This window comes from Archangium sp. (genome assembly GCF_057119385.1).
This window is the reverse complement of record NZ_DBNGVP010000017.1, coordinates 57672-114126: the sequence shown is the minus strand read 5'-3', so window position 1 is coordinate 114126 and position 56455 is coordinate 57672. Positions and strand designations below refer to the sequence as shown.

Here is a 56455-nt window from a genome sequence, read left to right as displayed (position 1 = left end):
GAGGAGCGGCTGCGCCAGCACGGCCCGCTGAGCCCCCAGGAGGCCCTGCCCCTGGCGCGCCAGCTCTGCGAGGGGCTGGCCACACTGCACGACGCGGGCCTCGTCCATGGAGATCTCCGCAGCGCGCGGGTGATGCTCATCTCCGCGCCGGAGGGGACGCGCGCCGTGCTCGCCGCGCCCGCGTGGGGCTGGGAGACCGTCAACCCACCGGCCACCGCGCCCCACCTCTCGCCCGAGCGGCAGAAGGGCTCCGCTCCCACGAGCGCCTCGGACCTCTACTCGCTGGGACTCGTGCTGCTCGAGCTGCTCGCGGGAGCGCTGTCCTCGCCGGACTCCGAGACACGGGTCCTGCTCGAGCTGCTGCGCCGGGGCGCGTCGTCCTCGGAGCGGCTGGGCCTGCCCCACCGCTGGGAGGTGGTCATCCGCCGCTGCATGGACCCGCTGCCACGCAAGCGCTTCTCCAGCGCCCGCGAGGTGGTGCGCACGCTCGTGCAACCCAGCGGGGTGCCCCGTCCGCTCGACGAGCCGAGCGTCGCCATCCGCACCGTGCTGCTGTTGGACCTCACCGACAGCACCCGGCTCGTCGAGTCCCTGGGCGATGCCCAGGCCGCCGAGCTCTTCGCCCGGCATGATCAACTGGCCCGCGAACTGCTGCACGTGCACGGCGGGCAGGAGATCGACAAGACCGACGGCTTCCTGCTGCTCTTCGAGCGGCCCGTGGACGCCACCCGCTACGCGCTCGCCTACCATGAGCGGCTCGCCCTGCTGTCACGGGAGCAGGGCGTGAAGCTCCAGGCGCGCGCGGGCATCCACCTGGGCGAGGTGGTGCTGCGCGAGAACCCGCCCCACCTGGTGGCCCAGGGCGCCAAGCCCGTGGACGTGGAGGGGCTCACCAAGCTGATCGCCGCGCGCATCATGCCGCTGGCCCATGGCGGGCAGACGTTGATGACACGCGCCGCCTTCGACATCGCCCGCCGCGCCGTCGTGGGCACCAGCGGGACGGGACCCGGGCTGGCCTGGCGCGCCCATGGCTTCTACCTGCTGGCCGGCGTGGAGGAGCCGGTGGAGGTGTGCGAGGTGGGCGTGGTGGGAAGGGCGCCGCTGGTGGCGCCCCAGGACACGGCCAAGGCCCGGCGCATCACCCTCTCGAGCCCCTCGCTGCCCGCCATCCCCACGATTCCCGGGCGGCCCGAGCGCAGCCGCCGGGTGTCCGCGGTGCTGCTCGTGCTGGGCGCGCTCGTGCTCGCCGCGCTGGGCGGCTACGCGGCGCGGACGTGGCGCCTGCCGCCTTCCGTTGCCGACGGGGAGACCCGGCAGGCGAAGCCACGCCGCTCGGTGGCGGTGCTCGGCTTCAAGAACCTCTCCGGACGCGCCGAGGTCTCCTGGCTGTCCACGGCCTTCTCCGAGATGCTCACCGCCGAGCTCGCCGTCCGGGAGGACCTCCGCCTGGTGTCGGGCGAGACCGTCGTGCGCATGAAGCGCGAGCTGTCCCTCGCCGACAACGAGAGCCTCGCGAAGGACACGCTCGGCCGCATCCGCACGCACCTCGGCGTGGACCTGGTGGTGCTCGGCTCCTACCTGGCGATGACGGAGGACATGGGAGGCCGGCTCAGCCTCGTCCTCCGGCTGCAGGACGCCTCCACCGGCGAGGAGGTGGCCATGCTCCGGGAGAACGGGACACATGGGGAGATCATCGAGCTCGTCGCACGCATGGGTGACCAGCTCCGGGCGAGACTCGGCCCGATGGCGGACGCCGGGCGCACCACGGGCGCGCTGCCCGCCAACGCCACCGCGCTGCGCCTCTACTCCGAGGGCCTCGCCCGGCTGCGCGCCTCCGAGCCCCTGAAGGCCAAGGACTTCTTCACCCAGGCCATCGCCTCGGACCCCCGCTTCGCCCTGGCCCACTCCGCCCTCGCGGAGACCTGGGCGGTGCTCGGCTACGACACGCGCGCGCTCGAGGCCGCCAGCCGCGCGCTCGCGCTCGCCAAGGGCCTGTCCCGCGAGGAGCAGCTGCTGGTGGAGGGCCGCCTCCACGAGATGGAGAAGGACTGGGCCCGGGCGGTGGACAGCTACCGCACCCTCTCCACCCTCTTCCCCGATGACCTGGACCACGGCCTGCGGCTCGCCAGCGCCCAGGCCTCGGGCGGCCAGGGGCGTGACGCGCTCGCCACCCTCGCGGCGCTGCGCCAGATGGCCGCGCCCGCCTCCGAGGACGAGCGCATCGACCTCGCCGAGGCCCAGGTGCGCCACAGCCTCTCCGACTACAAGGGCGTGCTGCCCCTGGCCGCGCGGGCGGTGCGCAAGGGCACGGAGCGGGGCTCGCGCCTGCTCGTGGGCCGCGCCCGGCTGGCGCAGTGCAACGCGCTGCTGCGGCTGGGCAACCACACGGACGCCACCGCCGCCTGCCAGCAGGCCCTGCGCATCTTCGTCGACGCCGGAGACCCGCGCTCCGAGGGCGACACGCTCAACCGCCTGGCCAACGTCGCCTACGAGGAGGGCAACTACGAGGAGGCCAAGCGCGTCTTCTCCGAGGCGCTGCGCATCTGGAAGGACATCAACCACCGGAGCGGCGTGGCCCTGGCGCTGCAGAACATCGCCGACACCCTGCTCATGCAGGGCGAGCTGGCCCAGGCCGAGCCCCTCTTCGAGCAGGCGCTCGCCATCGAGCGGGAGATCAACGACCGGCGCAACCAGGGGCTGACGCTCAGCAACCTGGCGCAGCTGCGGTTGATGCGCGGCAACGTGGCCCGGGCGCGCGAGCCCGCGGAGGAGGGCGTGCGCCTGAGCCGCGAGACGGGCTACCGCTATGCCCTGCAGGTGGGGCTGTGGACGCTGGGCAACCTCGCGCTGGAGGAGGGCCACTTGGACGAGGCCCGGCGGCACTACGCGGAGGGGCTCTCCCTGTCGAGGCAGACGCACGACGACCGCTATACCGCCTACCTCCTCCAGGGCTCCGGGCTGGTGGCGCTGCTGGAGGGAGACCTGGTGCACGCGCGCGCCCGGTACGAGGAGGCGCTGGGCCTACGCCTCGAATTGGAGGGCCGCAGCGAGGTGGCCGAGACGCAGGTGGCGCTCGGGCTGCTGGCGGTGGAGGAAGGCAGGCCAGAGGCCGCGCTGGAGCCCCTGGAGGCGGCGGTGGAGACGCTGCGCGGCCTGGGGCTGCCGGATGGAGAGGCCCAGGCCCACACCGCGCTGGCCCTGGTGCACCTGGCGCGCAACCAGCCCGCCCTGGCGCGTGAGGCGAGCACCCGGGCGCAGACCCTCGCGGCCCGGAGCCAGCATGTGCAGACGCGGCTCTTCTCGGCGCTGGTGGCGGCGCGGGTGCTCACCGCGGAAGGCAGACCCGGCGAGGCGGTGAAGCGGCTGGAGGCGGTGCTCGCCGAGACGCGGCGCGCCGGGCTCGTCCCCCTGGAGTACGAGACCCGGCTGGCGCTCGCCGAGGCGGAGCGGGCGTGGGGCCGGCTCCCCCTGGCCTGGCAGCGGCTGAAGGTGCTGGAGGAAGAGGCCCGGACGCGCGGGCTCACCGGCTTCGCCCGCGGGGCCGAGGCCCTCGGGACAGCCCTCAGGGGCGGGGGCCCCCGCGAGGCAGCTCCACGGTGAAGGTCGCGCCCTCGCCCGGGCGGCTGTCCACGCTCACCCGTCCGCCGAGCGCCTCGATGATCTGCCGGCTGATGTAGAGCCCCAGGCCCAGGCCCCCGTAGTGCCGGACACTCACCGCGCGCTCGAAGCGCCCGAAGAGCCGCGGCAGGGCCTCGGCGGCGATGCCGATGCCCTCGTCCCTCACGGTGAGCCGGGCCTGCTCCCGGTCCGCCTCCACGGTGACGGTGATGGGCTGGCCCTGCCCGTACTTGGCCGCGTTGGTGAGCAGGTTGACGATGACCTGATCCAACCGGAGCGCGTCCCACCGGCCCACCACCGGCCCCCGGGCCTGGAGCGTCACGGTGCAGCCGGCCTGGGCGAACACCTCGCGCAACCGCTCCAGGGCCTCGCGCACGGCGAGGGTGAGGTCCACCTCGGACAGCTCCAGGCTGATGCGCCCGGTGGCGATGCGGCTCACGTCCAGCAGCGTGGTGACGAGACTGGAGAGCCGATCCACCTGGCGGTGCGCCCCATCCACCTTGCCACCGAGCCGCGCCCGCGACTCCGGGCTCATGAGCCGCGCGATGAGGGAGAGCTGCAGCCGCAGCGAGGTGAGGGGCGTCTTCAGCTCGTGGCTGGCGATGGAGAGGAACTCGTCGCGCAGGCGGATGGCCTCCTGGGCCTCGCGGTACAGGCGTGCGTTGTCCACGTTGAGCGCGGCCCGGTGCGCGAGCTCCTCGGCCAGCAGCAGGTCCGCCTCGGTGTAGTGCCGGTGGCTCCCGGCCTGCAGCAGCGAAAGACAGCCGAGCACCCGGCCCCGCGCCACCAGCGGCACGCAGATGTACGAGCGGATGCCGAGATCCCGCATCATCGCCAGCACCGGAGAAGCCTGGGCGAGGGGGGCGAGCCGCTCGTCGGAGAAATCCGGAACCCAATCCGCCTGACCCGTGCGCAGCACCCTGCCCGCCCCATGCTCGGCGGCCAGACTGATGGGATGGCTACGGACGACCTCCCGTGCCAGCTCCAGCCGTCCGGGGTCCGCATGCGCCAGCGCCAGGTGCTCCACGCGGCCCTCGGTGGTGAGCATGTCCACCGCGCACAGGTCCGCGAGCTCGGGCACCACCAGCCGCGCCAGGCTCTCCATGGTGGTGGAGTAGTCGAGCGAGCCGGCCAGCAGCGTGCTGGCCTCGGAGAGGAAGCGCTGCCGCCACGCCACCGCCTCCAGCTCCCGCCGCGCGCGCACCTGCTCCTTCACGTGGGACTCGGCCTCGGCGCGCGCGGCCTGCTCCCGGTCGAAGAGCCGGGCCCGATCGAACGCGAGCGCGCCCTGGTGCGCCAGCGCCACCATGAAGCCGCGATCCGCCTCGTCGAAGGTCCGGGACTCGGCGAAGGCGAGCGTGATGGCGCCCAGGGACATGTCCTTGGCGCGCATGGGCACATAGGCGCCGGCATGGTTGGGGGAGGCCCGCACGAACTCCACCAGGTGCGGATAGCGGGCCTCGAAGTCCGCGAGCGAGCCCAACCACTCGGCCTCGCCGGAGCGGAAGGCCTGGGTGAGGGGCAGCTGCGCGTCGAGCGGGAGGCGCGCGTACTGGCGCATCAGCTCCTCGGGGACGCCTTCGCAGGCCACCATCCGCAACGCCTTGGCCTCGGGCTCCACCAGGCCCACCCAGCCCAGCGCGGCCCCCGTCGCCTCCTTGGCACCGCGCACGAGGACGGCGCCCACCTCCTCGGTGGAGACCGCCGCGGACAGCTTCGCCGTCATCTCCTGCAACAGCGAGAGCCGTTGGGCGCTCTTCTCCCGGGCCACCTGCGCTTGATGGCGCGTCGTCACGTCCCGGAGCAGCACCACCAGGAGGGAGCCGTGCGGCACCATGCTCGCCTCGAGCCAGACGCCCTGGGGGGCATAGAAGGCCTCGACGGTGATGGGGACACGCTCGGTCAGGGAGCGCTGGGCGGCCGCGCCCAGGGGCGTCTCGCGGAAGTCGGGAAACACCTCGCCCACGGGCCGTCCGAGCAACTGCTCGCGCGAGGCCCCGAGCACCCGCTCCGCCACGGTGTTGAGGTAGGTGAAGCGCCCGTCCGCGTCGAAGACCGTCACGCCCTCGGTGATGACATCCAGGAGGGACTCGGGGAGCGAGGCGTCCATCGTGGCCCTCATGCCGCGTCCGAGCCGGACGGAGGCGCCGCGGTGACGGGCTTGCCGGCGATGAAGTCCTGGAGGTCCCCGGGCAGGGGCGAGTCGAAGGTGACGGCCGCGCCGGTGCCCGGGTGGGGGAAGGAGATGCGCGCGGCGTGCAGGGCGTGGCGAGGCAGGCGCAGGCGGGCCCAGGCCTCGGGCTCCAGACAGCGCTTGCTGAAGCGGTCGAAGTAGCCGGGGTCCGGGCCGTACATCTTGTCGCCCACGAGGGGGAAGCCGGCCTCGCGCAGGTGGATGCGAATCTGGTGCTGGCGCCCCGTCTCCGGGTAGCAGCGCAGCAGGGAGAAGGGCGCGCCGTCGCGGGTGAAGCGCTGGAGCACCTGGAAGCGGGTGCGGCTCTCCTTGCCCTCCACGGCGTCGATGCGCACGGCGATGCGGATGAGCTCGGTGCCCTCGGCGATGGGCGCGTCCACGTGGAAGGAGTCCTCGGGCGGGTGGCCCTCGCACACGGCGAGGTACTCCTTGTGCACGTCGCGGGAGACGAAGAGGCGGCCGAGGACGCGGCAGGACTCGGTGGTGCGCCCGCAAACGACGAGGCCGCTCGTCTCCCGGTCGAGCCGGTGGGCGGGCTCGGCGAAGGCCTCGCCGAAGCGCTCGCGCAGCAGGGAGACGAGGGTGCCCTTGTGGTAGCGCGCGGTGGGGTGGATGGGGAGGCCGGCGGGCTTGTCGAGCACGAGCAGCCAGTCGTCCTGGAAGACGGTGGGCAGCTCGGTGGGCGTGTCCGGCTCGGCGCTGGCGGGCCGGCGGATGCGGAAGGAGAGGCCGGGGTAGACGGGGGTGGAGGGCTTGAGGCGGCGGCCCTCGCGGAGGACGCCGCGTTGGATGATGCCGTGGAGGCGCTCGCGCGTCAGGCGGCGGAGCTTTTCGGAGAGGTAGCGGTCGAGCCGCCAGCCGGCGTAGTTCGGCTCGACGACGAACGGGATGTCGACGTAGCCCTCGGGGGCCGCGTCGGACGGGGTGGGGATGGGCTCGCTCTGCGCTCTCATGCGGCAGTGCCGGCTTAACACAGTGCGCCGCGCGCTTCCTCCCCGGGTCCGGGCCTGTTCACTGGGAGCACTTCCCTGCCCCCTCGGAGGGGCCCCCTTGCCGAGCAAGGGGTGGACGTGGAATCACGCGGCGCCCACCCGCCGTGACCGGAGCCGCGAAGCACATGAAGGACCCGACCGCCCTGCCCCACTCGCCGCCGCACGGCTCCGAGGAGGAGTTGCGCGGGCTGCTGGCCGCGCTCCCGGAGAGTGCCGCGGTGCGCGGGATGCTCTTCAACGCCGTGCTGGAGGTGGTGCGGCAGCGGGGAGGCGAAGCCGCGGTGCACCAGTGCCTGGGGAGGCTGGGGGAGAAGCAGTTCCTGGACTTCTTCAGCTATCCGTCGAGCAAGTACCTCGAGGTGCTCTACGCCGCGGCGCGGCTGGGCGGAGGGGAGCCGGAGGACTTCGAGACGGCGCTGCGGCAGTTGGGGCAGCAGGCGGCGGAGAACTTCCTGGTGTCGGCGGCGGGCAGGACGCTGCTGGTGCTGGTGCAGGGAGATCCGCACCGGCTGATCAACAGGTTGCCGTGGGCCATCCTGGTGGGGGTGAGTGGCGTGGAGGTGAACGTGAAGGTGACGGGGCCGTGGAGCGGCGTGCTGACGGTGAAGGGGGACTTCAGTCCCCGGCCGTTCGTCGAGGGCGGCTTCCTGGCGACGTTCGAGGCCGCGAAGGTGAAGGGCGCGAAGGTGCGCTCGTGGCGGGCGGGGCCCGGCATCAACGAGTACGAGCTCTCCTGGGCGTAGGCGCCACATGTCCACCGCTCAGGCGCAGGACTCGGCCACGACGGCCAGCAGCTCCTCCAGCTCGAAGGGCTTGCGCAGGAGCCCCTGCGCTCCGGGAGGCACGTCCCGTCCGCTCGCGGTGCAGAGGATGACCTTCACGGTGTCGTAGAGCGGGTTCTCGCGCAGCAGGTGGAGGAACTGGGCGCCGTCCATCACGGGCATCATCCAGTCCAGCAGGACGAGGCACGGCCGGCCCATGGTCGCCAGCATCTCCAGCGCCATCTGGCCGTGGAAGGCGAGGACGACGCTGTAGCCCGCGTCGTCGAGGATGTCGCGGAGGGCCTCACGGATGTCCGGGTCGTCGTCGACCACCAGGATGGGAGTGGAGGTGGAAGGGAGGGGCTCGGTCATGGGAGCAACCAGGAGAGCGGGTCAGGAGCCGGAAGACGACGGCCGCGGGAGCAGGTGCACGGTGAAGGGGATTCCCTCCGCGAAGGGGGGAGCGTACGCCGACACCGCCCTCCTGTCCGAGGAGGATCGACCGGAGGAGGAAGAGACCTGGCGTCGGGCAGGGCTCGGGCGCTCACCTGGCCGCCAACGCATCGTGAGGCACACGGGGTGCACCGCGGCCGGGCACGAGCGCGCGGTGGGTCACATCCCTGGGGAGCGGCCTCCCTCTCATGATCCGCTCCTCCAGGAGCGGACGTGCGAAAGGAGAACGCGATGGACACGAAAACCCTCATCCGGGCGTGGAAGGACCCGGGATTCAGGGCGAGTCTCCCCCCGGAGCAACGGGACGCGCTGCCCGAGAGCCCCTGCGGGAAGTCGATGGCGGAGCTCTCGGAAGAGGACCTCCAGGGGATCACGGGAGGAGCGTTGCTCCTCGCTCCCCCGGTGCTGCGGCTCGACGGCGCCATTCTCGCGAAGACGCAGTGCGCCTGCACGCATCACTGCGGGCTGCTGAATCTCACGGAGGTGGTGAACCCGAGCCCCGGCGGACTGCCGCCCGGCGTCTGAGGGGCATCGGGTCCTCTCCGTGAGGGACCCGGCTCAAACGGGGTGGTGTTCCGCGGCTGGAGGGGTGGGGACGACGAGGCGGTTGCCGCTCCCACGCCGCGGCGCCTTCCCCACCCCGAGGAACTCCTCGTACAGGCGGGCGATGCGCTCGCCGGTGCGTCCGTCCCAGAGGTCCGGGACGCGGCCCCGCTTCTCGTGACCATCGAGGATGCGGTCCGCGGCCTGGCGGATGCGGACGGGGTCGGTGCCCACCACGAGGTTGGTGCCGATGTCCACGGTGATGGGGCGCTCGGTGTTCTCGCGCACGGTGAGGCAGGGAATGCCGAGCACGGTGGTCTCCTCCTGGAGGCCGCCGGAGTCGGTGAAGACGAGCCGGGCCTGGGAGGTGAGCGCGAGGAACTCCAGGTAGCCCATGGGCTCCACCAGACGCAGGCCCGGGGTGCGCGCCAGCGAGGTGTCCAGGCCCATCTCCGTGATGCGCTTGCGGGTGCGCGGGTGGACGGGGAACACCACGGGCATGCGGGCGGCCACGTGGCCCAGCGCGGAGAGCAGCCCGGTGAGCACCTGGGGATCATCCACGTTGGAGGCGCGGTGCAAAGTGCACACGGCGTAGCCGCGCGGGACGAGCCCCATGTCCTTGAGCGTGGACAGCCGCAGGGCCTTCTCGCGGGCCGCCAGCAGCGAGTCGATCATCACGTTGCCCACGAGCCGGATGCGCTCGGGTTCCAGGCCCTCGCGGATGAGGTTGGCGTCCGCGTCGGCCGAGGGCGTCAGCAGCAGGTCGGAGATGCGGTCGGTGAGGACGCGGTTGATCTCCTCGGGCATGGCGGGGTCGAAGCTGCGCAGACCCGCCTCCACGTGGGCGACGGGGATGTGCATCTTCACCGCCACGAGCGCGGCGGCCAGGGTGCTGTTGACGTCACCCACCACGGAGACGAGGCCGGGCTTCTCGCTGGCGAACACCTTCTCCAGCTCGATCATGACCTTGGCCGTCTGCTCCGCGTGGCTGCCGGAGCCGACGCCGAGGTGGATGTCCGGGGCGGGCATGCCCAGGTCGGTGAAGAAGACGTCACTCATCTTCACGTCGTAGTGCTGCCCGGTGTGCACCAGCTTCTGTTCGAGTGCGCCGTGCTCGGAGATGGCCCGATGGATGGGAGCCACCTTCATGAAGTTGGGACGAGCACCGACGATATGGAGGACCTTCTTCATGGTGGCGGGAAGGTAGGCACGAGGCCCTGGGTGCCTAGTGCCCCCCCCCCTCCGGTGCCGCGCAGCGTCGTGGATCTGATAGAGAGCGCCGCACCATGTCCTCGCCCCGTACCTTCGCCGTCATCCCCGCCCGCTATGCCAGCACGCGCTTTCCCGGCAAGCCGCTGGCCCTCATCGCCGGCCGGCCGATGATCGAACACGTCTGGCGGCGCTGCCAGGAGGCCCGGGCCTTCGACGAGGTGGTGGTGGCCACCGACGATGTGCGCATCCAGGAGACGGTGAGGGGCTTCGGGGGCACGGTGGTGATGACGTCGCCGGACTGCGCCACGGGGACGGACCGGGTGGCCGAGGTGGCGCGGGCGCACCTGGACGTGGACGTCTGGGTGAACGTGCAGGGCGACGAGCCGCTGGTGGACCCGGTTTCACTTCGGGTGTTGGCCGGCCTCTTCGTGCACCCGGAGGTGGAGATGGGCACGCTGGTGCGCCCGCTGGAGGCGGCCGAGGCGGACAGCCCGCACGTGGTGAAGGCGGTGCTGGCGCTGAATGGGGACGCGCTCTACTTCAGCCGCGCCACGGTGCCCTTCATCCGCGAGCCGGGCGAGGCGGGGGCGGTGCGGCGCTGGGCGCACCTGGGGCTGTACGGCTACCGGCGCGAGACGCTGCTGCGGCTGTCGGAGCTGAGCGCCACCCCGCTGGAGCAGGCGGAGAAGTTGGAGCAACTACGAGCCCTGGAGCACGGCATCCGCATCCGTTGCGGGAAGGTGACGGGGCGCTCGGTGGCGGTGGACGTCCCCGGGGACGTGGCCCGGGTGGAGGCGGCGATGCGGGGGGCCTGAGCCCGCTCCCCCGTCCACCAAGGAGACATGCGGAGCGGGGAATCCCGCGTTAGTCTGCGCCCGTGTCCGACGCCTCCCAGAAAACCGAAGCCCCCAAGAAGCCGAAGTTCTCCCGAGTGACGGTGCGCCGCATCGTGGCCCTCGCCCGCCCCCAGGCGCGCAGGATCATGGGCGGCATCGTCTTCCTGCTCATCGCCAGCGGCCTGATGCTGGTGTACCCGAAGGCCATCGGGGACATCATCGACCAGGCCATCAAGGCGGGAGACCGCGCGCAGATCGATCAAATCGCCCTGACGATGGGCGTGGTCTTCATCCTGCAGGGCATCGCGATGGCGCTGCGCTTCTACCTCTTCACCACGGCGGGCGAGCGCGTGGTGACGCAGCTGAGGCAGGACCTGTTCGCCAGCCTCATGTCCCAGGAGGTGGGCTTCTTCGACGAGCGCAAGACGGGAGAGCTCACCAACCGGCTGGCCTCGGACACGACGGTGCTGCAGAACGCGGTGAGCGTGAACATCTCCATGGGCCTGCGCAACGCGGCGCAGGCGGTGGGTGGCATCGCGCTGCTGCTGTACACCTCGCCGGTGCTCACGGGGCTGATGCTGCTCATCGTCCCGGCGGTGGCGGTGGGTGCCGTGACGTACGGCCGCAGGGTGCGCGGGCTCTCCAAGCAGACGCAGGACGCGCTCGCCACCGCCAACGAGGTGGCCGAGGAGGGCCTGTCCGGCATCCGCACCGTGCGCTCCTTCGCCGCCGAGCGGCACGAGGTGGAGCGCTACCGCACGGCCACCGAGCGCGCCTATGACGTCGCGCGCCGCCGGGTGAGCCAGTCCGCCATCTTCATGGCCGCGGCCTCCTCCGCTTCCTACCTCGCCTCGGCGGTGGTGCTCTGGTACGGCGGCCGGCTGGTGCTGGACGGGAAGATGACGGTGGGCAACCTCACCTCCTTCCTCATCTACTCGATGATGGTGGCCTTCGCGCTGGGCGCCCTGACGGACCTGTGGGCGGACTTCATGCGCGCCACGGGCGCCGCCGAGCGCGTCTTCGAGCTCATCGACCGCAAGCCCGCCATCCCCGCCTCGGGCGGCGAGCGCCTGCCGTCGGTGCAGGGCCGCGTCGAGTTCCAGCAGGTGCGCTTCGCCTATCCCACGCGCCCGGACGTGCCGGTGCTGCAGGGCATCGACTTGAAGCTGGACCCGGGCGAGGTGGTGGCCATCGTGGGCCCCTCGGGCGCGGGCAAGTCCACCATCGCCGGGCTGCTGGCGCGCATGTATGACCCGCAGGGCGGGCGCCTGATGCTGGACGGCCGCCCCCTGAGCGCGTTGGATCCCGAGTGGCTGCGGCAGCAGATTGGCACGGTGGCCCAGGAGCCCATGCTCTTCGCCTCCTCCATCGAGGACAACATCCGCTACGGCCGCATGGACGCCACGCAGGCGGAGATCGAGGCCGCCGCGCGTGCCGCCAACGCGCACGAGTTCATCTCCCGCTTCCCCGAGGGCTACCGCACGCTGGTGGGTGAGCGCGGCGTGCAGCTGTCCGGCGGGCAGAAGCAGCGCATCGCCATCGCGCGCGCCATGCTGAAGAACCCGCGCCTGCTGGTGCTGGACGAGGCCACCAGCGCGCTCGACGCCGAGAGCGAGCACCTGGTGCAGGAGGCGTTGGACCGGCTGATGAAGGGCCGCACCACCCTCATCATCGCCCACCGCCTGTCCACGGTGATTGGCGCGGACCGCGTGCTGGTGCTCGAGGGCGGCCAGGTGGTGCAGAGCGGCAACCACGCCGCGCTCATGGGCCAGGAGGGCCTCTACCGCCGGCTGGTGGAGCGTCAGTTCGTGGCGGCCTGACGGGGGCTCGCCCTCCCGCCTGCCCTCCACCCAGGCACGAAACACCTCCCAGGCGGAGTGGCGCGGTGGAAGACGCGCCATTACATAAGCCGCCGCAGAAAGGAGGTGATGCCTTGACCGATAGCAACAGTCAGGCGTCCACCTCCGCTCGCATGGCGCGCTGATAAAGCCACCCTGCGGCGGAAGTGTCGACGCCAGCAGTTCGGGCCCGCCCGTTTCGCGCACCCCTCCACGCTTGGGGCCGCGGGACGGGCGGTCCTTTTTTCTACCGGGCCCTCGGGAATGCGCGCGCGACAACCCTGTTGCACGCGCGAGGGGGGAAAGGCCCGTTCATCCGCCGGAGGACCTGTCCTTGTCCATCACACCGTGCCCGAGTCCTCTGCCTTCCGCCCTGCGTGACGAGACGGCGGTGGAGGCCCAGCGCAACCTGTTCTGCTTCAACTACGACGCCTGTCTTCATCTCGCGGTGAAACGGGGCTGGGACGGCTGGTCCTGCCGCCACTGCCCCCTGCGCGAGCAGCGGGACTTGGAACCCAGGGCCCGCGACTACGCCGAATCCCGCCCGAGGACCCAGAGCCAGGAGTGAAATGCGCCGCTTGCCGGACTTCCTGGACCAGGCGAGCGTCCGGGGGCGTTGACAGAATCATTGACGCCCCCGGGGTCTCTTGGCAGGAAGGGTCATGCGCTCCAAGAAGACCAAGTTCATCTTCGTGACCGGCGGGGTCGTGAGTTCGCTGGGCAAGGGGCTCGCCTCTGCTTCCATTGGCGCCCTGCTCGAGAACCGCGGGCTCGACATCACGCTGCTCAAGCTCGATCCGTACATCAACATCGATCCGGGCACGATGAGCCCGTTCCAACATGGCGAGGTCTTCGTCACCGACGACGGTGGCGAGACCGACATGGATCTGGGCCACTACGAGCGCTTCACCAACGCGCGGATGTCCCGGCTCAACAACTTCACCTCCGGGCGCATCTACCACGCCGTCATCCAGAAGGAGCGGCGGGGCGAGTACCTGGGCAAGACGGTCCAGGTGATTCCGCACATCACCGATGAGATCAAGTCCTGCATCCGCCAGGCGGCGCAAGGCATGGACGCGGTCATCGTCGAGGTGGGCGGCACCGTGGGTGACATCGAGTCGCTGCCCTTCCTCGAGGCCATCCGCCAGATGCGCTACGACGTGGGCAGCGGCAACACCGTCTACATGCACCTCACGCTGCTGCCCTACATCGGCGCGGCCGGCGAGGTGAAGACCAAGCCCACCCAGCACTCGGTGATGAAGCTGCGGGAGATCGGCATCCAGCCCGACTTCCTCATCTGCCGCACCGACCGGGAAATCAGCCGCGAGATGAAGGACAAGATCGCCATGTTCTGCAACGTGGACCCGGGCAACGTGTTCACCTCGCCGGACGTGAAGAGCATCTACGAGCTGCCCCTGGAGCTGCACCGTCAGGGCATCGACGAGCGGCTGGCCGAGACGCTCAACATCTGGACGCGCGCCGCCCGGCTGGACCGCTGGGAGGACATCATCCGCAAGGTGTACTCGCCGGGCCGCGGCGAGGTGAAGGTGGGCATCGTCGGCAAGTACGTGGACCTCAAGGAGAGCTACAAGAGCCTCAACGAGGCGCTGCTCCACGGCGGCATCGCCAACGACGTGAAGGTGGACCTGCAGTTCGTGGACTCGCAGGACGTGGAGGAGAAGGGCGCCGAGGCGCTGCTCTCCGGCGTGGACGCCATCCTGGTGCCCGGTGGTTTCGGCGTGCGCGGCACCGAGGGGAAGATCGCGGCGGTGCGCTATGCCCGGGAGAAGCGGGTGCCCTTCTTCGGCATCTGCCTGGGCCTGCAGATGGCGGTGGTGGAGTTCAGCCGCAACGTCCTGGGCCTGGTGGACTCCAACTCCTTGGAGTTCAACGAGCACACCTCGCACCCGGTGGTGACGCTCATGGAGAGCCAGGTGAAGGTGCAGGACAAGGGTGGTACGATGCGTCTGGGCAGCTACGCCTGCGCGCTGAAGCCCGGCTCGCTGGCGCACAAGCTGTACGGGGAGGACGTCATCCAGGAGCGCCACCGCCACCGCTACGAGGTGAACAACGCCTACCGCGGCCGGCTGCAGGAGGCGGGCCTCGTCGTGTCCGGCCACAACCCCGAGCTCAACCTCGTGGAGATGATTGAGCTGCCGGACCACCCCTACTTCGTGGGCTGCCAGTTCCATCCGGAGTTCAAGAGCAAGCCCTTCGCGCCGCACCCGCTCTTCTCCGGATTCATCCGCGCGGCCCTCGCGCAGCGTGACGCCGGGAGGACGCAGGCATGAGCGGCCCCTCCATCACCCTGTGCGGCCACAAGGTCGGCCCGGGCCAGAAGCTCTTCGTCATCGCCGGCCCGGACAGCATCGAGTCCGAGGACATGGCGCTGCGCCACGCGAAGCTCCTCAAGGAGCTGACGGGCCGGCTGGGCGTGCCCTACGCCTTCAAGTGCTCCTACGACAAGGCCAACCGCACCAGCGGCAAGTCCTTCCGGGGGCCCGGCCTGAAGGAGGGCCTGCGCATCCTCGAGCGCGTCAAGCGCGAGGTGGGCGTGCCCATCCTCACGGACGTCCACGAGACGAGCCACGTGGGCCCCGCCGCCGAGGTGGTGGACATCATCCAGATTCCCGCCTTCCTCTGCCGCCAGACGGACCTGGTGGAGGCGGTGGCGCGCACGGGCAAGGGCGTCAACCTGAAGAAGGGCCAGTTCGTGGCCCCCAAGGACATCGTCCACTCGGCGCGCAAGGCCGTGGAGACGGGCAACCCCAACGTGCTCGTCACCGAGCGCGGCGCCACCTTCGGGTACAACAACCTGGTGGTGGACATGCGCGGCTTCGCCCAGATGCGCGAGGCCGGGCTCGTCGTCTGCTTCGACGCCACCCACTCCGTGCAGCTCCCCTCCTCCGGCGATGGCCAGACGGGCGGGGAGCGCAAGTTCGTGTCCCTGCTGGCCCGCTCCGCCGCGGCCGCCGGAATAGACGCGCTTTTCACGGAAGTACATGAAGACCCGGACCGTGCCCTGTGTGACGGTCCGTGCTCGCTCAATCCCCAGATGTTCGAGGACGTGCTACGTCAGGTACTCGCCATCCGGCGCGCGTTGGGTCACGAACCTGCGTAGGGGAAGAATTCGCGGTAAGTAGTGTGTGAACGAAGTCGTGGGGAGGGAGTCAGAGGGACGCGACATGACGGAGCTGCCGCCCAAACCGAGCAGGGACGAGCTGACGGAGCGCGCGGCACGCGTGCGTCTGCTCGCCTTCGACGTGGACGGCGTCCTGACGGATGGTGGCCTGTTCTACGGCGATGGCGGCGAGGTGATGAAGCGCTTCGACGTCAAGGACGGCCACGGTCTGGTGATGGCGAGGCTGGCGGGGTTGCGCACCGCCCTCCTCACCGCACGCTCCTCCTCCATCGTGGAAGTGCGCGGCCGGGAGCTGGGCCTGGCCGCCGTGCTCCAGGGCCGCAAGAACAAGGCGGCGGGTTTCCGGGAGCTGCTGTCCCAGCTGGAGGTCCCCCCCGAGGAGTGCGCGTACATGGGGGATGACCTCAACGACCTGGGCCCTCTGGGCATGGCGGGCTTGTCGGCCTGCCCGGCGGATGCCGCCGCCGAGGTCCGGCAGTCGGTGCATTACGTGGCGCGGTGCCGGGGAGGTCACGGGGCCGCGCGCGAGCTGGTGGAGTTGTGTCTGAGGGCATCGGGACGGTGGGAGGCCACCGTTCAACACATGAGGGACCCTGATGCCCTACAAGCTGTCAAGTTGTGAAATCGAAGAATTTTCGCTTCCCGCTTAGGTGTCTTATCCTATGAAGGCCGGAAGCCAGCAGTGCAGAGTGAGGGGAGTTCGATGACGGATCAGCTCTACACGACCCACGACATCAGCCGGTTGCTCCAGGTGGACCCGTCCACGGTGAGCAAGTGGATCGACCGCGGCATCCTCATGGCGTTCCGGACGCCGGGCGGTCACCGGCGCGTGCGCTCGGCGGACCTTCGCACCTTCCTCATCACCCACCAGATGCCGGTGCCCGAGGAGTTGGGCAGCAGCACCGTGCGCCTGCTGGTGGTGGATGACGAGCGGCAGGTGCTCGACGCCATCAAGCGTGCCTTCAAGCCCTACGCGAACCAGGTGGAGCTGCAGACGACCACCAGCGGCGTCGAGGCCCTCCTGCTCGTGAGCGAGCAGAAGCCGCACGGCATGCTCATCGACCTGAACATGCCGGACATCGACGGTATCGAGGTGTGCCGCCGCATCCGCGCCCGCAAGCAGATGGAAGGCGTGCGGCTCATCACCATGACGTCGGCGCACTCGCCCGAGGTGGTGGAGAGCTCCAAGCAGGCCGGCGCCGTGGCGTGCCTGCCCAAGCCGCTGGACGTGCAGCAGGTGCTCGACCTTTTCCGCGTGCCGCTGGCGCTCGGCGGCACCACCACCGCCGTCAAGCGCTAGTCCGCGCCCACGCCCCGAGCGGCGAAGCGTCCCCGGGGGCCCGTCACACGGTCCCCGTTGAGTGCGCATCGCCGCCCGTGTGTCCTGCGTCCGCGAAAAACGGACGGGACGAGCCTGCCCAGGAGGCCCGTCCCGCCAGTACCGCCGTCCCTTCCCCTTCAGCTCAGCCGTTGACCTTCACCTCGACCACGCGGGGGCGGGACTCCTCGCGCCGCGGCAGCGTCAGGGTGAGCACGCCGTTCTCGTAGCGGGCCTCCACGCGGGAGGCGTCCACGGTGCGCGGCAGCGTGAAGGAGCGGGCGTACACGCCGAAGCTGCGCTCCAGGCGCCGCGCGCTGTCCTTCTCCGGGCGCTCGGCCACCTTGCGCTCGGACTTGAGGGTGAGGGTGTCGTTCTCCACCTTCACCTCGATGGCCTTGGCGTCATGCCCCGGCAGGTCCACCTGCAGGGTGATGCCCTCGGCCGTCTCGTAGATGTCCGCGGGCGGGACGAGCTCGCGGGCATTGCCCTGGCGCACGCTCAGCTCCCGGAAGAGCTGGTCGAACTCCTTGGCCATGATGGGGCCCAGCGCGACGGCACCATTGCTCATCTCGAACGGGTTCCAGCGGTTCAGCATGGACGTCTCCTGTTCGCGCCACACTCCAGACGGAGCGGCAGCGCGCGTGTTGAGTTGAAACCGGGTGTTTGTTCGTTGGCGCCGGACCCGCTGTCTTCAGGGCCCGGCGCCGCTCACAGCTTCAAGAGAACCATGCTTCGGGACGTGTCAAGGCGACGCGCCGCGGGCCCCTTTGGGCCGGCTCAATCGTCCTCGCGCCCGAGGAAGACGGACACGTCCTCCTCCTCGCGGGAGACGTGCACCACCCACGGCCGGCAGCACACCGGGCAGTCCTCCACGTACGTCTCCGACGAGGGGCCACCCGGGTCCACCGTCACCTCCACCTCCTCACCGCAGTAGGGGCAGAGCAGCAGGGCATCGTCCGCGAAGGGTTGCATCAGGGTTCTCCTGCCTGGAGGTAGAGCAGCCGGGCGAGCAGGGGCCGGTCGCAGGGGCCGCCCTCACGCCAGCCGGCCACCTGGGGACGCAGGCCGCCCACGTCCACGCCTTCACACGCCGGGGGAAGGGACTCGAGCCGCTCCAGGGCGCGGGAGAAGAGCGTCCAGGCGCCCCGGGCATTGCCCGCGTCGCGCTTGAGCCAACCGGCCGCCACGAGGATGAGGCCCTGGAGCAACAGACGTCGGGGGCCGTGCTCGTGCTGCCAGGCTTCTTCCCAGACCTCGTGGGCCTCGAAGAAGCGCCCCGAGTCGAAGAGCGCCACCCCCTCCGCCAGGCAGGTATCGAATCCACGTGGCATCGAACGCGACTCCGGCCTCCTTCCTCCGTAGACTGGCGGCCATGGCCGCACCTCGCAACCGTATCGGAGAGATTCTCGTCAAGGCCCGCGTCATCGACGAGATGCAGCTTCGCAGCGCGCTCGCCCAGCACGACCAGTGGGGCGGGCGCCTGTCGCGCATCATCACCGACATGGGCATCGCCAAGGAGGACACCCTCACCGAGGCCATCGCCCAGGGCCTGGGCATGCAGCGCGTCCAGCTGGGGACCGCCAAGGACGTAGGCGCCCTCGCCAAGCTGGACGTCGGCCTCGCCGAGCAGAAGGGCATCTTCCCCGTGTCCCTGCGTGACAACGGCAAGACGCTCGTGCTCGCCATGGCGGACCCCACCGACCTGCAGACCATCGACCAGGTGGCCGCCCGCAGCCGGACGCGTGTCATCCCCGTGGTGGCCGGCGACCGTGAAATCCAGAACGCCATCCTGCGCCACTACCGCAACCAGGATCCGGCCGTCACCCACTCGTCCCACTCGGCCTCGAGCAAGAGCAGCGTCTCGTCTGGCGACGAGGACGAGTTCAAGGTCGTCGACATGAGCGGCAAGACGGTGGTGAAGGCCATCGCCGACATCGCGCCGAACATGGCCCGGGAGAACGCCCGGCCCGCCACGACTCCCGCTCCCGTGCGTTCCGCGGGTGGGGGCAGCGCTTCGGACCTGCTCGACGAGATTCTCAGCGGCTCGCCCGCTCCGGCCGAGGTGTTCTCCCCCGAGGAGATGCAGCGGCTGCAGGCGGTGCAGGCCAACCAGGAGAAGAGCTCCAAGATTCTGCGCGCCCTGCTCGAGCTGCTGCTGGAGAAGGGCATGGTGCAGCAGCGGGAGCTGGCGGCGCGCATGCGCCCCTCCTGAGGCGCCCTACCCCAGCACTGCCTAGCGCAGCACTTCCTACCCCAGCACTTCCTGGAGCTCGCGGCCGGTGAGTCCCAGGAGGTAGAGGATGGTGTCCAGGCCGCCGGCGGAGATGGAGGTATCGGCCGCCTGGCGCAGCTTGGGCTTGGCGCGGAAGGCGATGCCCAGCCCCGCGCGCTCCAGCATCAACAGGTCATTGGCGCCATCGCCCACGGCGATGACCTGGTCGAGCAGGATGCCCTCCGCCTGGGCGATGCTCTCCAGCAATTCGGCCTTGCGGCGCGCGTTGACGATGGGCCCCAGCGTGCGGCCGGTGAGCTTGCCGTCCACCTCCTCCAGCACGTTGGAGTGGGCCTGGTCGATGCCCAGCCGGGCCTTGAGCGCCTCGGCCGCCACGGAGAAGCCACCGCTGAGGATGGCGGTGCGGTAGCCCAGGCGCTTGAGCACGCGGATGAGCGTCTCCGCGCCCTCGGTGAGCGGGAGGTTGGCGGCGATATCGTACAGCACCTTCGCGTCCAGCCCCTTCAGCAGCGACACGCGCTGGCGCAGGGACTCGTCGTAGTCCATCTCCCCGTGCATGGCGCGCTCGGTGATGCGCGCCACCTGCTCGCCCACGCCGTAGGCCCGCGCCAGCTCGTCGATGACCTCGATGCGGATGAGCGTGGAGTCCATGTCCATCACCACCATCCGCTTGCCGCGCCGGTAGAGGCTCTCGCGCTGCAACGCCACGTCGAAGGCGTTGGTGGACATGGACAGCTCCAGCAGCGAGCGCTTGAGCTCCTCGGGCTCGCGCTCCGGCGGCAGGGCGATGTGGATTTCGACGGAGCCGAGCTCCGCCTCGGACAGGCGGTTGACGCGCTCGATGTTGGCCGCGTGCCGGGCGAGCCGCTCGGTCACGGCGTGCAGCTCACGCGCGCCCAGGGAGCGGCCCACCACGGTGACGACATGACGGCTGGGAACAGCGGCGGCCGGAGCCTTCGGCGCGGACACCGGCTGGAAGTCCAGCGACACGCCCAGCTCGCGAGCCACGAAGAGCAGCTCCTTGAGCACATCGCGCGTCTCGGGCAGACGCACCAGCAGACACAGGGTGAGCTGCCCCTGCACCACCACCTGCTCGATGTCGAGCAGCGCCGCGCCCACCCCGGCGAGGATGCCGGTGAGGCGGGCGGTGATGCCGGGATGGTCCTTCCCGGTGACGGTGATGAGCACGGAGTCCTGGGGGTTCGGGCTGTCGCTCATGGTGGAGCGAGTCTGACAGCCCGGCCCGTCCGCCGCGAGCACTCGTCACACGGGAGGCGTCAGCGCGGCTCCGAGGACAGGATGAGATCGCCCTTGGCGAGGAACTGCGCCTCGGGGAAGGACTTGTAGAAGTCCTCCAACATGGCGTCGAGGTCCGGGTAGCGCTGGTCCACGCGGTCCTGGGTCATCTTGTCGAAGATGGCATCCAGGCCGGCGGGGGCCTCGGGGTTGACCTCGGAGGGCAGCGGCGAGCGGCGGCCCGGAATCTGCCCGGTGAGCATCTCGTAGAGGAGGATGCCCAGCCCGTAGACGTCGGCGGCGGGACCGGCTTCCTTCGCACGCTGCGGCTGGATGAGCTCGGGGGCCAGGTACACCATGCCGCCGGCGCCCACGAAGACCTGGGGCAGGCCCTTGGAGGCATCCTGCTCCACCACGCGCACCAGGCCGAAGTCGCCCAGCTTCGCGTTGCCGTAGACGTCGAAGAGCACGTTCTCCGGCTTGAGGTTGTGGTGGGTGAGGCCCGCGGCGTGCGCGGCGCGCAGCGCATAGGCGCACTGCAGGAAGCAGCGCAGGGCGAACGCCACCGGCACGCCCTTGCCCTCCCCCTCCTCCAGCTTGCCCTTGAGGCTGCCGTGCAGCAGCTCGAGCACGAAGTAGGGCCGGGCCGTCTCCGTGTTCTGATCCAACACCTGGACGATGCCCGGGTGGCGCACCTGGGCCTGCGCGCACAGCTCCTTCTTCAGCCGCTTGAGCACGTCGCCGCGCTGCAGGAAGGAGAAGTAGCCGAAGATGTCCTTCAGCTCCTTGACGCAGATGTCCAGCCCGAGCGCGTTGAAGCGCCCCTTGTACGCGGTGCCGAGCGGCCCGGTGCCGAGCGGCTCGAGCTTCTGGTAGCGCTGATCCAACAGCTCCACGGCCTTGCTCACGGGAGCGGGAGCGGCGGCGACAGGGGCCGGCGCGGGCGCGGGAGGCGCCAGGGACGCCATGGGCGCGACGGAAGGCGGGGGCGCGGTGGGCGGCGAGGGAAGGGCCTCGTTGCGCACGCTGGCCACGGGGGGCGGCACCGGAACGGGCGCGGCCACCGGCACCTCGAAGCTGAACGTCCCGGACGTGCGGGCCCTCGGCAGCGAGGGAATCGGAGGCTCCGCGGTCTTCGTCACCTCCTGCTCCTCGAGGAGGAGGTCCGGCGGAGGCGGCGGCATCGAGGAATGCGAGGAGTGGGCGCCTTCGGCCTCGCGCGGGGCGATGGCCGGATCCGTGCCGAGCTGCTCGGAGAAGAACTCCCCTACCTCCATGCCGAACTTGTCCTGCAGCTCGCCATCCACCACGCGCTCGCCCAGGTCGGTCAGGCGCAGCTGGGCCTCGCGATGATCCAGGGCGATGTAGAGGTACTTGCGCAGGAAGAGGTAGTAGCTGTCGAACTCCAGCGAGACGGACGGCTCGAGCGCGGCCTTCACATCGGCCAGCTTGTTGGAGCGTCCCAGACGGCCGTTCTCCCTCAGGCTCTGGAGGATGAACAACGCCTCGCCGCTGACGGTATCGCGGTGGATGGAGGGCTTGGGCATGTGGGCCGGACTCTACGCGTCCCGGCGCCCTGCCTCAAACTCAGCCCCCCTGCCTGCCGTCAGGGCCCGCGTTCAAGGGATGTGCAGCAGCTGCTTCACCGTCTCCAGCACTTCCTGGAAACGCACCGGCTTGCGCAGGTAGATGTCCACGCCCAGCTGCATGGCGCGCTCGCGAGCCTCCGGACCTCCCGCGGAGATGGCCACCACGGGAATGGACTTGAGCGGCTCCTCGGCGCGGATGCGCTCGATGAGCGCGAACCCGTCCATCACCGGCATGTACAGGTCCGTCATCACCAGGCTGAACTGGGTGGAGCGCAGCGCCTGCAGCGCGTGGTGCCCGTCCGGCGAGAAGTGGACCTCCAGCGGCACCTTGCCCGCCAGCTCGCCGCTCGCCAGCTTCTTGAGCACGTAGCTGTACATCTCGACGATGTGCGGGTTGTCCTCGACGATGAGCACACGGTAGCCCTCGGCGGGGAGGGCCGTCCGGTCCGACGCGCGGGTCTGTCCTGCCGAGCTCAAGATTTCACCCAATCGCTGCCGGTCCTGATCGCGCACCACCCGGATGCCGACACCACCTGGAGCATCCTCGGATGCCGGCCGGACCCAGGCCACCGTCCCCACGACTTGTACCGGATTCATGAGCCCCGGGAAAGAAAGTGCCAGTCCCAGCTCCTGTCCGGGCGTGAAGGTCCGGTCGGTCTGCACGAAGATCCCCCCCTTGGAGAGGTTCTCCGTGACCGCCACCATCCGCTCCTGATTCGGGAACTGCACCCTCAACACCAGGGGCACCCGGGGCTCGTCGCGCTTGTCGTCTGATCCCCGGTTCATAACAAGGGCTTGAAATCGCTCGGCATTTCGCTGATGGCTCTGAGTGTAGCGCCGTGGGTTTATGTTGACAACGAAGCCTTTCGGGACTTACGAAGCGCCCGCCATGGCGGAGCCCCTGTTCACCCCCGAAGAGCAGAAGAAGTTCGATGCGGAGATCGCCGAGATTCTCTCGCACTACCCGGCCGATCGTAAGAGCGCCGCGATGCTTCCCGCGCTGCGGCTGCTGCAGGAGCTGAAAGGCTGGCTGCCCCCCGAGGGACTCAAGCTGGTCGCCAGCCGGCTGGGCGTCACGCCCGAGCGCGCCTACGAAGTCGCCAGCTTCTACGTGATGTACCACCTGAAGAAGCCCGGCAAGTACGTGGTGGACGTCTGCACCAACCTCTCCTGTGCCCTGTGGGGCGCGGAGAAGATGCTCGCCTATCTGGAGCAGAAGCTCGGGCTGAAGGCCGGTGAGGCGAACGAGCGCTTCACCCTGCGCGAGACCGAGTGCCTCGCCTCTTGCGGCACCGCGCCGTGCCTGCAAATCAACGAGGACCACCACGAGAGCCTCACGAAGGCCAAGCTGGACGCGATCTTCGACAAGCTCTCCTGACCTCCTCCATCAAGGAACCTGATTCCATGGCGACAACGGCATTCGAACCGCTCATCTCGGCGGCCTGGGGGAAGCCCAACTCCTGGAAGCTCGACGAGTACAAGAAGCGTGGCGGCTACAAGGGTCTGGAGAAGGCCCTGGAGATGGCGCCGGCGCAGATCATCGACGAGGTGAAGAAGTCCAACCTCCGCGGCCGCGGCGGCGCAGGCTTCCCCACGGGCCTCAAGTGGAGCTTCGTCCCCAAGGACAGCCCCAAGCCCAAGTACCTGGCCGTCAACGGCGACGAGTCCGAGCCGGGCACCTTCAAGGACCGCTACATCCTCGAGAATGATCCGCACATGATGCTGGAGGGCATCGCCATCGCGTCCTACGCGCTGGGCGTGCACACCTGCTACGTGTACCTGCGCGGTGAGTTCAAGTTCCAGGCGGAGCGCACCAACGCGGCCATCCGCGAGGCGTACGCCGCCGGCATCTTCGGCAAGAAGGTGCTGGGCAAGGACTACCAGCTGGACTGCTACGTGGTGCGCGGCGCGGGCGCCTACATCTGCGGCGAGGAGACGGCGCTGCTGGAGAGCCTCGAGGGCAAGAAGGGCTGGCCCCGGCTCAAGCCGCCGTTCCCCGCGGTGGTGGGCCTGTTCGGCTGCCCCACGGTGGTGAACAACGTGGAGACGCTCGCCAGCGTGCCCCACGTCTTCACGCGCGGCCCGGCCTGGTACGCCGGCCTGGGCACCGACAAGTCCGGCGGCACGCGTCTGGTGTGCCTCTCCGGCACGGTGAACCGCCCGGGCGTGTACGAGGTGCCGCTCGAGGCCACCTTCAACCAGCTCATCTTCGACGACAAGTACGGGCGGGGCCTGCCCCCGGGCCGCAAGGTGAAGGCCGTGATTCCCGGCGGCTCCTCGGCGCCCATCCTCAGCCCGGACGAGCTGGACGTGGCCATGGAGTTCGAGGCCGTCAAGGTGAAGCAGACCATGGCGGGCTCCGGCGGCGTCATCGTCATGGATGACACCACCTGCATGGTGCGCAGCCTGTGGCGCGTGGCGCGCTTCTACGCCGAGGAGTCCTGCGGCCAGTGCACGCCGTGCCGCGAGGGCACGCCCTGGCAGACCCGCCTCTTGCGGAAGATCGAAGAGGGCCGGGGCGAGCCGGGCGACGTGGAGATCCTCTCCAACGTGGCGTCCTCCATCGCGCCCTACCCGCCGATCGGCCTGGGCAACACCATCTGCGCGCTGGGCGATGCCGCGGCGCTGCCGACCCATTCCTTCCTCATGCGCTTCCGTGACGAGTTCGAGGCGCACATCCGCGAGCACCGCTGCCCGTTCGGCGACAAGCCCTGGGGCGCGTTCGGAGACTGGTCGTGAACGTCGAGCTGGTTCTCTTCGGAGCCTTCGCGCTCCTGACGCTGCTTTCCGCCGGGATGGTCATCTTCGCCAAGAGCGCCATCAGCTCGGCGATGTCGCTGGTGGCCACGTTCTTCTTCCTGGCCGGCATCTACGTGCTCCTGTGGGCCCACACCGTGGCGGTGCTGCAGGTGCTGGTCTACGCGGGCGCCATCATGGTGCTCTTCCTGTTCGTCATCATGCTGCTCAACCTGGGCGAGACCCCCTCGTCCGGGCCGCGGCTGACGGTCTCGAGGATTGCCGGTGGGGCCGCTGCGGCGGGACTGCTGGTGGTGCTGGTGATGGCCATCTGGCGGATGCCGGCGTCCACGACGACGTTCACCGGAGCCCAGGCCGTCGCGAGCGGCTTCGGCACGCTGCCGGCCATCGGCCAGGTCATCTACACCCAGTGGCTGCTGCCCTTCGAGGCCGTCAGCCTGCTGCTGCTGGTGGCCATGGTGGGCGCGGTCGTGGTGGCCAAGTCGCGGATTTGAGCCCGTCCTCTTCAACCCTCTGCTAGAAGGCGGGCGGCGCTCGCCCTTCACACGGCCATGGTCCCGATCTCCTACTACCTCATCCTCGCCGCCGCCCTGTTCTGCCTCGGCATGTTCGGCGTGCTGATCCGCCGCAACGCGCTGGTGGTGTTCATGTGCGTGGAGCTCATGCTCAACGCGGCGAACCTGACGTTCCTCGCCTTCGCCAGGCAGAACGGCCACCTGACGGGCCACGTCTCCGCGTTCTTCGTGATCGCGGTCGCGGCGGCCGAGGCCTCCATCGGTCTGGCCATCGTCATCGCCGTGTTCCGCAGCCGGGGCACCGTGAGCATCGAAGAAATCCGGACGATGAAACACTGACGTTCCGGCACCTCATTCCGCCAAGCGAGCTCTCCGCCCATGGATCTCAAGCAATTCCTCCTTCAGTTGCGGCTGGATCCCGCCGCCCTGTGGCTGATCATCGCCCTGCCCCTGTTGGGCGCGTTCATCTGCGGCGTGTTTGGCCGGATGCTCGGCCGCGCCAACGTCTATCTGGTGGCCTGCGCCACGGTGGCGGGCTCCTTCCTGCTGTCGCTCTCGGCGTTCCTGTCGGTGAGCCCGCTGGAGGCCTCGCAGGCGGTGACGATGGAGAATGCCTTCTCCTCGGGCACCATCCGCTACGCCTTCGGGCATGACTTCGGCACGTGGTTCTCGGCCGGCACCTTCCGGGTGAACTTCGGCCTGCTGGTGGACCACCTGTCGGGGACGCTGCTGCTGGTCATCACCGGCGTGGGCTTCCTCATCCACCTGTACTCCACCAGCTACATGTCCCACGACGATGGGTACTGGCGGTACTTCGCGTACCTCAACCTGTTCGTCGCGGCGATGCTGACGCTGGTGCTGGCCGACAACCTCGTCCTGCTCTTCGTGGGCTGGGAGGGCGTCGGTATGGCCAGCTACCTGCTCATCGGCTTCTGGTACTCGGACACGGCCAAGGCGTGGGCGGGCCGCAAGGCGTTCGTCACCAACCGCATCGGTGACTTCGCGTTCCTCATCGCCACCTTCCTCGTCGTCCTGCTGGTCAGTGCCTTCAACACCCAGGCGACCGGCGCCAACTTCAGCATGGTGGGCGGCAACCCGGAGACGGCGCAGGTGCGCTTCCGCGAGGGCCTGCAGCAGAAGGGCCCCGTGGTCTTCCAGGGTCTGGAGACCATGGCCAACGCGCTGCACGTGACGGCGGAGAAGGCCCAGGGTGGCGTCAGCCTGGAGACGCCCATCTCCGAGGGCCCGCTCGCGGGCCGCACCTTCGGTGGCGTGCTGACGGTGGCGCTGCTGCTGTTCCTGCTCGGCGCGGCGGGCAAGAGCGCCCAGTTCCCGCTGTACGTCTGGCTGCCGGACGCCATGGCCGGCCCGACGCCCGTCTCCGCCCTCATCCACGCGGCGACGATGGTGACCGCGGGCGTCTACCTCTTCAGCCGCATGAGCTTCCTGCTCGTGCTCAGCCCCACCGCCATGGTAACGGTGGCCATCATCGGCACCATCACCTCGCTGCTGGCCGCGCTCATCGCCTTCGCGCAGGACGACATCAAGAAGGTGCTCGCCTACTCCACCGTGTCCCAGCTGGGCATCATGTTCATGGGCGTGGGCATGGGCATCTTCTGGGCGGCCGTGCTGCACCTGGTCACCCACGCCTTCTTCAAGGCCTGCCTCTTCCTCGGCGCCGGCAGCGTCATGCACGGCAACGCGGACGAGACGGACATCAAGAAGCTGGGCGGCGTGCGCCACGAGATGAAGCAGACGTGGTTCACCTTCCTGGTGGCCACGCTCGCCATCACCGGCATCGTCCCGCTCTCCGGCTTCTTCTCCAAGGACGCCATCTTCCACGGCATCCACCACAACCACCTGCATGGGTACGAGTGGGCCTCGGGCGCCATCTACTACGTGGGCCTGCTCATCGCGGCCTGCACCGCCTTCTACATGTCGCGCGTGTACCTGCTCACCTTCGAGGGCAAGCGCTCGCCGGAGGCGAAGATTCCCCACGCGCACGAGAGCGACTGGCGGATGACGGCGCCCCTGTGGATTCTCGCGTTCCTCAGCGTCGTCGCGCTCTTCCAGGCGCTGCCGCTGATGCCGGGCCGGGGTGGCGTCATGCAGCCGGTGATGGAGAACTTCCTCGGCCCCGTGTTCTCCAGCGCCGAGCGCATCGCCGCTCGCGGCGGTGAGGTGGCGCTGGACCACAGCGTGCCGAGCTTCATCGACTACCTGAAGGCGTGGCTGGTGGCCCTGGCGGGCGGCGCGACGGCCGGCTTCATGTACCTGAAGTACTTCCCGTCGCGGGTGGGCCAGCCGGCTCCGGCCTTCGCCCGCTCGGTGCGGCGCTTCACGCAGAACAAGTTCTATGTGGATGAGGCCTACGAGTTCCTGGTCATCCGGCCGGTGAAGAACGTGAGCGCCATCCTCTACAAGCTGGTGGACACCCTCCTCATCGACACGGTGGCGGTGCGCGGTACCGCGTGGGTCACGGCCCGCCTGGGCAGCGCCCTCCGTTACGTGCAGACGGGAGACGCACAGGCCTATGCCGCGGTGATGGCCCTGGCCCTGCTCGGCGGCGCGGTGTACGCGCTCATCCTGGTGATGAAATGAGCTTCTTCGATACCCATCTGCTCAACCTCGTCGTCTACCTGCCGCTGCTGTTCGCGGCGCTCGTGTGGATGCTGCCGGGCGCCGAGCGCGGGCAGATCCGCACCATCACGTTCATCGGCATGCTGGTGGACCTGGTGTTCGGCGTCTGGGCCTACCTGCGCTTCGACCCGGCCGGCGCCGAGTTCCAGCTCGAGTACCGCACCCAGTGGCTCGGGCAGCTCGGCGTCAGCTACCACATCGGCGTGGACGGCCTGGCCGTCAGCCTGCTGCTGCTCACCGTCTTCCTGGGGCCCCTGGTCGTCATGGCCTCGCAGACGTACATCACCGAGCGCGTGAAGGAGTTCCACCTCGCGCTGCTCGTGCTGCAGACGGTGATGCTCGGCGCGCTGGTGTCGCTGGACGTGCTGCTCTTCTACATCTTCTGGGAAGCGATGCTCATCCCCATGTACCTGCTGGTGGGCGTGTGGGGCGCCGAGGATCGCCAGATGGCGGCGGTGAAGTTCTTCCTCTACACGCTGGCCGGCTCGCTGCTCATGCTGGTGGCCATCGTCGCCCTCTACTTCATCAGCAGCACCCCGGGCAGCCGCTCCTTCGACTACGCCACCATCTACAACAGCCTGACGGCGGCCCACTCGCAGATCGCCGCGTGCACGGGCACCGGGGGTGACTGCGCGTCGCTGCCGGGCATGGCCGGCATCCTGTACCGCTGGGGCCCCTGGCTGTTCGCCGCCTTCGCCATCGCCTTCGCCATCAAGGTGCCGATGTGGCCGGTGCACACGTGGTTGCCCGACGCCCACGTGCAGGCGCCCGTGGCCGGCTCGATGATCCTGGCCGGCGTCATGCTGAAGATGGGCACGTTCGGCTTCTGGCGCTTCGCCATCCCGTTCTTCCCGTCCGCCGCGCACCAGGCCCGGCCCATGCTGGCCACGCTGGCGGTGATTGGCATCGTCTACGGCGCGCTCATGTGCCTGGCGCAGCGGGACATCAAGAAGCTCATCGCCTACTCGTCCGTGAGCCACCTGGGCTACTGCATGCTGGGCATCCTCGCGCTCACCGCCGAGGGCGCCACCGGTAGCGCGTACCAGATGCTCAACCACGGCGTGTCCACGGGCGCGCTGTTCCTCCTGTTCGGCTTCCTGTACGAGCGGCGCCACACCCGCCTGATGTCCGACTACGGCGGCATCGCCAAGGTGGTGCCGGTGTACACGGCGTCCTTCCTCATCATCACCTTCTCGTCCGTGGCGGTGCCGGGCACCAACGGCTTCGTGGGCGAGTTCCTGGTGCTGCTGGGCACCTTCAAGAGCAGCCTCGGCATGGCCTTTGGTGCCTTCGCCACCCTGGGCGTCATCCTCGGCGCGGCGTACATGCTGTGGATGGTGCAGAAGGTGTTCTTCGGCCCCCTCACCCACCGCGAGAACCAGGGCCTCACGGACCTGAACCTGCGCGAGTTCGCCACCGTGGCCCCGTTCCTGGTGCTGGTGCTGGTGATGGGCCTGATGCCGCAGCCCTTCCTGGATCGCATCAACCCCTCCACCGAGCGCTTCCTCCAGCGCGCCGGTCTGGGCATCCCCGGCAGCCAGGTGCGCCCGAGCGATGTGCAGATCTCGGTGATGGGCCTGCCCCCGGCCGGCCTGGCCGCTGCTCCCAACGCCCCGACGCCGGGCCCGCTCGCCGATCGGCGCTAGTCGAGAGTCTCCACCATGAACCTGCCCAACCTGACGTCGGCAGACTTCCTTCCGATGCTCCCCGCCATCATCCTGGTGGTGGGAGCCTGCATCCTGCTCCTGTCGGAGGTGTTCCTCTCCGCCCACTCGTCGCGCGGCTACCAGGCGGTGCTGTCCACCGCCACGTCCGTCATCGCCGGCATCGTGTCGCTGTCGCTGCTGAGCGAGCCGGCCCGCGCGGTGTTTCTCGGCTTCGGGGCGATGGATCCCTTCTCCAGCTTCCTGACGTTCACCGTCTGCGTGTCGCTGGCGCTGGCCTCGCTCACCGCGGCCGGCTTCCTGCGCAAGCGCGGCGCCGAGCGCGGTGAGTTCTACGCCCTCATGCTCTTCGCGGGCGCGGGCATGAGCCTGCTGGGCCTGTCCAACGAGCTCATCACCATCTTCGTCAACGTCGAGGTGCTCTCCATCGCCACCTACGCGCTGACGTCGTACCTGCGGCGCGGCACGCGGCCCAGCGAGGCGGGCTTCAAGTACTTCATCCTCGGCGCCTTCTCCTCGGCGGTGCTGCTGTACGGCTCGGCGCTGCTCTACGGCGCCACCGGCACCACCCTGCTGTCGGACATGGCGGGCCCGCTGCGCGCGGCCATGGCCAACAACAACGCGGCGCTCGTGTACACGGGCGCGGTGCTGGTGGCCGCCGGCTTCTCCTTCAAGGTCGCCGCGGTGCCCTTCCACATGTGGACGCCGGATGTGTACGAGGGCGCTCCCACTCCCGTCACCGCGCTCATGAGCGCCGGTGTGAAGGCCGCCGCCTTCGTCGCCCTGGTCCGCGTGTTCATCAGCGTGGGCAGTGGCATCGACGCACAGCTGCCCTTCGCCATCTTCTCCACCCTGGCGCTGCTCACCATGGTGGCGGGCAACCTGCTGGCCATCCCGCAGCGCAACGTGAAGCGCATGCTGGCCTACTCCTCCATCGCCCACGCCGGCTACCTGCTGCTGGGCGTGGCGGCCCTCTTCGTCTCCGCCCCGGGCCAGGAGTTCAAGCTGCTCGGCCCCACCGCCCTCGTCGGCGCCAGCCCCGAGGACGTGGCCCGCGTCGACGCCCTGCGCGGCATCCTCTACTACCTGCTCGCCTACACCTTCACCGCGGTGGGCGCCTTCGGCGTCGTCTCCCTGCTGGAGCGCCGCGAGGACGAGGAGAAGGGCACCGCCTGGGATCTGGAGCGCTTCAGCGGCCTGGCTCAGCGCCGTCCGGGTTGGGCCTTCGCCATGGCGGCCTTCATGCTGTCGCTCGCCGGCATCCCGCCCACCATCGGCTTCATCGGAAAGCTCATCCTCTTCCGCGCCGCCGTGGACGCGGGCCTCGTCGGCCTCACCATCATCGCGGTGCTCTCCAGCGCGGCCGGCGCCTACTACTACCTGCGCGTGGTGGTCTACATGTACATGCGGCCCGTGCCCGAGGGCGCTCACACCCTCGAGCGCAGCTGGATGACCGAGCTGGCCCTGGTGGTCTCCACCGCCGCCGTGGTGCTGCTCGGCATCCTGCCCGGCCCCCTCACCGAGTGGATCGCCCAGGCCGGCACGCTGTTCACCCGCTGAGCCTCCGCTTCTCCTGATTCACCCACGCCCGGGCGGCTTCCGCCCGGGCGTTTTCATTGCGGGTCCGGCAGAGGCCCTCTCATCATCAGCGTCCGCAGCACGGCCCGCGCTCCCGCCTCCTGCAGGAGGGCCCCGAGCTCCGCGTCCCCAGTCACCACGCGCAGTTCCTCCCCGCTCCCGAGCTCGAGGAAGGCCGCTTCCAGGAGCGCTCGCGCGTGCGCGGGGGTCGCCGCGAAGAAGGGCATCAGCACGCGCGCCTGGGCCCGCACGTCCATCAGCCCCAGCCCGGCCACCTCCGGGTGCTGCGGATCCGTCAGGCGCCGCAACCGGTGCGAGCTCAACGTGGCGAAGCGGGCCAGCTTGCCCGGCACCAGCCCAAAGGCCTGGGTGAGGGAGGCGAAGTCCGGCTCGGCCACCGGCACCACCTCCAGCTCCGCGGGCGCCAACGGCAGGGCCTCCAGGTGGTCCCTCGACAGGCGACAGGTGGTCTCCAGCCGCCCCGCCTTCATCCCCACCGAGCCGTACAACGCCACCGCCGGCTCGTTGTCCGGCTTCACGTACAGCATCCACTCGCGGCAGCCCCTCGTCCGGAACCAGGCGGCGAGCTCCCGCATCATCTTCCGCCCCAACCCCCTCCCCCGCTGCTCCGGCGCCACCACCACGTTCACCACGTAGCCGGTCTCCCCCAGGACATCCACGAGGGCGTACGCGGCCACCCCCTCCGGTCCGTCCAGGAAGAAGGCTCGCTTCACGAGGTCCGACACCCATACGTCCAACGGGGGCGGTGGCTCCTCCACGCCCAGCTCCCCGAAGAGCCGGACGAAGGCGGCATGGTCCTCCACCCGCCCCGGCCGCAGCCCCGGCACATCACCGTGTGCATCGCGCATGTCGGAAGGCCCCTCCTCCGCGCCATGGCCCGGGCGCGAATCCTGGAGCGTATAAAAGAAGGCGGCCCGGCACCCTCAGGAAGGGGACCGGGCCGCAGGTCTTCTCAAGAAGCTCACCGGAAGGTGCTGAAGGGGTGGGGGGGAACCACTTCAGCCTCGCTTCGACGTGCTCCGTCTCCACGCTTTAGCACCCGCCGTGCCAGCCCCTCCGCGCCTCGAATGTCCAATGATTCCGAGCATCTGGCGCATGGACCGCTCCGGCGCCGACCGCGCCATTGCAGCCCTGCATTGCAGCCCTGAAATGCCCTTGCAGAAGTGAAAAGGCTCGGCGTCGCGTGGTGGAAGGGAGCGCTCTGGGCCCCAGGGCCCGAAAAGAAGGCGGCCCGGCACCCTCAGGAAGGGGACCGGGCCGCAGGTCTTCTCAAGAAGCTCACCGGAAGGTGCTGAAGGGGTGGGGGGGAACCACTTCAGCCTCGCTTCGACGTGCTCCGTCTCTACGCTTTAGCACCCACCGTGCCAACCCCTCCGCGCCTCGAATGTCCAATGATTCCGAGCATCTGGCGTAGGGGCCGCTCCGGCGCCGACCGCGCCATTGCAGCCCTGAAATGCAGCCCTGAAATGCCCTTGCAGAAGTGAAAAGACCCCAACCGTGGATTTCGAGGCCCGAAAAGAAGGCGGCCCGGCACCCTCATGAAGGGGACCGGGCCGCGGGTTCTTCTCGGAAGCTCACCGGAAGTGCTGAAGCGGTGGGGGGGAACCTCTTCAGCCTCACTTCGACGTGCTCTGTATCCACCTATAGCAGCCGCCGTGCCAGCCTTTCCGGGCCTCGAATGTCCAGTGATTCCGGGCATCTGGCGTCTCGGGCCCGCCCTCCCCTCCCCGGCGGTTTGCAGCCCTGCATTGCAACCCTGAAATGCCCTTGCAGAAGTGAAAAGCGGGATTCGCCCAGAGCCCAAAAGAAGGCGGCCCGGCACCCTCATGAAGGGGACCGGGCCGCGGGTTCTTCTAAATTAAGCTCATCGGAGACACTGAAGTGGTGGGGGGGAACCTCTTCAGCGCTACATCGACGTGCTCCGGTTGCATGCTTTAGCACTCGCCGTGCCAGCACTCCTGGAATCTCAGACTCCAGTAACTTCAAGCACTTAGCACTCGGACAGGCCCCCAGCGCCGCCCTCCTCGCATTGCAATCCTGCAATCCCTTTGCAGAAGTGAAAATCCGCAATCATCTCAAGCACTTCCGCTTTTCAGGATTGAAGGGGCATTTCATTCCTGGCGGGGTGTGCCCTACCCGACATCCGCCGTGCGGAATCAGTCCCGATGATCCGCTCCGGACGGACGCAGGTTGAGGCGCTTCATCTTCCGCCACAGCGTCGTGGAGGAGACGGCCAGCTCCTCGGCCACGCGGCCCAGGTCCACCCCGTGCTTCTCCAGGGCCTGGGCAATGGCCCGCCGCTCGGCCTCCTCCACCGCCTCGGCCAGGGTGGGCATCCGCGTGCTGAGGTCCAGGGCGGGCACTGGCGGGCTCCCCACCGGGCCGCTGACCTCCACGCGGGTGTTGGGGCGCAGCGGGAAGTCCTCGGGCAGCAGCTCCACGCCCTCGGCCAGCGCCGCCGCCTGCTCCACCAGGTTCTCCAGCTCGCGCACGTTGCCCGGGAAGCTGTAGCCCGTCAGGTGCCCCACCGCCGCCTCCGACAGCCGCTTCGGGTTGGGACTGCGCGCGTTGGCCCGCTTGAGGAAGTGCTCGGCCAGCTCGGGCACATCCTCCAGGCGCTCGCGCAGGGGCGGCACCCGCAGCGTCACCACGTTCAGCCGGTAGTAGAGGTCCTGCCGGAAGCGCTTCTCGCGCACCTCCAGCTCGATGTCCCGGTTGGTGGCGGCGACAATCCGCACGTCCACCTTCGTGGAGGTGGACTCGCCCACGCGCCGCACTTCGCCCTCCTGCAGCGTGCGCAGCAGCTTGGACTGGAAGGCCGGCGTCGTCTCCGTCACCTCGTCGATGAAGAGCGTGCCACCGTCCGCCTCCTCCACGAGCCCCCGCCGGGCCCGGACCGCACCGGTGAAGGCGCCCTTGGCGTGGCCGAACAGCTCGCTCTCCAGCAGCGTCTCGGAGATGGCGGCGCAGTTGACGGGGACGAAGGGCTTGTCCTTGCGCCGGCTGTGCGCGTGCACCGCGCGGGCGACCAGCTCCTTGCCCGTGCCGCTCTCGCCCTGCACCAGCACCGTGGCGTCACTCTGCGCCACGCGCATCAGGCGCGACGTCAGCTCTCGCATCGCCGCGCTGCGGCCCACCAGCGCGCTCAGGCCGTGGCGCTCGTTGAACTCGTCGGCGAGCAGGTCCACCGTCCTCTGCAGCTGGGCCCGCTCCAGCGCGCGCTCCACCCGGTAGCGCAGCTCGCCCTCCTTGAAGGGCTTGGTGACGTAGTCGAACGCCCCCTGGCGCATGGCCTCCACCGCGCTCTCGATGGAGCCGAAGGCCGTCATCATGATGACCTGCAGGCGCGGCGCCACCTCCAGCGCCTTCTTCAGCAGGGTGAGCCCGTCCATGGGCTCCATCTTCAAGTCCGTCAGCATCAAGTCCACCCTGTTGCTCGACAGGGTGGTGAGCGCATCCTCCCCCGTGGCGGCCTCGAGGACCGTGTAACCCTCGGAGCGCAGGAGGAGCGCGGTGGTGGCTCGCATGTTGCGCTGGTCGTCCACGACCAGGATGCAACTACGGGTCAGGGGCGTCGATGCGTCGTTCACGGCAGACTCGTCGGCTGGGTGAGGGGAAGACGGAAGGTGAAGGTGGTGCCACGGCCCGGCGTGCTCTCCAGGGCCAGCTCGCCGTGGTGCACCTCGACGTTGCGCTTGACCACGGCGAGCCCCAGTCCCGTGCCCTGGGCCTTCGTGGTGAAGAAGGGCTCGAAGACGCGGTGCACCAGCTCGGTGGGGATGCCACAGCCCTGGTCCGCCACGTCGATGCGCAGCACGTCCTTGTTGCCATGCGCCTCGCGGCGGGCGCGCACCTGCACCACCCCCCCCTGCGGCATGGCCTGGATGGCGTTGACCAGCACGTTGACGAGCGCCTGGCGGATGAGCCGCCGGTCCATCGGCACGCGAGGCACGTCCTCCGCCACGTCCACGGCGAGCGTGACACGGTTGGAGATGCTCTGCTGCTGGGAGCGCGCGAAGTCCAGCGCGTCCTGCAACACCCGGGGCACGTCCTCGGCCTGGAGGATCGTCTCCCGCGGGCGGGTGTAGTCCAACAGGTCCCCCACCATGCGGTTGAGCCGGTCGCTCTCCTCCGCGAGGATGTCCAGCAGCATGGCCGCGTCACCCTCGGCCTTGTTGAGCAGGCGGCGCAGCGAGGCCACGGCGTTGAAGATGACGCCCAGCGGGTTGCGCACCTCGTGGGCCACGATGGCCGACAGCTCGCCGAGCGCGGCGAAGCGCTCGCGCTGCACCATCTCCGCGCGCGCGGCGGCCAGCTCCGCGTAGGAAGCCCAGAGCGACTCGTAGAGCCGGGCGTTGGCGATGGCCAGGGCGATCTGCCCGCACGTGGCCTCGGCCAGCTCGACGAAGGCGGTGTCGAAGTCGCGCGGCTGGCGGGTGTCGTCCAGCAGCACCACGCCGATGAGCTCCTCGCGCGAGGTGAGCGGCAGGGCCAGCAGGGCCTTCTCCTCGAAGCGGCGGACGAGCTCGCGCTGCTCCATGCCCTCGACCTTGGACAGGTCCGGCACGGCGATCGGCCGGCGCTCGCGGGCCACGCGCGCGACGACGCTGCCGGTCTCATCCACCGGAATCACCACGCCCCGGAAGAAGTCGCGGTGGGTGGCGGAGGCGGCGGCGCCTCGCAGCACCCCTTGCTGCTCGTCGTGCAGGAGGATGAAGCAGTTGGAGACGTCCAGCAGCTTCACGAGGAAGTCCGAGGCCACGTCCAGGATGCTGGCCACCTCCAGCGTGGCGGTGGTGGTCCGGGCCAGGTCCAGCAGCAGGCGCGTGTCCGCGAGCTGCCGGGCGGACTCGGTGCGCAGACGGCGTTGATCCAACAGCGTCATCAACAGCTCGGACAGCGTGCCCAGCAGCCGCAGGTCCGCCCCGACGAAGGGGCGCCCGGGAGCCCGCAACACCTGGAGGAGCCCCCGCGGGTGGCCCCCATGCGCCAGGCGCACCGCCGCGCCACAGCCCAGACGGCCGCCCGTGGCCTCCAGCAGCGCGCGCTCCTCGGCCTCGTTGGAGAGCACCGCGCCCCGGGCCACCACCACGGACGGCGACAGGCCTCCCAACGGCGCGGCGAGCACCTGCTTCAGCTCCCCATCCAGCCCCACCTGCCCGGTGAGGACGAGCTCGCCCTCGGGCGTCCGGGGCGCGTACAGCAGCACGGCCTCCGCGCCGAGCAGCGAGGCCAGGCGCGACAGGAAGTCCTCGGCGGAAGGCGGCTCCGGCTGGGCGACGAAGCGCGCCGCCTCGGCCACCGCCACCATCTCCCACCGGCCCCGCTCCACGTCCGTCAGCAGCCGCGCGTCGGTGAGGGCCGCGCCCACCACCTTGGCGAAGAGCGCCAGCACCGAGCCGTAGGACGGGGACAGCCCCACCCCGCACACCCACAGCACCTCCGACAGCGTGGTGCCCAGCGGAAGGTAGACGGGCGTGGCTCCATCCCGGAGAGGGCCGAACACGGGCCGCCCCTCGGACAGCGCCCGCAGTCCCAGCGCCCCATCCTCCGGAGGCAGGGCTCCATCCCGCGCGAGGAAGCGCTCCCCGTCCCGCACCAGGAAGCTCGCGGAGAAGCCCGCGTGGGTGAGGCCCGTCAGCGCCACCCGCCGCACCGCCTCCTCCGAGCGCGCCGCGACGAGCTCCGCGCTCGTCTCCACCAGGCGCTCGGCCACCGCCAGCTCCGCCGGCCGCTGCCCCAGCACCAGGCAGTTGACGAGCATCGCCGCGCCCACGCCCTCCACCTCCACGTACCGCACGTGGGAGGCCACCTCCAGCGTCCCCCCATCCGCCCTCGGCATCAGGTAGCGCTGGGGATCCGGCTCCTTCAGCGTCCCCTCCTCCCGCTGCCGCTGGCGCACCTCCAGCCGCGTCCGATCCTCCGGACGCACGAACTCCAGGAAGAGGCGGCCCTCCACCTGCTCCCGGCTCCGCCCCAGCATCTCCAGGTAGGCCTCGTTGGCCGCCAACACCCGGCCCCCATGCGCCACGTACATGGGGTTGCCGAAGGAGTCGATGAGGTCCCGCAGGGCCGCCTCGCTGTAACGCCTCGTCCTCATGCGCGCCGCAGCACCCGTTTCTCTCCGACCCGCAGCGTCACCTTCTCGCGGTCGAAGTACTCCGAGAGGGGAATCACGAACTTCCGGCTCTGGCCCACCAGCTCCTTGAAGGCCTGGGTGGAAATCTCCTTCTTCTCGCGCAGGTGGGCAACCAGCCGCTCCTTCAATCCCGCCAGCGCCCCCGTGTCGAAGAACAGTTCTTCACTGACGCGCACCACCCGGCCCTCCGCCACCGCCACCTTGAGCAGCTCCTGCACCCGGGCCGCCGGCAACCGCAGCCGCTCGGCCAGCTCGTTGAGCGTGGGCGGCGCCAGTCCCGCCGCGGAGAGGTCCGCCACCAGCCGCGTGCGCGCCGCGTCCTCGTCCAGCGACAGCGTCCGCCCACGCCCCTTGAGGCGCACCACCTCCTTGTCCACCTCCACCTTCCCCGCGTCCGTCAGCGCCTGCACCACCCGGGTGAAGAGGCGCGCGTCCAGCTCGCCCGACAGCCGCTGGCGCAGCTCCTCGCGCGACAGGCCCTCGCGCAGCGGCTCGCGCTCGTGGAAGGCCGCGAGCAGCGCCAGGGCGCGCGCCTGCAGCCCCTCGAACACCTCGCCCGAGACGTACAGCCGCTTCTCCCGGTCCACCAGCAGCGCCGTGCCCCGCGCACCCAGCAACTCCAGCGCCCGGGAGAGCACCTTGGGCGCGAGCGCCGAGCGGGCGAAGAGCTCCTGCTGCGTGAGGCCCCGGTAGCCCGACTGGCGCAGCAACCACGTCACCTGGCCTCCCGCGTCCGCCTCCAGCAGCGGCGCCACCACCTCGGCGCCTCCCTTGCGGCGGCGCGGCGGGGTGATGGACAGCACGCGCCCACCGGCCAGCGTGGCGCCCCGGCCCGGCAGCACGCGCGAGCCCCGGAGGATGAAGCGCTGGCCCGGCAACGCCGCCATCGGCTCGGACAGCCGCAGCTGCGCGAGCGTCGTCTCTCCCGGCTCCAGCTTCTCCAGGTCCAACAGCGCCACCGTGGCCTCCACCTGCGCGGTGCCCAGGTGCAGCAACAGCTTGCGGCGCTTGGGAAGCCCCTCCTCCGCCGCGGGCAGCAGGCTCAGCTCCACGTCCAGCATGCGCGTCTCGGGCACCTCGCCGGCCTTCACCAGCACCATGCCGCGCGCAATCGCCTCGGGCTCCACGCCCGTCAGGTTCACCGCGGTGCGCTGGCCCGCCGCCACCTTCCGCACCGCCTCGCCGTGCATCTGCAGCCCGCGCACACGCAGCGGTCCCGGCAGCCCCGGCAACAGCGACACGGCGTCCTCCACCGCGAAGGTGCCCGACAGCAGCGTGCCCGTCACCACCGTGCCGAAACCCTTGATGGTGAAGGCCCGGTCCACCGGCAGGAAGGCGGGGCCCTCCGCGGGGCGCGAGCTCAATCCCCGGGCGGCCCGGGTGAGCGCGGCGCGCAGCGCGTCCAACCCCTCGCCCGTCTTCGAGGACACGGGCACCACCGGCGCGCCCTCCAGGAAGGTGCCCGCCACCAACGTGGCCAGGTCCGCCTCCACCAGCGCGCGCCACTCGGCGCCCAGCTCCGCCAGCAGGTCCGACTTGGTGAGCGCGATGACCCCGGCCTTCACGCCGAGCAGCCGGCAGATGTCCAGGTGCTCGCGCGTCTGGGGCATCACGCCCTCGTCCGCCGCCACCACCAGCACCGCCAGGTCCACCCCGCCGGCGCCCGCCGCCATCGCCTTCACGAAGCGCTCGTGCCCGGGCACGTCCACCACGCCCGCCACCGTGCCGTCGTCGAGCGTCAGGTGCGCGAAGCCCAGCTCGAGCGTGATGCCCCGGCGCTTCTCCTCCTTGAGCCTGTCGGTGTCGATACCGGTGAGCGCCTTGACCAGTGACGTCTTGCCGTGATCGATGTGCCCCGCGGTGCCGATGATCATCTCGCCCCTGGCCCTCCCTCCCGGCTAGGCGCCCGCCTTGTCCGGGTCCACGTCGAAGCGCCCGTCCTCGGTGACGGCCTCGTAGTCCCACGGGAACACGACGAGCGCGTCGGTGGGCAGCGCGCAGAAGCTCGGGGCGAAGCCCCCGGGCCGCGCCACCAGCGAGGCGGTGTTCACTTCCTTCGCCCCCACCTTCTGGGCCAGCGCGGTGGCCAGCTCCAGCGTGTCGCCACTGGAGACGACGTCGTCCACGATGAGCACGCGCTTGCCCTTGAGCTCGCGCGGCATCTCCCCGCTCAGCTTCGGCTTGGCCACGCCCTTGTCGCGGCTGCGGCGGCTGATGCGCACCGGGTAGAAGTCACAGCCGAGCGCGCTCGACAGCGCTCCGCCGACGAACACTCCGCCGTGCGCCACGCCCACCACCGCCTGGGGCTTGAAGGACTGGCTGATGTGGCGCGCGAGCGTCTGCACCGCGCGGTCGAACTCCGCCCAGGACAGCTCCTGCACGCTCCGGTTCGAACGGGATTGGTCTCTCCCGGTGAGCTGGCGCGGCGCCTCGACCTGAGGTGCGAGGACCATGTCCGACGGGATGGAGACGAGCTTCTCCACCTGCTGCTTCTGGGAAGGCTTGCCCTTCGTGCCCTTGGGCGTTGCCTGGGTGGGCGGTGCCTTCGTGGGCGTTGCCCGCTTGGTGGCCACGGGGAGGACTCCGGTCTGGGGTGCGGGCCGCGTCATACCCCGGGCCGCGCGGTGCCGCCACTCCCGCCGGAGCCCGCCTGCCCGCCCTCCAGCCCGGCTCAGCTCATGGCCTGGGCCATCTCCGCCAAAATCTCGCGAATCTCCTCCCCGGTGACGACGTAGTGCGTCGTACAGAAGTGGCAGTCCGCCTTGGCCTCCCCCTCGTTGGCGAGGATGTCCTCCAGCTCCGCCCGGCCCATGGTCACCAGGGCCCGCTTCACCCGCTCCTTGCTGCAACTGCAGGTGAAGGACAGGGGGTAGCGCGACATCACCTCCAGGTCCGGCTGGGGCACCAGCGCCTTGAGGAGCGCCGTCGCCCCTTGGGCCCCATGCGCCTTCACGGCGGACTCGAAGTCCCTGGCGAGCCGCTCGCCCAGCTCCCGGAAGGCCGCCTGGTCCCCGTCCGGCAACGGCTGGAGGAACAGGCCGGCCACGGTGCCCAGGGGCTCGGGGACGCCGTTGGCCTCGCCCGGCAGCACGGTGAGGTAGACGCGCGTGGGCAGCTGATCCGAGATGGAGAAGTAGCGCTCCAGGTCCTTGGTCAGATCGAAGGCCTCGAGCTCCACCGCCGAGCGGTAGTACTCGCCCCCGCCCAGGTCGCGCAGCACCGACAGGTAGCCCTTGTTCCCCAGCGCCGGACGCCAGTGGTACGCGCCCTCGGCGCCCAGGTGGGACACGAGGGGATTCTTGGCGTAGCCCCGCAGCACGCCCGCGGTGTCCGCGTCCACGAAGAGGCCTCGCAACGGCCCGTCGCACTCCAGCTGCAGGTTGATGCGCGAGTCGCTCTTCTGCAGCGAGGCCATCAGGGCCCCGGCGGTGAGCGCCTCCGCCATCAACGAGGCCGAGGCCGTCGCGGAGCGGTGCAGCTCGCGCGCCCGCCTGGAGAGCTCACTGGTGGTGACGAGCACCACGCGCAGGTCGGTTTCCTTCAACAATCCACTGACGAGTTCATCGGCCATAGGGTCTGGAAGTAGCGTGCCCACCCGCGGGTCGCTCGCCAATGACATTCAACCCCCGGGCTCCCCCGGCCGGGCGCCAGCCAGCGGGGCCTCCTGGCACGCATCACCCCGGCTGATACCTCCGTGCGCCCCGGCTGGCCCATCTGATGGCGGAAAGTCTCACCCGCTCCCGGGACCGGCTATAACCCCCTGTCCGTCCGACTGTCACTCATGCGGCCCCCAACCGCGCGATGTCCGGAGTACCGATGAGCACGCACGCCGCCACCGCTTCCGATCTCTCCCAGTCCCAGAAGACACCGCTCCTCCAGTCCCGCCTGGGCTCGTTCCTCGCCGTGGTGCCGCTGAGCATCTGGGTGGTGAACCACCTGTGGGACAACCTCGCCGCCTTCTACGGGGGCGCGGCCTGGCAGACGGCGGTGACGCAGTACAAGAACCCGTTCGCTCAGGCCTTCACCTTCCTCATCGTCATCCTGCCGCTGCTCTTCCACACCGGCTGGGGCCTGGTGCGCATGTTCAGCTTCAAGCCGAACAACCTCGCCTACCCCTACTACGGCAACCTCAAGTACATCGTTCAGCGCGTGGCCGGCCTGGGCGTGCTCGCCTTCCTGGGCGCCCACATCTGGCTGGCCTTCCTCCAGCCGCACCTCATCTACGGCGGCCCCGAGCCCTTCGCCGCCATCGCCTACGAGATGCACTGGCACCCGCCCACCATCGCCGTCTACACGCTGGGCGTGCTGGGCACGGCCTACCACCTGGCCAACGGCCTCCAGGGCTTCGCCATGGGCTGGGGCCTGCTGGCCTCCGAGCGCTCCATGCGCCGCTTCGAGCCCTGGTCCATCGTCATCTTCCTCGTGCTGCTCGGCATCGGCTGGGGCGCCCTCTTCGCGCTCTACAAGGCCGGTGGCACCGAGGAGGTCATGCAGGAGCGCGCCCGCATCATGCAGGCGCGGGGCGTGGAGTCGGACCACTAGTCTCCCCCCCCTCTCCAGGAGCCCGCGCGCCGGGCTCCGGACAGGCGAACGGCCGCCCCGGTCTCCCGGGAGCGGCCGTTTCACTTCCATGCGCCGGGGCGCTCGGCCCTAGAACGGGATGTCGTCGTCCCCGCCGCCGTTGCCGCCACCACCACCGCCACCCTCGTCCATGCCCATGGGGGGCGGACCGTAGTCGTCGTAACCACCGCCCTGCTGCTGGCCCCCGCCGCGCTGCTGCGAGTAGCCACCGCCGCGGCCACCACCACCGCCACCGCCCGCGCCCGCTCCGGCGCCATCACGGCCGCCGAGGAAGGTCACCGCGTTGGCCACCACCTCGGTGGTGTAGTTCTTCCGGTTCTCCTTGTCGGTCCACTCCCGCGTCTGCAGGCGGCCCTCGACGTAGCACTGCCGGCCCTTCTTCAGGTACTCGCCGCACAGCTCCGCGAGCTTCCCCCACACGACGATGCGGTGCCACTCCGTGCGCTCCTGCTTCTGGCCGTTCTTGTCCGTCCAGGTGTCGCTGGTGGCGATGCGGAAGTTGGCGACCGCCTGGCCGCCCGGGGTGAAACGCACCTCCGGGTCCGCGCCGAGGTTGCCGATGAGGATGACCTTGTTGACTCCTCCAGCCATGATGCCTTGCCTTTCCACGAGGACCGGTCCACCGCGGACCGGTCACATTGCGTCGGGTGGGGGCCCAACACCCACCACCGGACTCGCCCTATAGCATACCGGGCGAGTCCCCCCCTGAACAGGGATTCACCCGGTCATCTCTCCGGTGCTGGGACGGAGGGCGGCCGAGCGTCCAGGGGCTGGATTCACCCGCCCGGACGGGTCTCGGCGGTGCGCTCGGCACCCGTGGGACCCACCTGGACGGCGGAGGCCGGAGCCACCACCTGCGCGGGCACCACCGCCGGCTTGGGCGCCTTCTCCTCGGCCACCTTGCGCGACAGCGCCCCATCCAGCGAGCGGGCGAACTCCGCCAGCTTCGTGTCCGTGGAGCCCAGGCTCTTCTTCAGCGCCTTCCAGAAGGGGTGCTCCGCCTCGCCGGCCAGCACCAGCCCGCGCGCCAGCAGCGTGGTGGCCACCTCGCGGTCCTTCGCGGACGCGCCCTTGAGCGCCAGCACCAGCTCCTCGGGCGCCGTGCGCGCCACCGCGCCCAGGCCCTCGGCCATCTCCGTCTCCGAGGTGGCGTCACCCGAGGCGGCCGACGACAGCTCGATGACGCGCGAGAGCGCCTCGGCGTTGCCGCTGGCCGCCAGCTCCACCATGCTGCCCAGGCCCGGCACGTCCACCGACAGCTCCCGCGCCACCGCGCGCAGCCGGCCATACACGTCCGTGCCCGCCGAGTAGCTGTCCAGCAGCGTGCGCACCCCGAGGTAGTCCTGCGGGTTGGACTGGTAGAGGCTCTCGGCCACCACCGCCCGCACCGCGGGGTCCCTCTCGCTGCGCCACGCCGTGCGCAGGAAGCCGATGTTGCGCGAATCCCGCTGGCTGCCCAGCGCCAGGTACGTCTTCACCCGGCTGACCACTTCCGCCTGGGGGCTGCTGGACTGCTCGCCACCGAGCTCCGCCACCGCGCGCCCGGGGCCCATCGTGGAGCCCACCGAGGCCAGGCCCGCGCCCAGCGCGTCCAGCCCGCGCACCACGGGGCCCGAGCGGCCCGGGTAGTCATTCACCATCATGGAGAAGATGAACTTCTCCCCACCGGCCGCCTGCACGTAGCCGCTCAGCGCCGACACGTTCTCCAGCGTGCCCGTCTTCGCGCGCAGCCGCCCCACCGCCTCCGTCCCGTCGAAGCGGTACTTGAGCGTGCCGTCCTTGCCGGCGATGCCCAGCGAGGACAGGTACTCGGGCGCCAGCGGGAAGCGCTCGTACATGTAGCGGAGGATCCGGTCGAACTGCGCGGCGGAGAAGCGGTTGGCGTCGTTCAGGCCGCTGCCGTTCTTCATCACGTAGGTGCCGCGGGGGATGCCCACCTCGCGCGCGAGGAAGTCCTCCACCACGTCGATGCCCTTGGCGAAGCTGCCCGGCGCGCCCCGCGCCTCGGCGCCCATCGTCTTGAGGAGCGTCTCGGCCACGAAGTTGCTGGAGAGCTTGTTGAGCCGCTTGAGGATGAGATCGAACGTCTCCGACTGGGACACGTACACCAGCTTCGCCTTGGACGGCGTGAGGCCCGCCTTCACCTTGCCCTTCACCTTCACGCCCCGCGCGTTCAGCATCTGCTTGAGCGTCTGGCCGAAGTACATGGGCGGGTTGTCGATCTTCTTGTAGACGCTCATGTAGGCGCCGCCGAGCGGCACCTGGCCCCGCACGATGATCTTCTGCTGCGTCCCCGCGGCGTCCGAGGCCACCGAGAAGCGGCGCGCCCGGGCATTGCCGGTGGTCAGCGTGTTCTCCACCACGAAGAAGTCGCTCTGCGGCTCCACCTCCACCACGCCCTTGGCGCCGAGGGTGTCACCGGGGCGCAGGTACACGCCCACCGCGTTCCAGTTGAGGCTCAACGCCCCCGTGGGCGCCATGTACGCGCGGTCCGAGTCCTCCTGATCGAAACCGGGCGGCGTGCGCTCGGCGTCGAACCACGAGTCGTCCACGATGATGTCCTGCACCTCGCGCAGGCCGGTGTGGAAGAGCTCGCCCACGATGCCGTAGAGGCGCTCGGTGGTGATGGAGGGGTCGCCCTTGCCCCGGACGTAGAGCGTCTTGGCCTTGAGGCCATCGGACTCGGACTCCACGAGGAACTCGGTCTCGTAGCGGTACTCGGGCCCCAGCGTGCTGAGGGCCGCCGCCGAGGTGACGAGCTTCACGTTGGAGGCGGGGTTGAGCAGCTCGTCGGCGTTGTGGCTGAACACCACGCTGCCGTCATCGAGGCTCATCATGTGGACGGCCACGCGGCTGGCGTTGAGGGGCTCGCGCTGCAGCACCTGCATCAGCGAAGCCCTGAGGGCCTCGCGCTCCGCGCGCTTCTTGTCGTCCGGCGCGCCGAAACCCGCGCGCGGAAGCGTGACGAAAATGGCGACCGTCACGGCCAAGAGTGTTCTGGCTCGGTGGACCTGCACGTGCTCTCCGGGAAAAGTGAGGGCCATTATGGGAGGCGGACTGGGGGGCGGCAAGGGAGACACTTCACCGGAGCTGCCCTCATGGGCGCCCGGCCTTCCACCAGGCGGCAAAGCGTTACCGCATCTGTGGACCAGTGCTCTCTTCATGGGAAAACGGGCAGGCGGCCAGGCGGGTTTCCCGAGAAATGAGCCTGCCCACCCGTGACGACATGGTGACGGCACTCCGGGGGAGTGAGAGCGGCTCCGACAGGCTCGTCCAGGGACGGAGACGCCCGCGCGCCTCTGACTACCAGGGGATGGATCGGCGGTCGCGGAAGAAGCCCCCCGAGGGGCCCTCCGGGGGAAGCGTTGCGGCCCATACGATCGTGTCCGCGCCCTCCTCCACCCCTCGGGGTGCGTGCGCGCCTCCCATGCGCGTCTTCACCCAGCCCGGGCACACGGCGTTCACGAGGTTTGCCTGGGGGGGTCCGCCCTGGGTACGTTGGCCGCGGTCCGATCGTTCCCCGCCGGACGGGCAATCAACCCCGCCCTCCCCCTCCCGTGAGCACGACATGAAGGCAGTGGTCCAGCGCGTCCTCGAGGCCTCCGTCACCGTCAACGGCGAGCGCGTCAGCCAGGTGGGCCCGGGGCTGCTCGTGCTGCTCGGAGTGGGCAAGGGGGACACCGAGGCCGACGTGGCGTGGATGGCGGAGAAGCTCGCCACGCTGCGCATCTTCGAGGACGCCGCGGGCAAGATGAACCTCTCCCTGGAGGACACCTCCCGGCAGCTCATCGTCGTCAGCCAGTTCACCCTCTACGGGGATGCGCGCAAGGGCCGGCGGCCCAGCTTCATCGACGCCATGGAGCCGGCGGGCGCCAAGGCCCTCTACGAGCGCGTCTGCGAGGTGCTGCGCGCCCGCGGCCTCACGGTGGGCACGGGCATCTTCGCGGCGGACATGAAGGTGGCGCTCGTCAACGACGGCCCCGTCACCATTCTCTTGGAGAGCCCGGGAGCGAGCCCCGGAAGCGGAGCCCCTCCCGCCACACGCTGAGCCGGACGCGGCCCCGAGTCAGGGCCGGGCATCCTCCTGGACGATCAGCGCGTGGATGTCCGCGGCCGAGGTGGCCTCGAGGATGGAGGCGCGGAAGCGGGGATTCTTGAAGAGGCGCGAGATGCGCGCCAGTGCCTTGAGGTGGACACCGGCACTGTTCTCCGGAGCCACCAGGGCGAAGAAGAGGTGGGTGGGCTTGCCGTCGATGGCCTCGAAGTCCACGCCCTGACGCGACACGCCGAAGGCGGCCACCAGGTTGGTGAGCCCGGGCAGCTTGCCGTGGGGGATGGCCACGCCCTCGCCGATGCCGGTGGAGCCCAGCTTCTCGCGCTCGCGCAACACCTCCACGAGACGCTCCTCCTTCAAGGAGGGATGGGCCCGGGCGAGCACGGCGCTCATTTCGCGCAGCACCGCCTGCTTGTCGCGGGCCTGCAGGTCCGCGATCAGGGCTTCTGGGCTGAGGAACTCGGAGATTCGCAAGCTGGCGCTCCCGCGGTGGCGCTGCCTGTGCGGGCAATTACTCCTGAGCCTGGATTCGCGCAAGGGTCGCCTGCCTGCCCTGTCCGCATCCGGGTGGATTCCTCCGTCATCTGCTCGTCAGGCGAAGCGGGGCAGGAGCCATGACGGTGGGTGTGCCCCATTTCTCCGGCCAGAAAATGGAGGGCGCGAAGGGCTCGTCTAGGCTCCACCCCCACCGTGTTCCCCCGGCCCCTCCGCGCACTCCTGCTCCCGCTCGTCCTCTGCCTGGGGGCCTGTGCCACCACCGCCGGCCCGCCCGAGGCCTCCGGGCCCCAGGCCCCCGCCCAGGCCGAGCAGCCCCCTCCCCCCGCCCCGCCCTCGGCGGACGAGGTGCTCCGGGCCCGTGCCGAGCACCTCCTCGGGGGCCTGTCCCTCGAGGACAAGGTGGGCCAGCTGATGATGGTGGGCTTTGGCGGCACCACGGTGGACGAGTCCGTGGAGGCGCTGGTGCGAGGCCGCCGGGTGGGCGGGGTGTGCCTCTTCCGGCGCAACATCGCCAGCGGCGAGCAGGTGGCCCGCCTCAACGACGGCCTGCGCCAGCTGCTGGCCGATGGCATCCCCCCCTTCCTCGCGCTGGACCAGGAGGGGGGCAACGTGGTGCGGGTGAAGGAGGACGTGGTGGTGCTGCCGGGCAACATGGCGCTGGGGGCCACCCGCTCGGCGGAGCTGGCCTACGCCGCGGGGCTCGCCCAGGGGGAGGACCTCAAGCGCCTGGGCTTCAACATGAACCTGGCGCCCGTGCTGGACGTCAACCTCAACCCGCGCAACCCCGTCATCGGCATCCGCTCCTATGGCGACTCGGTGCCCCTCGTCTCCGAGCTGGGGCGGGCCTTCGTGCGCGGCCAGCAGGACGCGGGGCTCGTCACCGTGGCCAAGCATTTCCCCGGCCATGGTTCCACCGACGCGGACAGCCACACCGCCCTGCCCGTCATGCGCGAGTCCCGCGAGGAGGTGCTCGCCCAGATGGAGCCCTTCCACGCCGTCATCCAGGACGGGCTGGACGGGTTGATGACGGCCCACGTGGCCGTGCCCGGCCTCACCGGCGACGACATGCCGGCCACCGTCCACCCCCAGGTGTTGGACGGGCTGCTGCGCCAGCGGCTCGGCTTCGACGGGCTGGTGCTCACCGACGAGCTGGAGATGGACGCCATCGCCCGGCGCTACGGCGTGGGCCGGGCCGCGGTGATGGCGGTGAAGGCCGGCGCGGACATGGTGCTCGTCCCCTGGCGCGCGGAGAAGAAGACGGAGGTGTACGAGGCCCTCATGACGGCGGCCTGGAGCGGCGAGCTTCCCCGGGCCCGGCTGGACGAGGCCGTGCGCCGCATCCTCACCTCCAAGCTGCGCCGCGGCCTCTTCGAGCCACCGCCCCTCCTGGAGGAGCGCCTGGCCACGCCCCCCGCGCCGGAGAACGCCGAGGTGGCCCACCGCATCGCGCGCGCCGCCGTCACCCTGCTGCGCACCGACGGCAAGCACTTCCCGCTCTCCCCCGGCACGCGCCTGGGCCTCATCACCCCGGAGCGCTCGCTGGGCGAGGCCATCCTCGAGCGCGTGCCCGGCGCCCAGGTGCTCAACGTGCCCACGTGGCCCTCACCGGCCCGCCGCGCCGTGCTGAGGCAGCAGGCCCGCCGCCTGGCCCTGGGCTCGGACGTGGTGGTGGTGGGAATCATCAACTCCCGCCAGCTCGAGCTCGTCACCCTGGCCGCCGCCACCGGACGCCCGGTGCTGGTGGTGTCCATGGGGCTGCCCTACCTCGCCGAACAAGCCGACGAGGCCCGGGCCGTGCTGGCCATCTACTCGTACCAGCCCGCCGCCACCGAGGCCGCCGCCGCCGCCCTCTTCGGGGAGATTGGCACGCCGGGCCGGCTCCCCGTGGGACTGAGCCGGCTCGCCTTCGGTCACGGACTGGAGGCGCCGGGCCCCAAGCGGACCGCCCGCTCGGAGCACGGCAAGCGCTAGGGGCGTGTCTTACGGGGGGACCTCCCGAGCGCGTGGAGGGGACCGGAGAGGTGGGGCTGGACGAGACGACGGCGGATGTGGTGTACCGGGGACCCTCGCTGCCGCCTGACGCGCTGACCGGTGACGGATGCCGCACGAAAACCACAAGACCCACCTGGGGGGAACGGATCTGCCCCCATTCCTCTACTCCCCTCTGGAGATGCGCGAGGCGTTCATCGCCGCCCATGAGTGGCTGAGCATGTTGGCCCGCCAGGCCCGCCGCCCGATGGTGCTCGTGGCGGCGGTGGACGTGCACGCGCGCGTGGTGGACGCGGTGGGGCTCGGCTCCGGCCACTCCCTGGTCATCGGCCGGCATACCGGTTGTGGTCTGCGGCTGGGGTGCGACTCCCTCTCGTTGCGGCACCTGGTGGCACACGCGGGCCCGGCCGCCCCCGGCACCCCGCCGCTCCTCTGGCTCTGGGAGCTGCACACCGGGCGGCCCTTCATGACCGAGGACGGCCGGTTCAACGCGGCGGTGAGGACCCAGGGGCCGCTCTACGCCGCCGTGGGCCCGTACGCCCTCCTCTTCCTCCCGCTCCAAGGGCATGGCGAGGCCCCCTGGCCGGCGCGAGCCGAGGAAGCCTGGAGGGCACTGCCCGCGCGCCGGTTCCTGGACCAGCGCTCCGCCGGGGCCGCTGCTCCTCCACGCACCGGGCGTCGGCGGCTGGACGGCCGGCCCTACCAGACGGAGATCTCCCCGCTGGGCGCGCTGCTGACGCTGAGCGAGCCCGGGGAGCCCGAGTCACCCTGGGCCGAGCTGCGGCTGGAGTGGGAGGGGCGGGTGGAGCGGCACTTCCTCTCGCGTGAGCATCTGGGGCAGGGCGTGCTGCTGGGGCGCTACGAGCGCTGCGGCATCCGTCTCTCGCAGGGGCTCGGCGCGCTCTCGCGCGTGCACCTGCTGCTGGTCCGGCTGGGGGAGGAGGTGCTGGCCATCGATACCGCCAGCACCAACGGCACCTGGCGCGGCCCCACGCGAATCGAGACGACCCGGCTGCACGAGCAGGACTCGCTCGTGCTGGGGCGCACGCTACGGCTGGACTGGCGGCGCCTGCACCCGACTGGCACGGAGCGCGGCTGACCGCACGCGGTGAGCACCTGGACGGCGCCCGCGAGGCGGCTCACCAGAGCTCTGGAGTGAAGAGGCAGTGGGCGAGCACGGCCTCGCCCAACGGGTGGTGGCCGACGCGTGGCTTGAGGTCTGGCACGGGAGTGAGGAGGGCCTCGGGGGACAGGCGGGTGAAGCCCAGGGTGGACTCGATGAGGGCGGCGAGCTTCGCCTCGTGGGCCTGGTACTCGGGGGGAAAGGGGGCGAAGCGCCACCAGGAGTTTCCCCCAGCGCTCCTGTCCTCGTGGTGGGACGCGTAGAGGGCATACACCGGCGCGAGCTGGCTCCGCAGGACCACGACGCTGTCGTATAGGGGGGCGCCTTCCACGAATCCCGGCAGGGAAACCCGGACGATGTTGCAGGGCTCATGCATGGGCACGGTCGCGTCCCAGATGTAACAATCAGGGAAGGCCTCGACGACCTTCCGCGTGAAGCCCTTCCAGGTGGGCGACGGCTGCTGGTTGGCGAGCAGCAACCGGGTGAGCCGCTGGTATTCTTCCGACTCGTTGTACCGGGGATCATAGGTCTCGAGACCCGGAGGGATGTAGCAGTGGACGAGACGAACGAGCGCGTCGGTGAAGGGGTCCAGCTTCATGTGTCAGGTGCCTCGTCGCTCCTAGGCAAGTCTTCACAATCTTCCTACCGCCTCCGTGAAAGCAGAAGGTCGTCGAACTCAGGGGAATGTCTTCCGGGAGACGAGCACCCGTTGGAATCCCACCTCGATGTCGCAGGTGGCGGATTGAGGGAAGGCGGGGGAAATCCTGCTCAGCAGGACGAGCACCTGGGCGGCCTTCCATCCGCCCCCCTCTGGAGGTGTGTAATCAATGACTTTCTCGAACTGAAACGTGGAGGGCGGAATGTGGCCGCCGACGCACGCGAGCCAGGCCGAAGAGAACAATGCCAGGAACACCACGAGCCTCCGTGCGAGGAACGAGCGCCGCATGAGCATGAGACCTCCCTTTCCCTCTCAGGTTACGAGGGGGTCTGACCCGGCCGTCCGCAATGTGAGACACCTCACGAGGCTCCGGCAGCGTGCGCCCCGTCCACGCTACGGAAACGACACCCCGTCGAAGAGCTCGCTCCGGCCGCCCCCCTCCTCGCCCCACAGCTTGAGAGTGAAGGTGCCGCGCGCGGCCTCCAGCGTCGCCTCCACCTCCACCACGACGTGGACCTTCATTCCGGGCGCAATGGGCTCCAGCGGCCACACGCCGAGCACCTTCGTCTCCGCGCGCCGGGGCCCCAGCAGCAGCGCACCGGCGGGCGTCCAGGGCGCATGGCCGTTGTTGGTCAACTCCTGCTCCACGGCCAGCCGCACCACCTCGCGCCCGCCCTCCAGGTACCCGGTGGCGGAGCGGTAGCTGCGGGCCTTGGTACTGATGAGCGTGTTGCCCGGACGCGAAACGACGCTCATCTCGAGGTTCTTGTCGACGATGCCGCCCTCGCCCAGCAGCCCCTGGGCGATGAGGCCGCGCAGCCCCACCTTCCCGCTGCATTCCGTTTCCAGGAGGGCCTTGTCCTCGCGGCACTGCCGCGCTTCCGCCCGCGCCCGCTGCTCGCCCTCGCGCAAGGAGGCGAGCGTGCGCGGCCGGCGCGTCACCTGCACCTCCGGCTCGGCTGCCGAGGGGTGCACCACCAGCGAGAAGGTGGCGCTCTCGGGGGCCGCGCCGTCCTGGAAATACACCGTCACCGCCACCCGCTCCCCGTCCGCCAGGGGCCCGGTGGGCACGAGCGCGAAGCCCGCCGTGTCCGTGAGCATTCGGAAGCGCTCCCGTCCGGGCAACTCCAGGCGCGCGAGCCTCGTGTCGAAGAAGAAGGTGGTGGGCAACCCCAGGTGGATGCACACCTCGGGCGGGCGCTGGGGCGCGTCCGCCGTCAGCTCGAGGTGGCGCGGGCCCGGCTCGCAGGCGGGCAGCGACGGGCGCGCGCTGGTGGCTTCCGGCGGTGTGGCCAGCAGCACGAGCCGCAGCAGCGCGGCGGTGGACGGCAGGGGCATGGGCGGAGACCTCCTCGCGGGGCGGACGAAACCGGGGAAGTGGGGCCCTACCACACTTCCCATCCGGTCGTGTCCGGTGCGTGCCCGGCCCGCCAGCGGGACACCCCCTACTCGAAATGGTCCACCACCCGCACCACCGCGACGGGGGCCACCATCATCTTCCCGGGACCGCTGCCGGACCTCAGCTCCATGCCCACATCGTCGTCCGTGTCGAGCAACTCCAGGCACATGGGGTACGTCTCCCCGCCGGGCGTGCGCGCCTCGGTGAAGCGGCCGTACACCCGCCCCTCGTGCACGTAGAGCCGCCCGGAGAGCCGGGTGTGGCCCGGCAGCGCGAACGTGCCTCCCCGGCCCAGCCGGTCGGCCCCCGCCATCCAGTGGCCGACCACATAGACGGGGGTGTCCTCGTCCACGCGCACGGGCATGCCCCGCACGTCGCCCCACTCCACGCTCGTCGTTTCACCCAGGCGGAAGCCCAGCGTGCCCATCATGGTCTCCACCGCCCCGGCGGGGCAGGCCTGGGGAGGCGGGGCGGAGTACGCGGGCGGCACCTGCTGCGGCGCGCCCAGGCACGCCTGGAGGGCGGCGCCGGTGAGGCCGAGGCACGCGCTGCGCACGGGGTGGGCCCAGCCCTTGGGGCGCGCGGGGGCCCGGGTGCCAGACGTCTGCGGCTGTTGCTTCACGGGGGCACTGTCCTTTCGGGGCGCCGCGGGCGGGGCGGCGGCCGCGGAGATGGGGGGCTCGGGAAGAGGCGGGGCCACGGCGCGCGTAGACTCCGGCGGGGACTCCGGGGGCGCCACTTCCTGGCGGGAGGTGAGCCACCAGGCGCCCAGCACCAGGGCCAACGTGCCTCCCACCGCCGCCAGCCCCCGGGCCCGGCGCGCCCGGGGCCTCGGTGCGGCCGGTGGCGGGGCGTCCTCGTGCAGCAGCGCCTCCGGCTCCACGTCCTCGCGGGAGAGCAGCGCCTCCAGCGCCTCGCACAGCGCCACGGCGTCCGGGTGGCGCGCCCCGGGTGTCTTCTCCAGCAGCCGCAGGCACTCGACCTCCACCGCCCGGGGCACGCGCGGGTTGACGAGGCGCGGGGGCAGGGGCGCGCGGTGCACCACCGCCTCCACGTCCACCCCGCCCTCGTCGGTGAGGCCGAAGGGGTAGCGGCGCGTGAGCAGCCGGTAGAAGACGACGCCCAGCGCGTACAAGTCATCCCCCGGCCCGGGCCGGTAGTGCGCCCCGGCCTCGCCCCGGTGCGCCCGGGCATACACCCACGCCTCGGGAGCACGGTAGAGCGGCGCGCCCGGGGGAAACATGCGCCGCGTCAGGGTGGCCTCCCCCTCGCGGTAGCCAGCCCCGAAGTCCACCAGCACCGCCTGCCCGTCGGCCGCGCGCACCAATATGTTGTCCTCCTTCACGTCCCGGTGCACCACCCGGGCCTCGTGCGCCACCGCCAGCCCGCGCGCCACCTCCAGCACCCGCCGCACCACCTCGCCCACGGTGCGTCCGGGCCCCTCCCCCCACTGCTCCAGCGTGGGGCCCTCCACCCGCTTGAACTTCAGCCACAAGAAGCGCGGCTTGTCCTCGGGCCAGTAGCCCGCGCCCAGCAGGCACGCGAGGTTGGGATGGTGCAGGCGCGCGCTCAGCGCCAGCTCACGCCCGGCGCGCCGGGCCCGCTCCTCGCCCTCCAGCGGCAGCAGCTTGAGGGCGGCCACATATCCGTCGGGGCCGCGCACCCGGTACACCGCGCCGAAGCACCCCGCCCCCAGCACCCCCTCCACCACGTCCCCGCCAATGCGCGTGCCGGGCGGCAGAGGGGGGAGGTCCCTCGGGTGCGGCCAGTCCTCGGCGGGAGGCGGAGCGAGGAGTGGGCGCGGTGGCGACGGGGTGGAGCGCATGCGCGCACCCTACCTCCAAGGACCACCATGTCGCGGGTGGAGTGCTCCGGACAACCGCTCACTCGTAGTCGACTACGACCGGGGTGAGACAAATACACACACCACTCGTAGTCGACTACGAGTGGTGTCTCTTCCGGGGGCCTTGGGGGTGAAGGCGCGAAACCCCTCAGGCCGCGGACGGCCCACCAGGGGCTCAGCCCGCGGTGGGCGCGGGCGCCGAGCCGTGCGTCGCGATGAGACCGTACTGCCCGTCCTCCTTGCGCCGGTACACCACGCAGACCTCGTGCGTGGTGGCGTGCTGGAAGACGTAGAAGTCCTGGTTCATCAGGTTCATCTGCATCACCGCCTCGTCCACCGGCATGGGCTTCACGGTGATTTCCGAGGTGCGCACGATGCGCGTGGTGGACTGCGCGAGCTGCTCGGTGGCCGGCGTGCTCGTGGCGGGCTGCGCGGCGGGAGCGGCCTCGGCGGCCTCGTCCATCATCTCCTCGGGCAGCTCGAACACCTTGTGGCGCACCTTGAGCTGGTTCACCAACCCCTGGCGGTGGTGCACGCGCTCGCGCCCGTGGTGGTTCTTGATCTTCTCCTTGTACTTGCGCAGCTGCGCTTCGATCTTGTCCATCGCGAGATCGATGGACGCGTACATATCCTCGCTCTTCTCCCTGCCGCGCAGCACCCAGGAGCCGGAGTGGATGGTGATCTCCGCGTGGTGCAGGTGCCGCTCGAGCGACAGCACCACGTGGGCCTCACCGGCCCTGTCCAGGTACTTGTTCACCCGCTCGACCTTCTCCTTCGCGTACTCCTTGAGGGCATCGGACGAGCCGAACTGGCGGAAGGTGATGTTGAGCTGCATGCGTTGATTGCCTCCGTTGGGGGCTTGGAGTGAGACGACCGGAGCTCCGGTACAGATCAGAAACGCTCTGAAGGGCCGAATGCAACCCGCCCACTCGAAAGGACGGCTGATCGCACTGCACTCAACAGGCAATGTCGTCTTGACTTTCCAGCGCGACTGGACTCCTGACACACCCAGTACGAGCGGCGGAGCGACGGGGAATCCCTGGACGCGAAGCCTTGTTGCAGTTGTTACAGCGGGAGTTCCACCACGAAGGCCGCGCCCCGCCCGCCGGGCCCTGGCTCCACGTGCACACGGCCGCGGTGGCCCTCGACGATCTGCCGCACGATGAAGAGGCCGAGTCCCAGGCCGCCCGCGCGTGCCACGCCGTTCACCTGCTCGAAGCGCGCGAAGATGCGCTCGCGATCGGCCTCGGGGATGCCGGGCCCCTCGTCGCGCACCACCAGCCGCGCGCCCCCGGCCGTCCGCTCCAGCCGCACCTCCATGGGCTGGCCCCCCCCGTGGCGCAGGGCATTGGCCAGCAGGTTGAGCACCACCTGCTCCAGCCGCAGCCGATCGAAGCGCCCCACCAGCGACGGGGTGATGTCCGAGGTGAGGGACACGCCCGCGAGCCGCGCCTCGTCGCGGGTGCGCTCCACCAGCTCGGACACCAGCGCGGACAGGTCCCCCGTGGCGAAGAGGAAGTCCAGCTTGCCCTGGCGCATGCGGCCCACGTCCAGCAGGTTGTCCACCAGCAGGCTCGAGCGCCGCAGCAACCGCTCGATGGCCTCCAGCCGCGCCCGCACCCGGGGAGAGTCCAGCGGCGTGGTGCCCACGTCCGCCTCCAGCCGCCGCAACATCTGCATCTGCAGCAGCAGGCCGGTGAGCGGCGTCTTGAGCTCGTGACTGGCGAGCGACAGGAAGTCCTCGCGCACGCGCACCGCCTCCTGCAGGGCCAGCTCCGTCTCCTTCAGGGTGGTGATGTCGAGCATGGCGCCGCGCACCACCATGGGCCGGCCCTGGGCGTCGCGCATCACCGTGGCGCGGCTGGTCAGCCAGTGCCAGGTGCCATCCGGCCACCGGGTGCGGAAGGTGGACGTGTAGGACTTCACGTCATTGTGGAAGATGCCCGTGACCTGGGCCTCCACCTCCGGACGGTCCTCCGGGTGGAGCGAGGCGAGGAACTTCTCATGGGTCCACTCCGCGAGCGGCTCGGGGTAGCCGTAGAGCCGGTCATGCCCCTCCGAGCGGAACACCTGGCCGGTGGCGAGGTTCGTCTCCCAGACGGCCATCTGCGCGGAGTCGAGCGCCACCTGGAAGCGCTCGCCCAACAGCCGGAAGCGCTTCTCCGTCTCCTCCACCAGGGCCTGGGCCTCCTCGCGCTGGGTGATGTCGGAGGCGAGCACCCACAGCTCGTCGCGCAGGGGGACGACGGACACCTCCACCCAGGAGCGCGGCGGCAGGGAGGCGAGGAAGCGAGCGGGCTGGCGCGTCTCGAGCGCCGTCAACAACCGCCCGTGCAACGTCCTGCCCGCCAGCGAGGGCACCACCACCCAGGGCTCCTGGCCGAGCAACCGCTCGGCGGCCACGCCGAACAGCGCCACCGCCCGCGCGTTGCACTCGAGCACCCGCCCCCGTCCATCCAGCGAGAGGAAGGCCTCGGACATGTGCTCGAGCAACAGCCGGAGACGCTCGGCGGCCGGATGCGCGGAGCTGGCGGGGTGGGAAGGAGGCGCCTGGCCGGAACCGGGCGCGCTCGGAACGGAGGGCGCGCTCACTTCACAACGGTCGCTGGCACGGGCCGCCCCGTCAAGAACACAGCACCCGGAGTGAAGCGGAATCGACGGCAGGAGAGAGGGGACGCAGGCGCAACGCTGTTGTATGAGGGCACCCGCCCCCCCGGGATTGGCCCGCCGAATGGAAAAGACCCCATCCCCCCCGCCACCCTCACCCGTCGTGCTGATCGTCGAGGATGACGAGGCCAAGCGGTACATGCTCGCGCGCATGCTGGAGCTGGCGGGCTTCCGGACCCGGGAGGCCGCCAACGCGGCGGAAGCGCTCGCGCTCGCCCGGGAGGCGCCGGATGTGCTCCTGCTGGACGTGCGCCTGCCGGACCTGACGGGTTTCGAGGTGAGCCGCCGGCTGAAGGAGGACCCGGCCACGTCCTCCATCCCCATCATCCAGATGTCCGCCAGCTTCACCACCACGCAGGAC

48 protein-coding genes (2 of these 48 only partly in view) are annotated in these 56455 nt (G+C 70.3%); 23 read left to right on the top strand and 25 right to left on the bottom strand.

The features are described 5' to 3' along the window. Positions 1 to 3600, top strand: the 3' portion of a protein-coding gene (locus AC16DP_RS04355; RefSeq protein WP_329732474.1) for a tetratricopeptide repeat protein. It extends 312 nt beyond the left edge of the window; the window shows 3600 of its 3912 coding nt (coding positions 313–3912); its start codon lies off the left edge, out of view; its stop codon occupies positions 3598 to 3600. Here AC16DP_RS04355 and AC16DP_RS04350 read toward each other — a convergent pair. Next, positions 3563 to 5728: an ATP-binding protein gene (locus AC16DP_RS04350; protein WP_329732473.1), complete on the bottom strand. Its 2166-nt coding sequence runs from the start codon at positions 5726 to 5728 to the stop codon at positions 3563 to 3565. The two genes, AC16DP_RS04355 and AC16DP_RS04350, sit on opposite strands and share 38 nt — an antisense overlap. An 8-nt stretch (positions 5729 to 5736) precedes the next feature. Beyond that, positions 5737 to 6765, bottom strand: coding sequence for an RluA family pseudouridine synthase (locus AC16DP_RS04345; protein ID WP_329732472.1), 1029 nt, complete (start codon positions 6763 to 6765; stop codon positions 5737 to 5739). 164 nt (positions 6766 to 6929) lie between these two features. On the opposite strand from AC16DP_RS04345, the gene AC16DP_RS04340 reads away from it, so the two are divergent. Further along, positions 6930 to 7547, top strand: coding sequence for a TIGR02265 family protein (locus AC16DP_RS04340; protein ID WP_329732471.1), 618 nt, complete (start codon positions 6930 to 6932; stop codon positions 7545 to 7547). 18 nt (positions 7548 to 7565) lie between these two features. Here AC16DP_RS04340 and AC16DP_RS04335 read toward each other — a convergent pair whose 3' ends face one another. Further along, positions 7566 to 7937, bottom strand: a complete 372-nt coding sequence (locus AC16DP_RS04335) for a response regulator (RefSeq protein ID WP_329732470.1) — start codon at positions 7935 to 7937, stop codon at positions 7566 to 7568. Positions 7938 to 8249: 312 nt separating this feature from the next. Between AC16DP_RS04335 and AC16DP_RS04330 the strand changes: the two genes are divergently transcribed. Continuing rightward, positions 8250 to 8543 carry a mersacidin/lichenicidin family type 2 lantibiotic gene (locus tag AC16DP_RS04330; RefSeq protein ID WP_329732469.1) on the top strand — a complete coding sequence of 98 codons (294 nt, stop codon included), beginning with the start codon at positions 8250 to 8252 and terminating at the stop codon, positions 8541 to 8543. Positions 8544 to 8576: 33 nt separating this feature from the next. On the opposite strand, the gene wecB is transcribed toward AC16DP_RS04330, so the two are convergent. Next, complete coding sequence (wecB, locus tag AC16DP_RS04325) at positions 8577 to 9752, bottom strand: non-hydrolyzing UDP-N-acetylglucosamine 2-epimerase (RefSeq protein WP_329732468.1); 1176 nt, start codon at positions 9750 to 9752, stop codon at positions 8577 to 8579. Positions 9753 to 9847: 95 nt separating this feature from the next. Here wecB and kdsB point away from each other — a divergent pair, with 95 nt between their 5' ends. From kdsB to AC16DP_RS04290, 7 genes are all read left to right on the top strand, one after another. Then, on the top strand, positions 9848 to 10588 hold the full coding sequence (gene kdsB, locus AC16DP_RS04320) for a 3-deoxy-manno-octulosonate cytidylyltransferase (RefSeq protein WP_329732467.1): 741 nt from the start codon (positions 9848 to 9850) through the stop codon (positions 10586 to 10588). 62 nt (positions 10589 to 10650) lie between these two features. Then, positions 10651 to 12429: an ABC transporter ATP-binding protein gene (locus tag AC16DP_RS04315; RefSeq protein ID WP_414640784.1), complete on the top strand. Its 1779-nt coding sequence runs from the start codon at positions 10651 to 10653 to the stop codon at positions 12427 to 12429. A gap of 352 nt (positions 12430 to 12781) precedes the next feature. After that, entirely contained in the window at positions 12782 to 13015 is a 234-nt protein-coding gene (locus AC16DP_RS04310) for a hypothetical protein (RefSeq protein ID WP_329732466.1), read from the top strand. Positions 13016 to 13109: 94 nt separating this feature from the next. Then, positions 13110 to 14738, top strand: coding sequence for a CTP synthase (locus AC16DP_RS04305; RefSeq protein WP_329732465.1), 1629 nt, complete (start codon positions 13110 to 13112; stop codon positions 14736 to 14738). Next, a complete protein-coding gene (gene kdsA / locus AC16DP_RS04300; protein ID WP_329732464.1) occupies positions 14735 to 15568 on the top strand; it encodes a 3-deoxy-8-phosphooctulonate synthase in 834 nt (277 codons plus the stop codon). The genes AC16DP_RS04305 and kdsA overlap by 4 nt, the downstream gene beginning before the upstream one ends. 64 nt (positions 15569 to 15632) lie before the next feature. Next, positions 15633 to 16211 (top strand): KdsC family phosphatase, encoded by a 579-nt coding sequence (locus tag AC16DP_RS04295; protein ID WP_329732463.1) that lies wholly within the window; start codon positions 15633 to 15635, stop codon positions 16209 to 16211. Between the two features lie 81 nt (positions 16212 to 16292). Next, positions 16293 to 16889, top strand: a complete 597-nt coding sequence (locus AC16DP_RS04290; RefSeq protein ID WP_047855425.1) for a response regulator — start codon at positions 16293 to 16295, stop codon at positions 16887 to 16889. A 163-nt stretch (positions 16890 to 17052) separates the two neighbouring features. Here AC16DP_RS04290 and AC16DP_RS04285 read toward each other — a convergent pair whose 3' ends face one another. From AC16DP_RS04285 to AC16DP_RS04275, 3 genes are all read right to left on the bottom strand, one after another. Beyond that, positions 17053 to 17505, bottom strand: coding sequence for an Hsp20/alpha crystallin family protein (locus AC16DP_RS04285; RefSeq protein ID WP_329732462.1), 453 nt, complete (start codon positions 17503 to 17505; stop codon positions 17053 to 17055). 182 nt (positions 17506 to 17687) lie between these two features. Further along, positions 17688 to 17882, bottom strand: coding sequence for a CPXCG motif-containing cysteine-rich protein (locus tag AC16DP_RS04280; RefSeq protein WP_329732461.1), 195 nt, complete (start codon positions 17880 to 17882; stop codon positions 17688 to 17690). Continuing rightward, entirely contained in the window at positions 17882 to 18241 is a 360-nt protein-coding gene (locus AC16DP_RS04275) for a DUF309 domain-containing protein (protein WP_329732460.1), read from the bottom strand. The genes AC16DP_RS04280 and AC16DP_RS04275 overlap by 1 nt, the downstream gene beginning before the upstream one ends. Positions 18242 to 18282: 41 nt before the next feature. Here AC16DP_RS04275 and AC16DP_RS04270 point away from each other — a divergent pair, with 41 nt between their 5' ends. Beyond that, a complete protein-coding gene (locus AC16DP_RS04270; protein WP_329732459.1) occupies positions 18283 to 19122 on the top strand; it encodes a GspE/PulE/PilB domain-containing protein in 840 nt (279 codons plus the stop codon). A 36-nt stretch (positions 19123 to 19158) separates the two neighbouring features. Here AC16DP_RS04270 and serB read toward each other — a convergent pair whose 3' ends face one another. The 3 genes from serB to AC16DP_RS04255 all read right to left on the bottom strand — a co-directional run bounded on the left by serB (position 19159) and on the right by AC16DP_RS04255 (position 22754). Beyond that, positions 19159 to 20361: a phosphoserine phosphatase SerB gene (gene serB, locus AC16DP_RS04265; RefSeq protein WP_329732458.1), complete on the bottom strand. Its 1203-nt coding sequence runs from the start codon at positions 20359 to 20361 to the stop codon at positions 19159 to 19161. 59 nt (positions 20362 to 20420) lie between these two features. Further along, positions 20421 to 21926 carry a serine/threonine protein kinase gene (locus AC16DP_RS04260; RefSeq protein ID WP_329732457.1) on the bottom strand — a complete coding sequence of 502 codons (1506 nt, stop codon included), beginning with the start codon at positions 21924 to 21926 and terminating at the stop codon, positions 20421 to 20423. 72 nt (positions 21927 to 21998) lie between these two features. Continuing rightward, a complete protein-coding gene (locus AC16DP_RS04255) occupies positions 21999 to 22754 on the bottom strand; it encodes a TIGR02266 family protein (protein WP_329732456.1) in 756 nt (251 codons plus the stop codon). A gap of 103 nt (positions 22755 to 22857) precedes the next feature. Between AC16DP_RS04255 and AC16DP_RS04250 the strand changes: the two genes are divergently transcribed. Genes AC16DP_RS04250 through AC16DP_RS04220 form a run of 7 tightly spaced genes read left to right on the top strand, consistent with a single transcriptional unit; the run spans position 22858 to position 31104 of the window. Continuing rightward, complete coding sequence (locus AC16DP_RS04250; protein WP_047855419.1) at positions 22858 to 23346, top strand: NADH-quinone oxidoreductase subunit NuoE family protein; 489 nt, start codon at positions 22858 to 22860, stop codon at positions 23344 to 23346. A 26-nt stretch (positions 23347 to 23372) separates the two neighbouring features. Next, positions 23373 to 24707, top strand: coding sequence for an NADH-quinone oxidoreductase subunit NuoF (nuoF, locus tag AC16DP_RS04245; protein WP_329732455.1), 1335 nt, complete (start codon positions 23373 to 23375; stop codon positions 24705 to 24707). Next, on the top strand, positions 24704 to 25219 hold the full coding sequence (locus AC16DP_RS04240) for an NADH-quinone oxidoreductase subunit J (protein WP_329732454.1): 516 nt from the start codon (positions 24704 to 24706) through the stop codon (positions 25217 to 25219). The genes nuoF and AC16DP_RS04240 overlap by 4 nt, the downstream gene beginning before the upstream one ends. Before the next feature lie 57 nt (positions 25220 to 25276). Beyond that, a complete protein-coding gene (nuoK, locus tag AC16DP_RS04235) occupies positions 25277 to 25579 on the top strand; it encodes an NADH-quinone oxidoreductase subunit NuoK (protein ID WP_329732453.1) in 303 nt (100 codons plus the stop codon). Positions 25580 to 25618: 39 nt separating this feature from the next. Further along, positions 25619 to 27841 carry an NADH-quinone oxidoreductase subunit L gene (nuoL, locus tag AC16DP_RS04230; RefSeq protein ID WP_329732452.1) on the top strand — a complete coding sequence of 741 codons (2223 nt, stop codon included), beginning with the start codon at positions 25619 to 25621 and terminating at the stop codon, positions 27839 to 27841. Continuing rightward, positions 27838 to 29526 (top strand): complex I subunit 4 family protein, encoded by a 1689-nt coding sequence (locus AC16DP_RS04225; RefSeq protein ID WP_329732451.1) that lies wholly within the window; start codon positions 27838 to 27840, stop codon positions 29524 to 29526. Before nuoL ends, AC16DP_RS04225 begins: the two co-directional genes overlap by 4 nt. A gap of 15 nt (positions 29527 to 29541) precedes the next feature. Beyond that, positions 29542 to 31104 carry an NADH-quinone oxidoreductase subunit N gene (locus AC16DP_RS04220; RefSeq protein ID WP_329732450.1) on the top strand — a complete coding sequence of 521 codons (1563 nt, stop codon included), beginning with the start codon at positions 29542 to 29544 and terminating at the stop codon, positions 31102 to 31104. 53 nt (positions 31105 to 31157) lie between these two features. On the opposite strand, the gene AC16DP_RS04215 is transcribed toward AC16DP_RS04220, so the two are convergent. The 6 genes from AC16DP_RS04215 to hslO all read right to left on the bottom strand — a co-directional run bounded on the left by AC16DP_RS04215 (position 31158) and on the right by hslO (position 40853). Then, the gene (locus AC16DP_RS04215) at positions 31158 to 31991 is read right to left on the bottom strand and encodes a GNAT family N-acetyltransferase (protein ID WP_329732449.1); all 834 of its coding nucleotides are present in this window, start codon (positions 31989 to 31991) and stop codon (positions 31158 to 31160) included. A gap of 1308 nt (positions 31992 to 33299) precedes the next feature. After that, complete coding sequence (locus tag AC16DP_RS04210) at positions 33300 to 34733, bottom strand: sigma-54-dependent transcriptional regulator (protein WP_329732448.1); 1434 nt, start codon at positions 34731 to 34733, stop codon at positions 33300 to 33302. Next, on the bottom strand, positions 34730 to 37243 hold the full coding sequence (locus tag AC16DP_RS04205) for an ATP-binding protein (protein ID WP_329732447.1): 2514 nt from the start codon (positions 37241 to 37243) through the stop codon (positions 34730 to 34732). The genes AC16DP_RS04210 and AC16DP_RS04205 overlap by 4 nt, the downstream gene beginning before the upstream one ends. Further along, on the bottom strand, positions 37240 to 39156 hold the full coding sequence (selB, locus tag AC16DP_RS04200) for a selenocysteine-specific translation elongation factor (RefSeq protein WP_329732446.1): 1917 nt from the start codon (positions 39154 to 39156) through the stop codon (positions 37240 to 37242). The genes AC16DP_RS04205 and selB overlap by 4 nt, the downstream gene beginning before the upstream one ends. Before the next feature lie 24 nt (positions 39157 to 39180). Then, positions 39181 to 39855, bottom strand: a complete 675-nt coding sequence (locus AC16DP_RS04195) for a phosphoribosyltransferase (RefSeq protein ID WP_329732445.1) — start codon at positions 39853 to 39855, stop codon at positions 39181 to 39183. Between the two features lie 98 nt (positions 39856 to 39953). After that, the gene (hslO, locus tag AC16DP_RS04190; protein WP_329732444.1) at positions 39954 to 40853 is read right to left on the bottom strand and encodes an Hsp33 family molecular chaperone HslO; all 900 of its coding nucleotides are present in this window, start codon (positions 40851 to 40853) and stop codon (positions 39954 to 39956) included. 245 nt (positions 40854 to 41098) lie between these two features. On the opposite strand from hslO, the gene AC16DP_RS04185 reads away from it, so the two are divergent. Further along, positions 41099 to 41824: a succinate dehydrogenase/fumarate reductase transmembrane subunit gene (locus AC16DP_RS04185; RefSeq protein ID WP_329732443.1), complete on the top strand. Its 726-nt coding sequence runs from the start codon at positions 41099 to 41101 to the stop codon at positions 41822 to 41824. Positions 41825 to 41932: 108 nt separating this feature from the next. Here AC16DP_RS04185 and AC16DP_RS04180 read toward each other — a convergent pair whose 3' ends face one another. Together AC16DP_RS04180 and dacB are read right to left on the bottom strand one after the other, a co-directional pair. Then, positions 41933 to 42454: a single-stranded DNA-binding protein gene (locus tag AC16DP_RS04180; RefSeq protein WP_329732442.1), complete on the bottom strand. Its 522-nt coding sequence runs from the start codon at positions 42452 to 42454 to the stop codon at positions 41933 to 41935. Positions 42455 to 42639: 185 nt separating this feature from the next. Beyond that, the gene (dacB, locus tag AC16DP_RS04175) at positions 42640 to 44880 is read right to left on the bottom strand and encodes a D-alanyl-D-alanine carboxypeptidase/D-alanyl-D-alanine endopeptidase (RefSeq protein WP_329732441.1); all 2241 of its coding nucleotides are present in this window, start codon (positions 44878 to 44880) and stop codon (positions 42640 to 42642) included. 551 nt (positions 44881 to 45431) lie between these two features. Between dacB and dtd the strand changes: the two genes are divergently transcribed. After that, positions 45432 to 45911 carry a D-aminoacyl-tRNA deacylase gene (gene dtd / locus AC16DP_RS04170; RefSeq protein ID WP_329732440.1) on the top strand — a complete coding sequence of 160 codons (480 nt, stop codon included), beginning with the start codon at positions 45432 to 45434 and terminating at the stop codon, positions 45909 to 45911. Positions 45912 to 45929: 18 nt separating this feature from the next. Here the strand turns inward: dtd and AC16DP_RS04165 are convergent, their stop codons facing one another. Then, positions 45930 to 46391 (bottom strand): PTS sugar transporter subunit IIA, encoded by a 462-nt coding sequence (locus AC16DP_RS04165; protein WP_047855399.1) that lies wholly within the window; start codon positions 46389 to 46391, stop codon positions 45930 to 45932. Between the two features lie 216 nt (positions 46392 to 46607). On the opposite strand from AC16DP_RS04165, the gene AC16DP_RS04160 reads away from it, so the two are divergent. Together AC16DP_RS04160 and AC16DP_RS04155 are read left to right on the top strand one after the other, a co-directional pair. After that, entirely contained in the window at positions 46608 to 48386 is a 1779-nt protein-coding gene (locus AC16DP_RS04160; protein ID WP_329732439.1) for a glycoside hydrolase family 3 protein, read from the top strand. Between the two features lie 127 nt (positions 48387 to 48513). Further along, on the top strand, positions 48514 to 49503 hold the full coding sequence (locus tag AC16DP_RS04155) for an FHA domain-containing protein (protein WP_329732438.1): 990 nt from the start codon (positions 48514 to 48516) through the stop codon (positions 49501 to 49503). A 40-nt stretch (positions 49504 to 49543) separates the two neighbouring features. Here the strand turns inward: AC16DP_RS04155 and AC16DP_RS04150 are convergent, their stop codons facing one another. The 6 genes from AC16DP_RS04150 to AC16DP_RS04125 all read right to left on the bottom strand — a co-directional run bounded on the left by AC16DP_RS04150 (position 49544) and on the right by AC16DP_RS04125 (position 56019). Then, positions 49544 to 50125, bottom strand: coding sequence for a hypothetical protein (locus AC16DP_RS04150; protein ID WP_329732437.1), 582 nt, complete (start codon positions 50123 to 50125; stop codon positions 49544 to 49546). A 78-nt stretch (positions 50126 to 50203) separates the two neighbouring features. Continuing rightward, a complete protein-coding gene (locus tag AC16DP_RS04145) occupies positions 50204 to 50479 on the bottom strand; it encodes a hypothetical protein (protein ID WP_329732436.1) in 276 nt (91 codons plus the stop codon). A 99-nt stretch (positions 50480 to 50578) separates the two neighbouring features. Further along, positions 50579 to 51523, bottom strand: coding sequence for a DUF2381 family protein (locus AC16DP_RS04140; RefSeq protein ID WP_329732435.1), 945 nt, complete (start codon positions 51521 to 51523; stop codon positions 50579 to 50581). Positions 51524 to 51630: 107 nt separating this feature from the next. Continuing rightward, positions 51631 to 53409, bottom strand: a complete 1779-nt coding sequence (locus AC16DP_RS04135; protein WP_329732434.1) for a serine/threonine protein kinase — start codon at positions 53407 to 53409, stop codon at positions 51631 to 51633. 193 nt (positions 53410 to 53602) lie between these two features. Further along, positions 53603 to 54262, bottom strand: a complete 660-nt coding sequence (gene hpf / locus AC16DP_RS04130) for a ribosome hibernation-promoting factor, HPF/YfiA family (RefSeq protein WP_329732433.1) — start codon at positions 54260 to 54262, stop codon at positions 53603 to 53605. 230 nt (positions 54263 to 54492) lie between these two features. Then, positions 54493 to 56019 (bottom strand): sensor histidine kinase, encoded by a 1527-nt coding sequence (locus tag AC16DP_RS04125; RefSeq protein ID WP_329732432.1) that lies wholly within the window; start codon positions 56017 to 56019, stop codon positions 54493 to 54495. 139 nt (positions 56020 to 56158) lie between these two features. Between AC16DP_RS04125 and AC16DP_RS04120 the strand changes: the two genes are divergently transcribed. Next, on the top strand, positions 56159 to 56455 hold the beginning of the coding sequence (locus AC16DP_RS04120) for a sensor histidine kinase (protein ID WP_329732431.1). 1257 nt of this gene lie beyond the right edge of the window; 297 of the gene's 1554 nt are visible here — the first part of the coding sequence; it begins with the start codon at positions 56159 to 56161; its stop codon lies beyond the right edge, outside the window.

What these genes read in the sequence shown, in the direction of transcription:
- AC16DP_RS04350 (WP_329732473.1), bottom strand. Translation starts at nt 5,728, where the DNA reads ATGGACGCCTCGCTCCCCGAGTCCCTCCTGGATGTCATCACCGAGGGC.
- AC16DP_RS04345 (WP_329732472.1), bottom strand. Translation starts at nt 6,765, where the DNA reads ATGAGAGCGCAGAGCGAGCCCATCCCCACCCCGTCCGACGCGGCCCCC.
- AC16DP_RS04340 (WP_329732471.1), top strand. Translation starts at nt 6,930, where the DNA reads ATGAAGGACCCGACCGCCCTGCCCCACTCGCCGCCGCACGGCTCCGAG.
- AC16DP_RS04335 (WP_329732470.1), bottom strand. Translation starts at nt 7,937, where the DNA reads ATGACCGAGCCCCTCCCTTCCACCTCCACTCCCATCCTGGTGGTCGAC.
- AC16DP_RS04330 (WP_329732469.1), top strand. Translation starts at nt 8,250, where the DNA reads ATGGACACGAAAACCCTCATCCGGGCGTGGAAGGACCCGGGATTCAGG.
- wecB (WP_329732468.1), bottom strand. Translation starts at nt 9,752, where the DNA reads ATGAAGAAGGTCCTCCATATCGTCGGTGCTCGTCCCAACTTCATGAAG.
- kdsB (WP_329732467.1), top strand. Translation starts at nt 9,848, where the DNA reads ATGTCCTCGCCCCGTACCTTCGCCGTCATCCCCGCCCGCTATGCCAGC.
- AC16DP_RS04305 (WP_329732465.1), top strand. Translation starts at nt 13,110, where the DNA reads ATGCGCTCCAAGAAGACCAAGTTCATCTTCGTGACCGGCGGGGTCGTG.
- kdsA (WP_329732464.1), top strand. Translation starts at nt 14,735, where the DNA reads ATGAGCGGCCCCTCCATCACCCTGTGCGGCCACAAGGTCGGCCCGGGC.
- AC16DP_RS04295 (WP_329732463.1), top strand. Translation starts at nt 15,633, where the DNA reads ATGACGGAGCTGCCGCCCAAACCGAGCAGGGACGAGCTGACGGAGCGC.
- AC16DP_RS04290 (WP_047855425.1), top strand. Translation starts at nt 16,293, where the DNA reads ATGACGGATCAGCTCTACACGACCCACGACATCAGCCGGTTGCTCCAG.
- AC16DP_RS04285 (WP_329732462.1), bottom strand. Translation starts at nt 17,505, where the DNA reads ATGCTGAACCGCTGGAACCCGTTCGAGATGAGCAATGGTGCCGTCGCG.
- AC16DP_RS04280 (WP_329732461.1), bottom strand. Translation starts at nt 17,882, where the DNA reads ATGCAACCCTTCGCGGACGATGCCCTGCTGCTCTGCCCCTACTGCGGT.
- AC16DP_RS04275 (WP_329732460.1), bottom strand. Translation starts at nt 18,241, where the DNA reads ATGCCACGTGGATTCGATACCTGCCTGGCGGAGGGGGTGGCGCTCTTC.
- AC16DP_RS04270 (WP_329732459.1), top strand. Translation starts at nt 18,283, where the DNA reads ATGGCCGCACCTCGCAACCGTATCGGAGAGATTCTCGTCAAGGCCCGC.
- serB (WP_329732458.1), bottom strand. Translation starts at nt 20,361, where the DNA reads ATGAGCGACAGCCCGAACCCCCAGGACTCCGTGCTCATCACCGTCACC.
- AC16DP_RS04260 (WP_329732457.1), bottom strand. Translation starts at nt 21,926, where the DNA reads ATGCCCAAGCCCTCCATCCACCGCGATACCGTCAGCGGCGAGGCGTTG.
- AC16DP_RS04255 (WP_329732456.1), bottom strand. Translation starts at nt 22,754, where the DNA reads ATGAACCGGGGATCAGACGACAAGCGCGACGAGCCCCGGGTGCCCCTG.
- AC16DP_RS04250 (WP_047855419.1), top strand. Translation starts at nt 22,858, where the DNA reads ATGGCGGAGCCCCTGTTCACCCCCGAAGAGCAGAAGAAGTTCGATGCG.
- nuoF (WP_329732455.1), top strand. Translation starts at nt 23,373, where the DNA reads ATGGCGACAACGGCATTCGAACCGCTCATCTCGGCGGCCTGGGGGAAG.
- nuoK (WP_329732453.1), top strand. Translation starts at nt 25,277, where the DNA reads ATGGTCCCGATCTCCTACTACCTCATCCTCGCCGCCGCCCTGTTCTGC.
- nuoL (WP_329732452.1), top strand. Translation starts at nt 25,619, where the DNA reads ATGGATCTCAAGCAATTCCTCCTTCAGTTGCGGCTGGATCCCGCCGCC.
- AC16DP_RS04225 (WP_329732451.1), top strand. Translation starts at nt 27,838, where the DNA reads ATGAGCTTCTTCGATACCCATCTGCTCAACCTCGTCGTCTACCTGCCG.
- AC16DP_RS04220 (WP_329732450.1), top strand. Translation starts at nt 29,542, where the DNA reads ATGAACCTGCCCAACCTGACGTCGGCAGACTTCCTTCCGATGCTCCCC.
- AC16DP_RS04215 (WP_329732449.1), bottom strand. Translation starts at nt 31,991, where the DNA reads ATGCGCGATGCACACGGTGATGTGCCGGGGCTGCGGCCGGGGCGGGTG.
- AC16DP_RS04205 (WP_329732447.1), bottom strand. Translation starts at nt 37,243, where the DNA reads ATGAGGACGAGGCGTTACAGCGAGGCGGCCCTGCGGGACCTCATCGAC.
- selB (WP_329732446.1), bottom strand. Translation starts at nt 39,156, where the DNA reads ATGATCATCGGCACCGCGGGGCACATCGATCACGGCAAGACGTCACTG.
- hslO (WP_329732444.1), bottom strand. Translation starts at nt 40,853, where the DNA reads ATGGCCGATGAACTCGTCAGTGGATTGTTGAAGGAAACCGACCTGCGC.
- AC16DP_RS04185 (WP_329732443.1), top strand. Translation starts at nt 41,099, where the DNA reads ATGAGCACGCACGCCGCCACCGCTTCCGATCTCTCCCAGTCCCAGAAG.
- AC16DP_RS04180 (WP_329732442.1), bottom strand. Translation starts at nt 42,454, where the DNA reads ATGGCTGGAGGAGTCAACAAGGTCATCCTCATCGGCAACCTCGGCGCG.
- dtd (WP_329732440.1), top strand. Translation starts at nt 45,432, where the DNA reads ATGAAGGCAGTGGTCCAGCGCGTCCTCGAGGCCTCCGTCACCGTCAAC.
- AC16DP_RS04155 (WP_329732438.1), top strand. Translation starts at nt 48,514, where the DNA reads ATGCCGCACGAAAACCACAAGACCCACCTGGGGGGAACGGATCTGCCC.
- AC16DP_RS04150 (WP_329732437.1), bottom strand. Translation starts at nt 50,125, where the DNA reads ATGAAGCTGGACCCCTTCACCGACGCGCTCGTTCGTCTCGTCCACTGC.
- AC16DP_RS04145 (WP_329732436.1), bottom strand. Translation starts at nt 50,479, where the DNA reads ATGCTCATGCGGCGCTCGTTCCTCGCACGGAGGCTCGTGGTGTTCCTG.
- AC16DP_RS04140 (WP_329732435.1), bottom strand. Translation starts at nt 51,523, where the DNA reads ATGCCCCTGCCGTCCACCGCCGCGCTGCTGCGGCTCGTGCTGCTGGCC.
- AC16DP_RS04135 (WP_329732434.1), bottom strand. Translation starts at nt 53,409, where the DNA reads ATGCGCTCCACCCCGTCGCCACCGCGCCCACTCCTCGCTCCGCCTCCC.
- hpf (WP_329732433.1), bottom strand. Translation starts at nt 54,262, where the DNA reads ATGCAGCTCAACATCACCTTCCGCCAGTTCGGCTCGTCCGATGCCCTC.